The following is a 45668-nucleotide window of genomic DNA, read 5'->3' as shown; positions in this document are numbered from 1 at the left end:
AAGTTGATGTAGGCGTCGGCGATAATTGGGATGAAGCCCACTAATTTGCGATTTTTCTATAAAAAAAGTGACAATTTGTCACTTTTTTTATTACTAAAGTAATAATCGAATAACGATATAAATTAATTTTCTAATCATTGAGAATGAATTAATGATAACTTTTGATGATGCGATAAAAAAAGCGAACGAATATTTAAAGAATACAGATATTCCATTAGTCATCACGCAGTTGGGACGTTTTTCTGAAGGATGGTTTTTTTGTTTTCAGTCAAAGGAATATCTGGAAACAGGGGAGAACTCAGCTCAACTTGCTGGAAATGCGCCTTTTATCATAGATAAAGATACGGGGGAGCTACATGAGTTAGGAACAGAATTCTCTTTAGGTAAATATCTGCAAGATTATGAAGAACAAAAGATAGTACAAAATAAAATGTAGTTATTATCGTTATGACTATTTTGTAATTGACAAAGTGATATCTTGGATCAAGATCCTAGTATTCCTTCTTTAGGCGGTCGCACTCCTCCATTTTTATGCTTCCCTTCACACATCAAACCTAATGCGTAGCAGCTATCAACCGTCAATAAGAAAGTCGAGATAACACAAGCTGAATGTAATTTTGGTAAACAGAAAGCGCAGAAGAAGATTAAAAAAACATCACATTTAATACTTTTCAATTAACTCATAAAAGATGTGATGGCAGTCAGAAAATATCTATTTGCTCATCGTGGATCAGTGATTTCGCTCAAGCTTTTGAATAGTTGAGATGGAATACATTATGGAACCGGTTCCATAATGTATTCCAAGAAATAGAAAGGAATACATTATGACCAGAGAAATTATTGTCGTCACATCGGCTTATGGTAATGACACTGTTGCTCAATTAGGTGGGCAAAGCGCATTGTTAGAAATAATCAAAGCAAGTGGTGCTGATGGTGTTGAAATCCGCCAGGAGCTATTAACAAGCAATGATGAAATAGATGAAATAGCCTTGAAAATTAAGCAATTAGGGTTAATTTCCGCCTATTCGGTTCCACGTGCGCTTTTTGATGAATCTGGAAAGATTGCGTTAAAATTAGTGCAAAATAGCCTACAGGACGCAGCGCGTTTGGGAGCACGCTTTCTTAAACTGTCGTTGGGTGAGCTACCTTCTCAGTATGATCTGAATGAATTACATTCTGTACTCTCTCAGTCTTCCGTACTGCTGGTCATCGAAAATGATCAAACGCCTGAAGGTGGCCATATCGCTCCGCTTGTCACATTCTTTGATGAAGTTAAGGCGATAAACTTACCGATTAAAATGACGTTTGATATGGCAAATTGGCACTGGCATAACGAAGATGCATTCATCGCAGCACAAACCTTCGCACCTTTTGTTGCCTATATACATGTTAAAGAAAGCCAGAAAAAAGAGAATAAGCGAGTCGCAATTGCGCTGGATGATAGCGATGGTAACTGGAAAAAGGTGTTATCAATACTACCGAAAAATGTTCCATATGGTATCGAGTTCCCATTAGTCGCTCATGATTTAATTACGGTAACAAAGCATTATGTCAACCAGTTAAAGGATATTTAACACAATGAATATTCAAGATAAAAACAACATAGATGTCGTCACTCTCGGTGAAGCGATGATGATGTTTGTTGCTACTGAATCTGGCGAATTACATAACGTAGAGCATTTTATTCGTCGGGCAGCAGGCGCTGAATTGAATGTCGCTATTGGTCTTTCTCGTCTTGGTTTAAAAAGTGGTTGGGTTAGCCGTTTAGGTAATGATTCTTTTGGGCGCTTTATTCTGGCAACCCTTGATCAGGAAAATGTAAATCGTGAAGCTGTCGCCATTGATTCTAATCTACCAACAGGTTTTCAGCTTAAATCTAAAGCAGAAAATGGAACCGATCCCAAAGTGGAGTATTTCCGTAAAGGTTCTGCTGCCAGTCATTTATCAATAGCAGATTTTGATGAGAACTATTTTGGTCGAGCACGCCATTTGCATTTGAGTGGAGTCGCTGCCGCACTTTCTCCGACCTCTTATGAACTTTCAGCTCACGCAGCACATTGGATGCGTACTCAAGGTAAAACAATTTCCTTTGATCCTAATCTTCGTCCAACGTTATGGGATTCAGAGCAAACCATGGTCTCGCAATTGAACAAGCTAGCCTTTGCTGCCGATTGGGTATTACCGGGATTGAAAGAAGGATTGATTTTAACTGGCCATTCACAGCCGGAAGCGATTGCAGATTTTTATCTCAATGAAGGTGTAAAAGCCGTCATTATCAAAACGGGTGAGCATGGTGCGTACTATAAAACAGCATCGGATGAACAAGGTGTTGTTCCTGCTATCTATGTGAACAATGTTGTCGATACGGTTGGCGCGGGTGATGGATTTGCCGTCGGTGTGATTAGTGCATTATTAGAAGGTGAATCTTTTCATGACGCGGTATGTCGAGGCAATTTTATTGGTGCTCGTGCAATTCAAGTTATTGGAGATAGTGAAGGTTTGCCAACAAAACAAGCTTTACGTCATGAGATGGCACAAAGCCAGACTAAAACTACAACGCGTTTAGATTGAGGATTATCTATGAACACTAAAGTTGCCGCAGCCTCCCGTTGGTGGCGTATCATGCCGATTGTCTTCATCACCTATAGTCTGGCATATTTGGATCGTGCAAACTACAGTTTTGCCGCTGCTGCTGGTATTAACGAGGATCTCGGTATTACCAAAGGCATGTCATCACTTTTAGGATCGCTATTCTTCCTAGGGTATTTTTTCTTTCAAATTCCCGGTGCCATATATGCCGAAAAACGCAGTGTTCGTAAGCTTATTTTCTGGTGCATTTTACTGTGGGGTGGATTAGCGACCTTGACCGGTATGGTCAGTAATATTCCTATGTTGGTGATTATTCGCTTTAGCTTAGGGGTTGCTGAAGCGGCTGTAATGCCTGCGATGCTTATCTATATTAGTAATTGGTTTACACAATCCGAACGGTCACGAGCAAATACCTTTTTGATTTTAGGTAATCCAGTCACTGTGCTGTGGATGTCAGTACTCTCCGGTTATTTAATACAAGCATTCGGCTGGCGCCAAATGTTTATCATTGAAGGTTTACCCGCGGTTCTATGGGCGTTTTTCTGGTGGAAAACAGCGCGTGATAAACCAAGTCAGGTTAATTGGCTAAGTCAAAAAGAGAAAGATGACCTTACTAATATTTTGGCTGAAGAACAAAAAAATATTAAGCCGGTTCGTAATTATCGTGAGGCCTTTAAATCTAAAAATGTCATCCTGCTATGCGGACAATACTTTTGTTGGAGTATCGGTGTTTATGGTTTTGTACTTTGGTTACCATCAATTATTCGAGACGCATCAAATCTCGGAATGGTTGCAACAGGTTGGCTGACCGCCGCTCCTTATCTTGCTGCAACACTTGCAATGATATTAGTTTCTTGGTTATCAGACCGTATGAATAACCGCAAATTATTTGTATGGCCAATGCTCTTAATTGGTGCGATTTGTTTTCTCGGTTCTTATCTACTCGGTAGCTCTAACTTCTGGCTTTCATACAGTTTATTAGTGATAGCAGGCGCGGCAATGTACGCACCTTATGGTCCATTCTTTGCTATCATCCCTGAAATGCTACCTAAAAACGTTGCGGGTGGTGCAATGGCATTGATTAACAGCATGGGGGCATTAGGTTCATTCTTTGGTTCATGGTTTGTTGGCTATTTAAATGGGGCAACAGGCAGCCCAAGTGCATCGTATATGTTTATGGGCATCGCCTTATTTATTTCGGTGATCTTGACTATCGTGGTTAAACCAAATGCAGCTCAAAAGAGCCCAAATTCAACCGTGCAAAATGCATAACAGGAGATTGCAATGAAACCAAACGTGATCCTATATAAAGAAATTCCTGATGATCAGTTAGCACGTTTGCAAAGCCACTTTAATTTGACATATTTTGATGGAATAAATGACGCTAATCGACCTGATTTTATTCGTGCACTCAAAGAGGCGGACGGTATTATCGGGGCGAGTTATCCCATAACAACGGATTACTTAGATATCGCTCAAAAACTCAAAGCGGCTTCCACAATTTCAGTCGGTGTTGATCAATTTTCGATTTCAGAAATGACGGAACGCGGAATTTATTTAATGCATACACCCGGTGTGTTGACTGAAACAACGGCAGATACCATCTTTACGTTGATTTTAACCACCGCACGGCGTGCTGTTGAAATGGCTGAAATGGTCAAAGCGGGTCAGTGGACAAAAAGTATTGGTCCTGAATTTTACGGTTCTGATGTTCATGGAAAAACCATCGGTATTTTAGGGATGGGGCGAATCGGTTATGCCGTTGCAAAGCGTGCTGCGGCTGGATTTAACATGTCAGTACTTTATTACAATCATAGCGTTAACGAAAGGGCTGAACATGATCTCAATGCAAAGCGTTGTGAGTTAGACACACTTTTAACTGAATCTGATTTTGTCTGTGTTGTTTTACCATTATCACCTGAAACAGAAAAATTTATTGGTAAAGAACAGCTCGATAAAATGAAACATAGTGCATTTTTGATCAATGGCTCACGTGGCAAAATCATTGATGAGAAAGCTTTGATTGAGGCATTACAAGAAGGTGTGATCTGTGGTGCTGGTTTAGATGTGTTTGAGGAAGAACCTCTTTCTGTAAAATCACCATTATTATCATTACCTAATGTTGTCGCATTACCACATATTGGTTCGGCGACACATGAAACTCGCCACGCAATGGTGGTATGTGCTGTTGATAACTTGATCGCCGCATTGAACGGAGATACCAGTAAAAATTGTATTAACCCAACCGCAGGTTGCACGACTCGGTAATGATAAAGTAATAACATAAATGATTAGCTAGCAAATAGTCGGAACATTGTTCCGGCTATTTGAATTGACGATCAAAAGTAACAATCAAAGCGTTGTCGATTTTCGAATAATCAATTCACCATTAAATAAATGCTGTTCAGGTTTTTTATCAGGATTGGTTAATCGATCAAGAAGGAATTCAACAGCCTTTCGCCCCATTTCTGCTGTCGGCTGTGAAACAGAAGTAATCCCAGTACCTGCTAAAGCGGCCCATTCTAAATTATCAAAACTCAGAAAACCGATATCAGCTCCCCAACGCAACCCTAAATGGCTTAAAACATGGGCAATTTGTAACGTTAATACGCCATTTGCCGCGATAACAGCTTTGCGCATACCGCGATGGCGACCACAAAAATCAGTAATAATATTTTCTAATTCTTGTTCATTTGGTAATTTAATTTGATGGCTTTCTCCCCTGACTTGAGGGTTTTGAGAAAGAAAATGGTCGAATGTTGCCAAGCGTTCCTGACGAGCACTGACAAATGCAATTGGCTCAGTAATAAGACAGAGTGCCTCAAACCCTTGATCTAACAAATGATTAAATGCCATGTTTGCAGAATGTGGGTTATCCAAACCGATCATATCGCACGGAAAATCTTTAACTTTTCTATCCAATAATACAAATGGTAATGTGGTAGATTTTAAAGCATCTAAAAATTCCTCACTAATACCTGCGGAATTAATAATCAAACCATCAACTCGATACCCTTTCAGCAAATGGATAAATTCACACTCTAACTTGATACTATTATTAGCATTACACAGCACGGTCATAATACCGTGTTTCATGGTTTCTGCTTCAACGCCTTTTAGTACCTCAATCGAATAAGGATTACTAATATCTGCAATGATCAAACCAATCAATCCGGTTCGACCATGCTTTAAACTTCGTGCCATCTGATTGGGACGATAATTTAACTCACTGATCGCAATCTCAATTCGTTTACGCAAATCATCAGATAGCAGATGAAACTCACCATTCAAGTAGCGTGAAATACTGGTTTTACCAGCGCGAGCTTTTGCTGCAACATCACTTATGGTTGCAGAACGCGAAGTTTTGGAAACATGACTCACTCAATGCTCCAGGGAAGTATCATGTGTATTCATAGGGGCTATGTTACCTTAAAATATCCATATCACCGAATGGATTGCGTACCCGATAACAAATCAACCTAACCTGATATCTAAATGTGATAAATTCAATACATCCTCACCTTTTCTCTTTTCCTCCGCCCTCAGAACGATTGCGGTTCTCAATCGATTTATCTGAAGATACTGAATAGCTTCCTTGCTCCATTCGAACAGTCGATAGGTAGCCAGCAATTTAATTCTGAGGAAAAAATGATGATTAAAAATACCTTTTCTACAAGTGCGTTTGATGGGCAAGTTGTATTGTTGACAGGCGGTGCTCAAGGTATTGGTCTGGCGATTGTTGAAGCTTTTGCTCAATTAGGGGCGAAGGTGATTATTGCTGATTTACAGCTAAATAGAGCAATTGATGCAGCAAAGTTGCTAACAGAACAAAGTTTAAAGGTGCAAGCAAAGGCGTGCGATTGTGCCCAATTAGAGCAGATTAATTCATTAGTTACAGAGATAGAACATGAATATCAACGATTAGATATTGTGGTTCACTGACAAAATTTATGCAAATAGATGAAGCCTTATTACAAAAAAACGTGAATGTGAATCTAATGGCTCCTTTTTATTTGGCACAAGCTGCCCAGCCATTAATGAAGAAACAAGGAGGGGGCGCATTCTGATTACATCTTCAGTGACCGGGCCAAAAGTAGCTTATCCGGGATTGGCTCATTATGCGGCTTCTAAAGCCGGAGTGAATGGGTTTATCAAGGCTATGGTATTGGAACTCGCACCTTATGGAATTACGGTTAATAGTGTTGAACCAGGAATGATCCGTACGGCCACCATGGCAAACCTAGGGGATGAACAACTCAATCAAAATATTGCAAGAGCGACCCCGATGGGACGCTTAGGTGAGGGCGAAGATATCGCTTCAGCGATGATATTTCTTGCTTCAAAATCGGCAAGCTATATTTCAGGACAAACTATCGTGGTAGATGGTGGTGCAGTATTACTCGAAACAGTTTCATAACGATTTATCATTGATCAAAGCATTAAGCCCATAAGACAAAGTTTGTAGGGAAGCTATATTGCATTAGGTCATCCTTGCAATGAACTATAAATTTTACTTTATGCCTACAACTTGTTCTGGTGTATCAAAGATAACACGCAGTTCGCTTTATGAGCGATTTGTATGTTAGGCATTCATATTTCCCTTTTTTTCTTTCTTAATTTAAAAATTTACATTACATATTAATGCGACTTAGCTCTCATAAATATGTAATAAAAATACATTTTTTGGTGTTTTTAACGATGTTTTATTCGCTGAATCGTAGTAAGCAGTGAAAAAAAATTACACAAAAGCTTTTTTTTGCACAGAAAATCAAGTAAAGTATACGACGTAGGGTACAGAGGTAAGATGTTCTATCTTTCAGACCTTTTACTTCACGTAATCGGATTTAGCTGAATATTAGCTGCTCCAGTCAATATATTGATTGGAGCATTTTTTTATCTAAATTTTGGGAAATTAACAGAACATTATTATTGTGCGCCAGAATAGACGCACAAGGAAAGATTAGGATTCAACGGGTGTGCTATACCAGTTATCCAGTTTGATACGTAATTTATCAATACCGATTTTTTTCAGTGCAGAGAAATATTCTACTTCTACATCTCCACCAAGTTCTTCAAGCGTATGACGCACATCGAGCAGCTGTTTTTTTCTCGCACCAGAAGCTAATTTATCCGCTTTAGTGAGTAGCACTAAAACAGGCACTTCCATCGCAACAGACCATTCTATCATTTGCATATCAAGATCTTTTAGTGGATGACGAATATCCATCAACACCACTAACCCTTTAATACATTCTCTTTTTTGTAAATACTCACCCAGCGCTTTCTGCCATTTACGCTTCATCTCTTCTGGTACTTCAGCATAGCCATAACCAGGTAGATCGACGAGACGAATGCCATCTTCAACTTCAAATAAGTTGATTAATTGAGTTCGACCTGGTGTTTTACTGGTACGAGCCAAGCCTTTTTGCTGTGTTAGTGCATTTAAAGCACTGGATTTTCCCGCATTGGAGCGGCCTGCAAAGGCAACTTCTATACCTGTATCTTTAGGTAGATGACGGATATCGGGTGCACTGATGACAAATTTTGTCATGTGGTAGTTATGGTTTTTGATTGTCATTGGTCGTTCTCCCTGAGTTTGCCTTTTAAGGCTGTGCGATTATAGCGACTGACGGCGAACAAACAAAGTTATAATTATCCGTAGTAAATCTCTTATTATGATGATAATGCATTTAAGATGAATAAAGTAGGCATCAAAAAATTGAATTTAGCGAGTAAAATAAAAAATTCTCGCTAAATATTAATCAAATGAACTTAATGGTGGGATATACAATGATTTTAAAGGAATTAATCAAATAAATATTTTTATGTTGTATTAACGAGTCAACAAGATCATTTAATTATAACTGTTGTATTAAACTATAGAAGAAAGCCCTTGAATTTTTTTCCAAATGAAATTATCACCAACACGTTCTTTATATGATAATTGAATTGGTTTAAAAATAAGAGGAAGATCTCTAATCACTTTGTTACCTCCAACACCTGTATTTTGTTTTTGTATTTCAAAATTACCACTATGCATTAAGACTTCTTGGAGTAATTTTTTTTCATTATTGCTTAATTTATGTCCTGGTTTACTCAAACTATGACCTTGATGTACTTTTATTACTTCACGTTTTATTTCCGTATCTAGCATTCCTGTTCTATCTTTACCACTTTTACAGTTCCAACAGGGGACAACACCTATCTCATGAGATAGCATAGAGATGCGTTGTGCTATTTTATAGGGTTCATTACCATCTTTAAGGTGTGTTTTTTTTATTCCATATTGTTTTTACTTGCTCACTAAGAATTATTATTTTTTCTTTATTGGGTAGATCTGGGTTTTTAGATAAATAATCACCGACCCAACCATTTAGTTTTGAGCTATTTGAAAAGTCATCACCTAATAGTTTAGTGAGGCCTAATGAATTTAATTCCTGCATTTTTTTTTGTGATGATGGAAGTTTTAGAGCGATTTCATTAACCCCAAAGTTAAATATAGCAACATCTAATTTAACTTTAACTTCCTGTAACTGGCCATCTTCATTTCTGACATTAAGCTTAATAACATTATTTTCGCCCAAATCTTTCCAAGCAGAGACTTGATCTTTTATCATATTAGCCTCTTCCCAACGATTAGTTAGTAAAGAGGTTGAGGATAGCTTTAACTCAACAGTTTCATTATTTAATGCTTTTTTATATAGGTCCGGTTGAGAAAATAACGCTGCCATCACAACTTCTTTAGCTCGATTTTTAGCTCCTTCTTTACGCTCCTGACTTCCTTTTGCAAGTGCGAAAGGCGATAAAACACCATGACGAATGCCTGTAAATAATGAGTTTTTTTTATCATCTTGAATATCTGAGATCCATAAATTGACTGCATGAGTCACTTCATCACTAGATTTAGAACTGATACCTTTATTATTATAGCTTTGGCCATGAAAAATATCTTGTTCACAGCTATTGAATTTCATTTGCGAAGCTGGAATTAATGTGCATGGATATTTTGTGTTATTGTAATTAATTTTAGTATTAATTGTTTTCCATTCTTTATTATTCATAAAGGCTTTTAATTCATTATTAAAGGTTTCACTATTTTTTTTAAGTGATATATGGTTTTTCTGAACATTATTAGATTTAATTTCATGATAAGTTATTTTAATTAATCTATCTTTAAATGATTTTACAGCTGATAATTCATGTTTTTTTACGGATCTATCTTCAGCGGGAACAGAATCACTTAATTTTATTGAGATGTCATTTAAAATACCATCTGAATTTCCTGATTTTATTAAAACTACCTTTGCTACTTCAATTAGGTCCTTTTGATAATTAATAATACTATTTTGGCTTCTTATGATTTTTTCCGGATAGCTATATTTTGAACTAAAATCAATCGACTTCATTAAATTATGGATTAGTGAAAAATCTCTTGAGGAAGTAGTATTATTAGTTGATTTTATGTTTTTTAATAATGGCTGATTTTTAATTTTTATAGGTTGTGTATTAAATGGTAAACGTTGAGTATAAACGGCTGAAGTTATCGTATTGAAATTTTTACTGTTCATTATGCTTCCTAATAGAGAGTGGGCTTTATACTCGTTGTTTAAAATTTATTCTTTAAATTAATATAAGGCCGGGACATCAAAAAATTAATACCAATATAATTAATATTTAGATGAAAAGGTAAGAAAAGATATGAAATGATGTGATGTCACTCAAATCAATGAATTCATAACGTTAAAATATGAATTAACTAATAGCATTATACTTTTTTATTTTGAATTTAATTGTTCTTCTTCACAAAAGAGTCATGTTACCTCATTTCATTGTATGAAAAATAAACAGTGTTGTTTATGAACTAATTATGGATATTTTTACTTTACATCATTCTTGATGGAGAGCTAATCCTATATTTAGCTCGCTGAATTTGAATGTCATTACAGATTTTTAATTAAAAAACCTTATATTTCAAATCGATAGATTATTATTATCTTAATGTTTATCATATTGTTGTAGATTATATGAATTATGATTTAGCTAGTAGAACTAAAGGTTTTTTATGAAAAAAACATAAAGTTGTATAACCTTACACCGAACAGCTCAAAGTATATCTGATAAAGCAGTTATGAACAGTTATGGGTTAAAATACCTAAAATAGTGTAACTATATAAGTAAGATAAGTAAGATTTTAATTTCTACGCAATAAATTCAAGTTGTTGTACCGTAACATGACTTTCATGGAGCTGGTTTCGAGAACCATGTGCTTTTTCTAGTAGTATAAACGATATCTTGATATTTTTTGATTTTGGCGTAAATAAAGGTAAATCTTTAGTAATATCGTTAGCTTCGCTCTAGAATTGGTGGGTTAATAAGTTTGTTAGCTACAATGAAAGGGAACTTGAATGTTAAAACGAATTTTTGTGCCTTTATTGGCAGTCTGCGCAATTAGCGCTTCTTCTCTGGCATTTTCTGCTGGTGAAACCTATGTTAAATTAGTCACCTCTGCGGGTAATATCGAATTAGAACTTAATGATAAAAAAGCTCCGGTAACGACTGAAAACTTTCTACAGTATGTAAATGAAGGCTATTATAACGGAACAACATTTCACCGCGTTATCCCCGGTTTTATGATTCAGGGCGGTGGTTTTAACAAAGATCTTCAGCAAAAACAAACTCGCGCTCCAGTAAAAAATGAAGCTGATAACGGGTTACGTAATTTGCGTGGAACGATTTCTATGGCGCGTACTTCAAATAAAGACAGTGCGACGAGCCAATTTTTTATTAATATTGCTGATAACGCCTTCTTAGACCATGGTCAACGTGACTTTGGTTACGCGGTATTTGGTAAAGTCGTGAAAGGTATGGATGTGGTTGATAAGATTTCAAAGGTAAAAACAGAAAACGTAGGTCCTTACCAAAACGTTCCTGTTGAACCGATTTCAATTATTTCCGCCGAAGTGATCAAAAAACCTTAGTATTATTGAGTGGGTAGAGCATCTGTATTTACCCACTTCCCTTCTTTTATTCTCTTCTTTTATTCTCGTCTTTTTTATCTATTTCTCGTCTATTTTATGTTGTATTACAAGTCAGGTGTTTTTACTTAATTCTGTTTTTGTGATCTATATCACTGAGCGCTCTGAAAATATCTTTGTTTGTATTTTTTCTTAATGGTTTCGTTATTAATACACTCGGATATATGGACATCTGCATCGGGTGGGCATTCGTATCCAATAAGTAAGTTAATCAAATGAAAGGTGATGCTTTTGATTTGAATGGAAATGAAAGATTTTTGAGCTGATTTTGCTCTAAAAATGAACTTTAACAAAGATCACATTTTCAATTCGCACACTCTGTTGTAATGCAAATATGTTGTTAGCAGGTAAATTGCAATGACAAAATGATGTTTTAGGAGTGTGTGCAATGAGTACAGATACCGTAAAAAGGCGTGAAAGCATAATGGATATATTATGCCAAGAAGGCAGTGTTCGAGTTGATGCATTGAGCAAGCAATTTACAGTTTCTTGCGTCACGATCCGCAATGACTTACGTTATTTGGAAAAAAAAGGCTGTGCCTTGCGTTCTTATGGCGGCGCGATGGTTAACCATAAATTTGCCTTTGATCGGCCTTTACAAGTTAAAGGACGGATGGACAGAGAAATCAAAACCCGTATTGCTAAAAAAGCAGCGGAATTTGTGAATGATGGGGATTCTCTCATTATTGACTCAGGTTCAACAACGGCAGAAATTGTTCCCTTTTTGAAACATCACCGAGATTTGGTTGTGATGACCAATGCTCTCAATATCGCATACGAACTGGCCGGTTTCGACAGCGTAGATGTCATGGTTCTTGGCGGTCATGTCCGCAAAAACTCCTATTCCTTATATGGACCTGCTGCAGAGCAGCAATTATCCCAATACCGTTTTGACACACTGTTTCTCGGGGTTGATGGTTTTGATCTTGAAGCAGGTATTACCACACCAAATAGTGGTGAAGCTCATCTTAATCGGGTGATGTGTGATGTTGCACATCAAATTATTGCGGTAGCAGACGGGACAAAATTTGGACGTAAAAGTTTTTGTTTAATACGTGAAGCGAGACAGATCCATCGACTTATCACAGATAGCCGTATTCCACTGCATTATCGTCAGTCACTGACTGCATTTGGTGTAGATGTCATTGTTATCGATGAATAAGGCATATCTATTTTAATTCTTAATTAAAAACGCAACGTTTTTATACGCAAAATATTTCGAGTGGCACGTTAGATGGCAAGCCGAGGATATCCTATGGAGCATAGATAATTATGCGACATGGGTAGCTGAGTATAGCCAATAATCAGGAGCTTGAGATATAGCAGGTAGAATCGTATCGGTGTTATCAGGAGATATTATGCAGCCGCTATTACAGGTGATTCATCGCCATAAATCAGGTGAGAAAATTGGCGTTTATTCTGTGTGTTCTGCACATCCTTGGGTATTGGAAAGTGCGATTCGTTTTGCTAAAGAGCGCAATTCTTCAGTACTGATTGAGGCAACTTCAAATCAGGTGAATCAGTTCGGTGGATACACAGGGATGCTTCCTGCGGATTTTCGTGAAATGGTGTGGAAAATTGCCGATAAAATTGAATTTCCACGTGAAAAAGTGTGGCTAGGTGGTGATCACCTTGGGCCTAACGTATGGCAAAATCGCAATGCTGACGAAGCGATGCAACTTTCTGAAACCTTAATTTACGACTATGTTGCCGCTGGGTTCCGTAAAATTCATCTCGACTGCTCAATGTCATGTGCTGATGATCCGACTCCACTTAGCGATGAAGAGGTCGCTTCTCGTGCAGCAAGATTATGTCAAATCGCAGAGCGCAGTTGGCAAGAATATGGTGGTGAAGCGCCTGTTTATGTTATCGGAACGGAAGTTCCTGTGCCGGGTGGTGCAAAAGAATCGATGAAAGGAATGCAAGTAACGTCACCAGACGCCGCTAAAATAACCTTAGCTACCCACCAGAAAAAATGGCAACAGCTTGGTTTGACGGAGGTTTGGCCTCGTGTCATTGCGCTTGTAGTTCAACCCGGCGTTGAATTCGATCATCACAATGTCGAACATTATCTTCCTGTTAAAGCAAAAGCATTAAGTCAGTTTATCGAAACAGTTCCCTACCTAGTTTATGAAGCTCACTCCACAGATTATCAAGCACTAGACGCTTATCGTCAGTTGGTTCATGACCATTTCGCAATCTTAAAAGTAGGTCCAGCGTTGACCTTTGCCTTACGCGAAGGGTTATTTGCACTCGATAAACTGGATCGAGAATGGAATGGTGAGCGTAATGCCGCGCACTTACATGAAACGCTAGAGCAAGTGATGCATGAACAACCTGAACGTTGGAGTCCTTACTACAAAGGAAGTGCTCACCAGCAATACATTGATAGGCAGTACAGCTTAAGTGATCGAATTCGTTATTACTGGGCAGAGCCTGAGGTTGAAAAAGCGGTAAGTAAATTACTCGAAAATTTACGCCAAAACCCAATTCCACTTTCTATGTTAAGCCAGTACTTACCTGAGCAAGCTGAAGCCATAAAAGTAGGGGACTTAGCTAATGATCCAAAAGCTTGGGTAATGGATAAAGTCCGAACGGTATTACTGCAATATGCATTAGCGTGTGAGCAACAACCAGAAGGAGCTGTATCATGAAGGAAATATTGTCGTATTCGCCGTCATGGTTGGAACAAAAGGGTGCTCTGTTTACTGCACAAGAAATCACTCATCAACCTCGTTTATGGCGTGAGCTTTATCAGGAGTTGGCAACCAAATCAGCCATTTGGCAACCATTTTTAACGGCGTTATTGGCAAAGCCTGACTTACAGATTGTATTGTGTGGGGCAGGTTCTTCAGCCTTTGCCGGTAAAGCCATCGCACCTTGGTTACGTGAACATTGCGGATTGGATGTCCACGCTTATGCCTCTACTGATATCGTGCCAACACCGTGGCAATATCTCAATCCACACAAGCCTACTTTATTGGTTTCTTATGCGCGTTCAGGTAATAGCCCTGAAAGTATTGGCGCGATAGCGCTCGCTGATGAGTTACTCGATGACGTTTATCATTTGATGCTGACGTGCAACCCAGAAGGTGAGCTCGCTCGTTACTCTGAGGGCAGAAGTAATGTTTGTTCATTGATTATGCCTGAAGGTTCTCATGACCGCAGTTTTGCCATGACCTCCAGCTTTAGCTGTATGACGCTTGCAACGCTATTGCTATTTGGCCAACCAAACTTCGTCCAAGCAGCTAAGCAGGTTGAAGAGATTGCAACGCTAGTCGAAAAAAACATTCCACAATGGTTACCTTTAATCCAAACGACAGCCCAAGTTGGTTTTAAACGAATGGTCGTTTTAGGTTCAAGCTGCTTTACCGGTATTGCAGAAGAAGGCGCGTTGAAGATGTTGGAGCTAACGGCTGGAAAAGTAGCAACCCGTTTCGATTCAACATTAGGTGTTCGGCATGGCCCTAAGTTTATGATTGATAAAGATACATTGGTGATTGTGATGCTATCGGCCCAAGAATATTGCCGTCGTTACGATATCGATTTACTGAACGAGCTAAAGCAGGATGAATTGGCAAAACAGATTGTGGCATTGAGTAGTCTGCCATTGGAACGGGCGATTAAGTTAGATAGTCAACTTAGCGATATATGGCTTATGTTTCCTTATCTTATCTTTTTACAGCTCTTAGCATTTGAAACCTCCCTGACTTATGGCTTATCGCCGGATAACCCCTGCCCAACGGGTGAAGTTAACCGAGTTGTACAAGGTGTGCAGCTGTACTCTTACCAATCGACAAAATAAGAATAGGAGTGAGTATGTCTATCCCAAATATATTAATGACTCGGATCGATAATCGTTTAATTCATGGCCAAGTTGGCGTGACATGGACTAATTCGCTAGGGGCAAATTTAGTTGTTGTCGCAAATGATGAAGCTGCGGTTGATCCTGTCGCACAATCGTTAATGGATATGGTGGTCTCTGAAGGCGTACAAACACGTTATTTTACCCTGCAAAAAACCATTGATGTGATCCACAAAGCCGCAGATCGACAGAAGATTTTCATCGTCTGCAAAACGCCTCAAGATGTACTCACTTTAGTTCAGGGTGGGGTTCCTATCAAATTTGTCAATGTTGGCAATATGCATTTCGTTGACGGAAAAAAACAAATTCATAAAACGGTCTCCGTGGATGATGGCGATGTTAATGCGTTCCGCGAATTAGAAAATTTAGGGATCACTTGTGAAATTCGTCGTGTACCGGATGAGGCAGGTGAATCTGTCTCTAAGCTAATTAGCTAAGGAGGTCAGCATGCTGACTGACGCACTACTAATCGCTTTACTTGCGGGGATCGCGGGGGTCGATTTATTTAACGGCCTCACACATATCCATAGACCCATCGTTATTGGCCCAATCGTCGGATTAATTTTAGGAGATGTAAAAACGGGTTTGCTAGTTGGAGGAACCTTAGAGTTGGTTTGGATGGGAATGGTACCACTGGCAGGCGCTCAGCCACCTAATGTCGTCATTGGTAGTATTATTGGAACCACGTTCGCCATCATGACGCATGCTGATCCGAAAGTCGCCATTGGTATAGCGGTTCCCTTCTCTATCGCAGTACAAGGTTGTATCACGCTGCTGTTTACACTCTATTCACCCATGATGCATAAGTGCGACGAGATGGTGAAAAACCTCAATTGGCGTGGTATTGAACGGGTGAACTATTTTGGCATTTTAATCTTGTTTTTATTCTACTTTATTGTTGCATTCTTACCGATTTACTTCGGTGCTGAGGCGGCAAGTGCCATGGTACAGAAAGCACCACAATGGCTGTTAGATGGCCTAGCGGTGGCGGGTGGAATGATGCCTGCAATCGGCTTCTCATTACTGATGAAAATTATGATGAAAAAAACCTATGTCGCCTACTTTATCCTTGGTTTTATTTCTGTGACTTTCCTGCATATGCCGATTATTGCTGTCGCACTCGGCGCATTTGCAATTGCATTGATTGACTTCTTCAACCGGACTCGTAACGACAATAATGATAACGGTGGCTCACCGAAAGCTGCGCAGGAGATGAATGATGGGATTTAATGATAATGATGAAACGCTGGCCGCAAAAGCAGAGCAACATATGGCTCAAGCATTGGCCACCAGCCAAGTTGACAGAGATGACTATCTTGATAATGAACCTGCCGCCGACCTGACTAACCGTGATATTAATGTCATGGCGTTGCGTTCCTTATTACTTCAAGCCTCTTTTAACTATGAACGTATGCAGGCAGGAGGTTGGCTTTATACCCTAATCCCGGCACTGCGTAAGATCCACAAAAAGCCAGAAGACTTATCTAACTCGATGAAAATGCATATGGAGTTCATCAATGTGCATCCATTTGATGTGACGTTCCTATCTGGATTAGTGCTAGCAATGGAACGTAGCAAAGAGAACGTTTCGACGATTCGTGCAGTCAAAATTGCCTTGATGGGGCCTTTAGGAGGGATCGGTGATGCGCTGTTTTGGCTAACGCTACTACCGATTTGTGCTGGGATCGGCGCTTCATTGGCTTTGCAAGGTAGCTTATTTGGGCCAATTATCTTCTTACTAATGTTTAACGCTGTGCATTTTGCTGTACGTTTCGGGCTTGCTCATTATGGTTATCGAGCCGGAACCAAAGCGATCGCTATGCTCAAAACACACACCAAAAATATCTCTCATGCCGCCTCTATTGTCGGTATGACGGTGATTGGCGCATTGGTGGCTTCGTATGTGCATTTATCCACACCATTAATCATGACCGCTGGTGAGGCTAAGGTGGCATTACAAACGGATGTTTTGGATAAGCTGATGCCAAACCTACTGCCATTAGGATTTACGCTATTGGTGTATTGGTTGATGAAAAAAGGGTTTTCACCCGTGAAATTGATTGGTGTGACGGTCGTGTTTGGTGTGTTGGGTAAGTTGATCGGGTTCTTATAAGGAGTTAGTCAATGTTAGGTGTCGTGATAACAGGGCACGGAGGCTTTGCCAGCGGCTTATTGCAAGCAGTCGAGCAAGTCATTGGGCCGCAGGATCAGTGCATTGCCATCGATTTTCCAGAAGGCATGTGTACTGACACACTCAATCAAGCGTTGAAAGTCGCCTGTCAACGGTGCGATCAGGGGGAAGGTATTGTTTTTTTAACAGATTTACTCGGTGGTTCACCGTTTCGACAGGCTTCATTGATAGTGCTAGAACATCTAAACTATCAAGTGGTTACCGGTACCAATATGCAAATGGCAGCAGAAATGATGTTAGAGCGTGATGGAATGTCAGCGGTTGAGTTTCGAGATATGGCTTTGGAATGTGGTCATCGCGGTTTAACCAGCTTATGGCATGAACAGCAGCGTGAAAAGCAGACAATTATTAATGATGATGGAATTTGAGGAGGCACCATGTATTTAATTTCGAATCGTGAAATGCTGAAAAAAGCGCAACGAGGTGGATATGCGGTGCCTGCCTTCAATGTCCATAATCTTGAAACGGTACAAGTTGTCGTTGAAACGGCAGCAGCAATGGCATCCCCCGTTATTTTGGCGGGGACACCGAGCACCTTCACCTATGCGGGGCTCGAATATCTTGTCTCGATCTGCCATCAAGCGGCGCGGGTTAACCATTTACCTATCGCCCTGCATCTAGATCATCATGAAGAGTATGATGACATTTGTCATAAAGTCCGTTCAGGTATCCGTTCGGTTATGATTGATGGGTCTCATTTTGCATTTGAACAAAATATTGAAGCAGTCAGACGCGTAGTTAAATATTGCCAAAACTATGATGTTAGTGTCGAAGCTGAGTTGGGCCGATTAGGTGGGCAAGAAGATGATTTAGTCGTTGATGGTCAAGATAGCTTCTATACTGATCCTATGGCGGCAAAAGAATACATTACACGTACAGGTATTGATTCGTTAGCGGTTGCAATTGGTTCTGCACATGGCTTGTATCATGGGGAGCCACATCTCGACTTTGAACGTTTAGCGGCGATTAAGCAGCAGGTGGATATTCCGCTCGTGTTACATGGGGCGTCAGGTATTCCGGAAAAAATGGTTAAGCGTGCAATTGCTCTTGGCGTGTGTAAGGTGAATGTCGCGACTGATTTAAAAATTGCGTTTGCAGACGCGGTTAAAGCCCATTTTGCCGAACATCCAGATGCTAATGATCCTCGTAAATATATTACACCGGGCAAAGACGCGATGCGTAAAGTCGTCGAGGATAAAATTAAGATATGTGGTAGTGCAGCTATGCTGTAAGTACCATCAGTTTATCTCCCTTATATGCGATTAGCGGTATAAAGGGCTTTTTATAGGAACGCTATATGGCTGGTTCATGTGAACAGATTTATGTGCAGAAAGCATTATTGCCTGCTGGTTGGGCTGATAACGTCTTAGTGACATTCGATGATGACGGCAGTATTAAAACAGTCAAAGCTCATGCTGTATCCACCGAAAAATTACGTCCATTAACATTATTACCTGCACTGATTGATACTCATATTCATGGAAGCGCTGGGGCGGATGTGATGGACGCAACTCATGAATCCCTGAATACGATTTCCAGCTTTTTAGCTACGAAAGGGGTGGGTGCTTTTTTAGCAACGACAGTGACAGCACAACATAAAGATATTGAGCGAGCACTTATTCAAGTTCGTGATAGTCAACGTCAAGGTGTCGAAGGGGCTGAAATTCTAGGGACATATCTTGAAGGTCCCTTTTTTACCTCGCGGCATAAAGGCGCTCATCCTGAAAATTTACTCCATCAACCGGAAAAATCCCTGTTAGAACAGTGGATACAGTTAGCCGATGGAAGTTTAAGGTGTGTTGCATTAGCACCTGAATATCCTACCTCACTTGAATTAATTCCTTGGTTAAAATCACAAGGCATTCGCGTCATGATAGGTCATTCAAGTGCCGATTATGAATTAGCACAAGAAGCGTTAAACCAAGGCGCTGATGGTGTAGTACATTGCTATAATGGTATGAATGGTTTGTATCACCGTGAGCCGGGCATGGTTGGCGCAGCATTAACCCATGATCAGTGTCAGGTAGAATTGATTTGTGATGGTCACCATGTACATCCCGCGGCGATTAAAGTGGTTCACCATTGTTGCGGTGAACGATTATTATTGATTACGGATGCAATGCGTGCAGCAGGTATGCCAGATGGCGAATATTTACTTGGTGAAATGAACGTAAAAATGAAAGAAGGTGTGGTTCGTACAGCGAGTGGAAGTCTTGCGGGGAGTACCTTGACTCTTGATTTGGGCGTTAAAAAGTTCCAGCAATTTTGTGATATTTCATTTGCTCAAGCGTGGTTACATGGCAGCTTATATCCTGCTAAAGCACTAGGTATAGCAGATCGCTTAGGTTCTATCGCGCCAGGTAAGCAGGCTAATTTAACGTTATGTGATGATTTAAGGGAAATACAGGCCACTTTCGTGAAAGGTAAACAGGTTTTTGGTGAGCTATTTACTAAGTAGCCCAGTCTAAGCTGAATATTCTAAATGCAGAAATGTAATAATAATAATTGAAAGGATGTTTATTTATTTAAAACGTGACGATACTAATTTTTTGTTTCATTTCAGCATAAAAAATAATTTATCGTTATATTGTTGATTTTTTCTATTGAGCTATTTTTTTGTGCTAACTAAATTAGCCCTATTTGTTATAAGTATGTAAATATAATCCCATGATTTTTATATGGAAACTTGCTTAGTTTAATTGGGTAACTTGATTTAAATAGGCTATTTTCCTGCTTTGGCTGTGCTATGATAGCCGCCCCCTGCAACTGTTTACTATTTATGTGCGTGAGTTTTAATTGCTAATAATTATAAACTGCGGATGGGGATATAATTTATAATGATAAAAATCAGTCGGATAGGCTACTATGCTTTTACTTATTGATAATTACGATTCATTTACTTATAACCTATACCAATACTTTTGTGAATTAGGTGCAGAAGTACTGGTTAAACGTAATGATGAAATTTCTATCGAAGAGATAGAATTACTTGCACCTACACACCTCGTTATTTCTCCAGGGCCTTGCACGCCAGATGAAGCTGGGATTTCACTTGAAGCCATCAAATATTTTGCTGGTAAGATCCCTATCTTAGGCATTTGTCTAGGTCATCAAGCTATTGGGCAAGCATTTGGTGCGACGGTTGTGAAGGCTCGAGAAGTGATGCATGGCAAAACTTCAGCTATTCATCATAATCACCAAGGGGTTTTTAAAGGTCTCAATAGGCCGCTCACTGTTACTCGCTATCATTCCCTCGTCATTGCTGCAGAAACGTTACCCGTCTCTTTCGATGTATCCGCATGGTCATTGAATAATGGCGATGTTGATGAAATTATGGGAATACGCCATAAAACCTTGGCTATTGAAGGTGTTCAATTTCATCCAGAAAGCATTCTGAGTGAGCAAGGTCATGAATTATTGAATAATTTTCTAAAGTACTAAAGGTTACTGATCTCAACAACAAAATATAATTAACCCCTACACTCGCTTTTTTATTGCTCTTTTGTGATTTTTTATTCATATTTAGTGATTATATTTTCACGCGGTATCGGATAAAAAGTAGGTGAGGGGCATGAAAGAACAACAAGCAGTGAATCGGCAAACCTATGATCAGGTTATGTTACCTATTTATTCTCCAGCTGAGTTTATTCCTGTTCGTGGGGAAGGTAGTCGGGTGTGGGATCAGCAAGGTAAAGAGTACATTGATTTTGCTGGTGGGATCGCGGTATTAGCGTTAGGTCATTGCCATCCTGCTTTAGTCACGGCTGTTCGTGAGCAAAGTGAAAAGCTGTGGCATCTTAGTAATATTTTCACTAACGAGCCAGCCTTAACGCTAGCGCAAAAATTAATTGAAGCGACATTTGCTGAGCGAGTGTTCTTCGCTAATTCAGGTGCAGAAGCGAACGAAGCGGCTTTCAAGCTTGCGCGCCATTACGCTATTACTAAGCACAGCCCGTACAAAACAAAAATCATCGCATTTAAACAAGCTTTCCACGGACGCACTTTCTTTACGGTATCAGTCGGAGGGCAAGCCAAATATGCTGATGGCTTCGGACCTAAGCCTGCGGATATTATTCATGTACCATTCAATGACCTCGAAGCGGTCAAAGCGGTTATTGATGAAGAGACTTGTGCTGTCGTATTAGAGCCAGTTCAAGGTGAAGGTGGTGTAACAGCGGCAACACAAGAGTTTATGGAAGGTGTTCGTAAACTGTGTGATGACAATAAAGCATTACTTGTCTTTGATGAAGTGCAAAGTGGAATGGGTCGTACAGGCCAATTATTCTCTTACATGCACTATGGTGTGACTCCCGATATTCTCACGACAGCCAAAGCACTCGGTGGTGGTTTTCCAATTAGCGCAATGCTGACGACTACTGAAATTGCTCAAGCCATGGGACCGGGGGCGCATGGCACAACGTATGGGGGAAATCCGTTAGCTTGCGCTGTGGGTAATGCCGCCTTCGATATTATCAATACCAAAGAAGTTCTTGATGGTGTGGCTAAACGTCGTGAATGCTTTGTTGCTCACCTCAATAAGCTCAATGACAAGTATGGTATTTTCTCTGAAATCAGAGGAATGGGGCTGTTAATTGGTGCGGAACTCGATGGTAAACTGCAAGGCCGTTCAAAAGATATTTTACAGGCTTGTGCAACTGAAGGGTTAATGATGTTAAGTGCTGGGCCAAATGTCTTACGCTTTACACCATCATTAATTATTTCTGAAGCAGAAATAAATAGTGGAATGGCGAAATTAGAACAAGCTATTAGTCGCTTATTCTCTTAATTTTGCTATTGAGTCTAAAATAATTTATATAGCTCGTTCAGTTATGTATAAAAATATTTCGAATCACATACAAGAGTATGTGATTCGGGTATTTGTAATGGTATTTAAATTCATTATTTTTATTAGGTTATGATTATAACTTTATAATTTATCGATAAATAAATAACTGATTTTTTGGTAGTGATTAAGTGAGTCGCGTTGTGTTTTTTTATTTTTCTATATTACCGTAATTAAATTTTACTCTATCTTGTTATTTATCTTCGTCAATTTTTTAAGTTGATTATTTATCGTATTCACTCATCGACTATCTCCGTATCGCGTCTATATACAATTCGAGTTATGTATAAATATAAAAAAGCCACTTCATATCAATGATATAGAGTGGCTTTTAAACAAGGCCCAGCAATGAGTGAGCTAGGCTGATATGTTAGTTAGCGGGTACCATAAACTACAATGGTTTTACCATGTGCAGAGATAAGGTTTTGGTCTTCCAGCATCTTTAAGATACGACCAACGGTTTCACGCGAGCAACCGACGATTTGGCCGATTTCTTGGCGTGTAATTTTAATTTGCATACCATCAGGATGCGTCATTGCATCGGGTTGTTTAGCTAAATTGAGAAGCGTTTGAGCAATACGACCAGTTACATCTAAGAAGGCAAGGTTACCAACTTTTTCTGACGTGGTTTGGAGGCGGCTTGCCATTTGCGCAGAGAGGCGCATAAGAATATCAGGATTAACCTGAATAAGCTGACGGAATTTTTTGTAAGAAATTTCAGCGACTTCGCAGGCACTTTTTGCTCTGACCCAAGCTGAACGTTCTTGCCCTTCTTCAAATAACCCTAGTTCACCAATGAAATCCCCCTGATTTAAATAGGAGAGAATCATTTCTTTGCCTTCTTCATCTTTGATTAAAACAGCAACTGAGCCTTTAACAATATAGTAAAGGGTTTCTGCTTTCTCACCCTGATGAATCAGAGTGCTCTTGGATGGATACTTATGAATATGGCAGTGTGACAAAAACCATTCAAGAGTAGGGTCTGTTTGTGGCTTGCCGAGAACCATTAGCGTTATCCTCTGTATGTTAATACAGCCATCCGGTCAACGATAACCAGAAAAGCTGGTTTTAAAGTCGCTAGCTTAGCATATTAATTTGCATTATAGGGCAAGTTAATATCAAGGCTATAATATAATTAATTGAAACCTTGAGTTTTGATCTTATCGGTATTAATTAGAACTTTGTTTGTAACATATTCAATTCGGAAAGTCTTGGCTTTATCGATTCAGCGCAATAAAGCAGCTCTATGAATTAATGTGTTTGTGTGAGAATGTCATACTTTAGATAAATATTTTTCGAAGGGGAATAGAATATGGAAGCAAGAGTTAAATGGGTAGAAGGCCTCTCTTTTTTAGGTGAATCTGCATCAGGTCATCAAGTTATGATGGATGGTAATGCAGGGGATAAAGCGCCTAGTCCAATGGAAATGGTACTGATGGCTGCGGGTGGTTGTAGTGCAGTTGATGTGGTGTCTATTCTCAAAAAAGGGCGTAATGACGTTAGCGGTTGCGAAGTTAAATTAACTTCACAGCGTAGAGAAGAAGCACCGCGTTATTTTACTCATATCAACTTACATTTTATTGTGACGGGTAGTGATCTAACAGAAAAAATTGTCGAGCGTGCAGTTCAGCTTTCTGCTGAAAAATATTGTTCTGTATCTTTAATGTTAGAAAAAGCAGTGAAAGTAACCCACAGTTTTGAAATAAAAATTCAATAATAATTTCATTATATATATAATTTTTTTAATTTATGATGCTTATTTTTAAATAATGATAAGCATCATAAATTTTTTAATCGTGTTTTCGTTGGATTAACTTTTCAACTAATGGCGTCATAATGAGTTCCATAGCGAGGCCTAATTTTCCACCGGGAACAACAATAGTATCTATTGCTGATATAAATGAACCACTTAACATTGACAGTAAATAAGGGAAATCAATGTGCTCCAATCCTCTAAAACGGATCACAATAAAACTTTCATCTTGTGAAGGGATTACTTTAGCTGAAAAAGGGTTTGATGTATCAACTGTGGGGACGCGTTGGAAGTTAATATGAGTGCGTGAAAACTGGGGGGTAATATAGCTAATATAGTCGCCCATTGAACGAACAACAGAATCCATTACAGCTTCTCTAGAATGTCCTCGTTCTGTTGTATCGCGGATGAGCTTTTGAATCCATTCTAAGTTAACGATTGGAACTACACCTACTAATAAATCGACATGTTGCGCCACATTATTTTCAGGTGTAACGACTCCACCATGCAATCCTTCATAGAATAAAACATCGCTATTTGATGGAAGGGATTCCCATGGTGTAAAGGTGCCTGGCTGTAAACCGTATGGAACTGCTTCGTCATAGGTGTGAAGGTATTTACGTGATTGGCCATTGCCATGTTGGCTATAATCTAACAAAGTTTGTTCTAACAGTGAAAAATCATTCGCTTCAGGGCCGAAATAACTGATATGTCGACCTTGCTCTCTTGCTTTACGGATAGCCATATCCATTTCAGGCCGAGTATAACGGTGAAAACTATCGCCTTCTAAGGTAGCAGCTTGAATATTTAATTGATGGAATATTTTGCGAAATGCCTGACTTGTGGAGGTGGTTCCAGCACCACTAGAACCGGTTACTGCAATTATTGGGTGCTTTTTGGACATCGTGAACTCCCTGTGCTGCGTTTGCATTCAGGCTTATTTAAAGCTATTAGCAAAACGAATTTACGGGCGAAATTGATTGTTAGGCATGAAATTAACAGATTCATGCAGTTCTGACCAGACTAGCACAACCTCACCAGAAACTAATTGCCGTTTCACATCCTCGACCTTTTGTTGTAACGTTTTTTCATGTACACCATAATCAGTTCCTTCGCGTAGAACATAGGTTTCGATTAGGTTTTCCAATGTTTCAGGATCTAAATCTTTCCAAGGAATAATCATGATTTTTGTCTATCTAAATAAGTCGTTAGCCATTGTGGAATGCGTTTTTCTAACCACATTTCTGGTTTTCTAAATGTGCCACTGACAAAGCCAACATGTCCACCATGTTCAGTCATTTGATATTCAATATTGGCGGGTAAATGCGCTAAGTCAGGTACGACTTCAGGAGCCATAAATGGATCATCTTTAGCGTGAATAATCAGTGTTGGTTTAGTGATTTTAGGTAATTTTGGTAACGCACTACACTTTTGATAATAGTCTGTCGCGTCATCAAAGCCATGAATTCTTGCCGTGATCACATCATCAAATTCACGAATACGCTTTAATTGCTTTAATTGTAATAAATTGAGCGGTAATGAGCCTGGATAGCGTACGAGTTTGCGTGTGGCATTACGCTTTAAGCCATTGAGTAAGTAGCGTTGATAGAATTGGGAAAGGCCTTTTTCCATTCGTAGTGAACAAGGTTCTAACATTAAAGGTGCAGAAACAATCACTCCGGCATCAATATCCGCATTCTCACCACTTTCAGCCAAATAGCAAGCAAGCATATTTCCACCGAGGGAATAACCGACAGCGGCTGTAGGAACATCCCCCCAAGTCTGTTTTAGCCAGCGCAAAAAGTAGCTAGCATCACTGGTTTCACCTGAATGATAAATACGCTTTTGGCGATTAGGTTCACCAGTACAGCCCCTAAAGTGCATAATAACACCAAGCCAGCCTTGCTTTTGGGCGCTTTCAAGCATGCCATGGGCATATGGACTTTTAAAGTTACCTTCTAAACCGTGAAAAATGACTAAGCGTGGCTTATCACTTGCCAGCTCAGGAGGTTCACTCCAAGCGAGATCAATAAAGTCACCGTCTGGTAACTCTAGTCGCTGCCAAATCGGCTTAATTTTCGGTTTACGCCGAAAGATCCTTGGCAGCAATGTTTGAAGATGTGGATTTTTGGCCCAGTTTATTGGGCGAAAGTTTTCTGACATAGCCTTATTTAATTTAGTGATGCCCTTGTGGGGCACATAACATACTGTTATTTTTTTGTGATGCAAGTGCGCTTTAATTTTGGAGTACGATTATAAATGAGTCTTGGGCTAATTTTTTCTCTTTTTACGTTTTTATTCATTGCTGCGGTGACGCCCGGACCGAATAATATGTTATTAACGTCAGGTACTGCAAATTATGGTTTTCGTCGTAGTGTTCCCTTGTTATTAGGGATAATGCTTGGAATGCAATCCATACTGTACTTCTCTGCGTTTGGTGTTGCTGCGCTTTTATTGCTTTATCCTGCGTTACATACTGTAATGAAAGTTGCAGGAAGCCTTTATCTATTGTGGCTGGCATGGAAAACAGCGACGGCAAGTTACTCGCCATTAAAAACAGATAGCACCGCATCTAGAAATGTAAAATGGTATCAAGGTGGTTTATTACAATTTTTAAATCCAAAGGCATGGATGATGGGGTTAGGTGCTGTTGGGAGTTATAGCTTGCCCGGTGAACTTTTTATTCAATCGATTATTGTCATGAGCATTACGGTATTTACTGTCAACTTAATCGCTGGATTGATTTGGATGGCGGGAGGATCATTAATCGGTTATTTTCTACGAAGTCGTCGTGCTTGGTTTATTTTTAACTTGGTGATGGGGCTATTAACTGCCGCTTGCGTTCCACTAATTTGGCTAGAATAATATTATCATCATGATGGGGGGAAGCTTAGCTCCCCCCTTATTTATTTAATCCAAATCGACATCTTTTGTGCCGAAGAAATAAGTAAAGATAAAGCCACACACATAAGCAACAGCAATGCCACCAACATAGACTGACATACCAGCAAATACACCTTGTGCTGATGTCATCAGGGGGATAGCCACTAACCCTGATGGACCAAATACAGTGTTAAGTCCGATAGGTAATCCCATCCATGCAACTAAACCGAGAAAGAATCCGCCCGCAGCTCCACCTAAACATGCAGTGACGAAAGGTTTTACTCGCGGTAATGTGACACCGTAAATCAGTGGTTCACCAATACCGAGAAAACCTGGAATAATCGCGCCACGAATTTGATTGCGTAAAATAGAGTCTTTTTTCGCTTTAGCATACAGAGCAAGTGCGGCACCGACTTGACCAGCCCCAGCCATCGCTAAAATTGGGAATAGTGAGTTAAAGCCTTGAGCATCGACCAGTGCAAAATAGACGGGAACAAAGCCTTGGTGTACACCAAACATTACTGCTATCAAGAACAAGCCTGCTAATATTGCTGTACCGAATGGGTTGCCATTTAAATGCATAAATAACCACGACATACCACTAAATAGCCAGCTTCCTAATGGCATGATGACAACATAGGCTGCTGCACCAACAATCAGTAATGTAATGGTTGAGGTTAAAATCATGTCGAGGTTTGCAGGGATAATCTTACGGACTTGTTTTTCAACCCATGCACCAAAGATACAGGCGATAAGAACACCAATGATACTGCCTCGTGGATCGATTTCCCAACCGAAAAAGTTGGTCATCCCAGAGAATACACCCGTGGTTGCGCTTGGGTCATAACCAAGTATGAATAAGGCTGCGATGATAGCGCCATTGACGCCACTTCCTCCAAACGCTTTTTGCGCATTATAACCAATTAAAATACTTAAGAAGCTAAACAAACCTTTACTGAAGACGGACATATACAGGATCATGTGAACGCCGAATGTCTGTTGTTCAGGTGCTTTAGGTAAACCGCCAGGAAAAAAGGTTTGAGTCGCTAATGTGGCAAATCCAAGTAGTAAACCTGCCGCAATAAAGCCTGGAATTAATGGAGTAAATATGGTGGCAAACTTGGATAAAAAACGATGAACTGCACTGGTTTGTTTTTGCTTCATCTGTTGTTTATTGGAAGAAGCTAATGTATTCAGATTGGTTTCTAATGAGTCATCTGATTTAGCAGACTCCACAGTTTCACCACTTTCCAAAATCTGGTTCATTAAATCAGATGCTGTCTGTGCTTTACCCGGCCCGAGTACAATTTGTAGCTGTTCATCACTTTCAATTACCCCAAGCACTCCGGGGATTTGTTTGATTGCTGCTTTATCGACAAGTTGGTCATTATTCAGAGTCAAGCGTAAGCGGGTCATACAGTTACCGCAGTTCCTGATATTTGTGCTTCCACCGACCTTTTGCAGAATTTCCTGCATCATTTCTTTTGTTATTTTAGCCATGTCATTTACCCTACCAGTTCCCGCGAGTTAAACGGATTTAGCGACATTGAGAGCTATGCGAATAAACCCATTGTTGTCTGCTAGCAATTGACGCGCCTCTTGTGCATTGAGCCCAGATAGGATCATCAGAATTGCAGTTTTACAGTTCCGTTGACATTGTTGTAATGCGTTATCCGCTGTTTGCCTGTCACATTCAGTGGCTTCCATTACGATTTTGACTTGTCTTTCAACTAATTTTGCATTAGTTGCTTCTACATCAACCATTAAATTGCCGAAAACTTTACCAATACGGATCATTGAACCAGTCGTAATCATGTTGAGTACTAGTTTTTGTGCGGTACCTGCTTTCATACGGGATGAACCTGTAACCACTTCTGCACCAACAATAGGTGTTATAGCAATATCTGCGGCACTGGCAACAGGGCTATTTGGATTACAGCTAATTGATGCAGTTACTGCACCAATCTTGCGCGCATAAGCTAGCGCACCTAATACATAAGGTGTGCGACCACTCGCGGCGATACCAACTAACACATCGTTATTACAGAAGTTAATATCGATAAGGTCTTGCTCACCTAATTCTGGTTTATCTTCTGCGTTTTCTACTGCGCGGAAAATGGCTTGATGACCACCAGCGATTAAACCAATCACTTGCTCATGAGGAGTTCCATAAGTAGGGGGGCACTCACTCGCATCTAAGATACCTAAACGACCAGATGTACCAGCACCTGAGTAAATTAATCTGCCACCTTTTAGAAAAGCTTCCGCGACTTTATCGACGAGCTGTGCGATTTGCGGTAGCGTTTTTTCGACCGCTAATGGCACTTGCTTATCTTCATTATTGATGACCTGCAACATATCGAAAGTTGATAATTGATCGATATTGGTACTCGCAGTATTACGGCTTTCGGTTACCATTTTGCTTAAATCAATGGTCATAACAAATTACTCCTACTTAAGTTAATGAACGAATATTAAGGAATTATTTATTCCAGTGATGTGATAATGATCACGGCGTTATCTATTCTAAATGGCCAATATGAAAGAATACTTTGTGATGAATTAGATTAATAGACTAAATAACCATTTGAATATAAATGATTAAATTATAGTAATGAGGTTATTTACTGAGGAATAATTTATTTTTTATCTTCAAAATATAAGGATTTTGGATGACTTTACTGGATACGATTACGTGCTTATTACCAAGGCTTGCAGAAAACCAACGCAAAATAGCGCAGTTTATTCTCGAAAAACCAGAGCGAGTATTGAATTTATCATCACAGCAATTGGCCGAAACGTTGAATGTTAGCCAATCTGCAATTGTTAAATTTAGTCAAAAAATCGGTGTGAAGGGATATCCAGCGTTGAAATTAGCGCTCAGTGAGATAATCGGTCGTCAGCATCTAGAAGATGTTAATCCTCATGTGAACCTACATAACCGTATCACTCAGAGTGATAATCTAATGGTAGTGGCACAAAAATTAGCATTAGAGAAAAATTATTCTATTACCGAAACGACGCGTCATATTGACTTCAAGTTATTTGAAAAAATTGTTGAAAGTATTGATAAATCACAGCGAGTACAAATCGTTGGGATCGGTGGTTCGGGGTTAACGGCGAAAGATTTAAGTTATAAATTACAAAAAATTGGAATTACCACACTCGTTGAGTCAGATCATCACGTACAAATTGCAGCAGCGCTGACACTGACGCCTAATGATACTCAAATAGTAATTTCTTTTTCGGGTAAGCGTAAAGATATGCTGACCGCAGCAGGCATTGCTCGCAAGCAAGGAGCTAATGTTATTGCTATCACACGTAGTCGGCTCTCACCATTAGCGCAATTATCCACTCATGTGCTCGAAAGCATTGCCGAGGAAAATGAGTGGCGCAGTTCATCTATCTCATCTAGAACGGCACAAAATACTCTGACTGACTTGTTATTTATGGCATTGCTTCAAAAACGTGAAGCTCATGCGAAAATGTTAGTGATGAATGCAAGAGTCATGATTAACAAATTAGATGAGTGATGGATTAAAAAATACAAATTCATTTTAACCACGAGTCAGCGCTCTATTTTGCTTAATAGGCAGATTTGCGCTAAGACTAGAGTAACGTATTTAACTCATAAAGGAAGGTTAATGAGAGCACTCATTGTTTATACAGAACTTACAGATGAAGACTCAGTCATCAGCCATGCAGTGGCACGTCTTGCCAGTGAGCTGAATGAAGAACATGTTGAAACGGTGATTATTCGCGACTTTGAAGATGGTTTAGCATATATTCGCTCGAATACTAGTATCGATTGTTTGTTATATGGGCGAGATATGAGTGACCGTGGCGAGCAAGACCAAGCGCATCGCCTCATTACACAATTACACCGCAGGCAAGAAGATGTTCCTGTCTTTCTACTCAGCGATCGTGAAGAAGCATTGATTGCTTTTGACCGTAAAATGATGGAGCAGGTTGATGAGTTTGCTTGGATCCTTGAAGATTCAGCTGATTTTATTGCGGGTAGAGTCCTTGCTGCTATTCAACGTTATCGTTCTCAGCTTCTTCCCCCGTTAATGAAAAGTTTAATTAAATACAGTGACGTGCATGAGTATTCATGGGCAGCTCCTGGCCATCAAGGTGGCGTGGGCTTCACTAAAACCCCTGCGGGGCGAATTTATCATGACTTTTTCGGTGAAAATTTATTTCGTACTGATATTGGTATTGAGCGTGTCGCGGTAGGTTCGTTGCTCGATCATACGGGAGCATTTGGTGAGTGCGAGAAGAATGCTGCACGTATTTTTGGTGCTGATCAATCCTACTCAGTGGTCGTAGGAACATCAGGTTCGAATAGAACCATTATGCAGGCGTGCATGACAGATGATGATGTCGTTGTGATTGATCGTAACTGCCATAAATCTATCGAGCAGGGGCTGATCTTAACTGGAGCGAAGCCAATTTATTTGATCCCAAGTCGCAACCGATACGGAATTATAGGCCCTATTTATCCTCAAGAAATGTCATCTGAAGCTATCAAGTCTAAAATTGCTAGCAATCCACTGACCGTTGATAAAATAGGTCAAAAACCTGCTTATAGTGTTGTTACCAACTGCACTTATGATGGTGTTTGTTACAATGCACGCAAAGTGCAAGATTTACTGGATAGTTCTTTAGATCGCATTCATTTCGATGAAGCTTGGTATGGTTACGCGCGTTTTAACCCGCTTTATCGTGACCATTTTGCCATGCGAGATGAAGAACGTGACGAAAATCAGCCAACAATATTTGCCACACACTCCACGCACAAATTACTCAATGCACTGTCGCAAGCTTCATTTATTCATGTACGTAATGGGCGTAATTCAATTGATTTTAATCGTTTTAATCAAGCTTATTTAATGCATTCAACCACATCACCGTTATATGCCATCTGTGCTTCAAATGATATTGCCGCAGACATGATGGATGGCAATAGTGGGCGCTCATTAACGGATGAAGTGATCCGCGAATCGATCGACTTTCGTCAATCATTGGCCTTTTTGTATAAAGAATTTATTAATGATGAAGAGTGGTTTTTCAAACCATGGAATCAGGAAATGGTCAGAGATCCTGCGACTGGGCAGCGTTATGCATTTGAAGACGCACCTGTTGATCTATTGATGAAAGAGCAAAGTTGTTGGGTGATGCATCCTGAAGATAAATGGCATGGTTTCCATGATATTCCCGATAATTGGGCAATGCTTGATCCGATAAAGGTCAGTATATTGGCACCGGGGATGGGAGATGATGGGCAATTACTTGATACTGGGGTTCCGGCAGCGTTGGTCACAGCATGGTTGACTCATTATGGTATTGTGCCGACAAGAACCACTGATTTTCAAATCATGTTTTTGTTTTCTATGGGAATTACCAAGGGTAAATGGGGAACATTAGTGAATACGTTACTGTCTTTTAAGCGTCATTACGACAGTAATACGGCATTGAAAAAAGTGCTTCCTGAAGTTGTCGAATCTGCACCTGATATTTATGGTGAAATGGGCATACGTGATCTCGGTGACAAAATGTTTGCTTATTTACAAAAAAACAATCCCGGTTCGTTATTGAATCAGGCTTATTCTCAGCTTCCTGAAGTGATGATGAGTCCGCGAGATGCTTACCAAGAAATAGTCGCGAATCGTGTTGAAGCAGTTCCTGTTAATAAATTAGCGGGTCGAGTAGCTGCTAACTCGATAATTCCTTATCCTCCGGGTATTCCAATGCTGTTATCTGGTGAAAACTTTGGTGAGGAAAATAGCCCACACATTCACTATTTACGTAGCTTACAATCATGGGATAGTGAGTTTCCGGGCTTTGAACATGAAACAGAAGGTACTGAGATTATTGATGGTTGTTATCATGTAATGTGTGTTAAATAACGCAAGGCTATAAGGTAGTAAAGAGAGAAGGGGGTCAATTAATTGACTCCCTATTAATTAAGCGGCTAAGCGTTAGATTCAAGCTCAGTTGTCATGGCTTCTAGCTGCTCTTGCAGCTCCATCCACTCCATTTCAACTTCTTCTAATGCTGATTTTTGCTCAGTTTGCTTCTTCAAACACTCTGATAATTGTGTTTTGCGTTCTTGCTCATAGACAGCAGGATCTGAAAGCATTGTCTCCAATTCAGCTAGTGCCGCAGAATGTTTTTCCATTTTCTTTTCTAGCTCAGTCAACTTCTTACGGATAGGTAGAGTTTGCTGACGAAATTCCGCTTCACGGCGCTTCTGGTCTTTTCTATCTTGGGCAGTCACTGTCGCAACGCTAGCAGGACGCTCTTTCTCTTGCTGGTCGCGGACTTGTTGCTGATCTATTTTATTTTGCTCAGCTAGCCACTGTTGGTAATCTTCTAGGTCGCCATCAAATTGCTCGACTAAACCATCATGGACTAAATACAAGTCATCAGTTGTTGAACGTAATAAATGCCTATCATGCGATACCACCACTAATGCACCTTCAAAATCCATCAAGGCTTCGGTCAAGGCTTGGCGCATGTCTAAGTCAAGATGGTTAGTTGGTTCATCCAGCAGCAATAGGTTAGGTCTTTGCCAAACAACCAATGCGAGCACTAGACGGGCTTTTTCTCCACCAGAGAAACGGCCGCTTGGATCAGTTACTTGGTCGCCTTGGAAGCCAAAACCCCCTAAATAATCACGTAATTTCTGCTCAGTTTCTTGCGGTGCAAGCCTTGCAAGGTGCTGTAAAGGCGATTCATCAGCATGTAAATATTCAAGCTGATGCTGGGCAAAATAGCCTAATTTTATGCCTTTAGACAGAGATATAGTGCCCTGTAATGGTTCTAAGTCACCCGCGAGCATTTTAATTAATGTCGATTTACCCGCGCCATTACGGCCTAATAGACCAATACGTGAACCCGGTACTAAATTCAATTTAATTGATTTTAAGATAATTGTATCGGCGTAACCGGCACTGACTTTCTCCATTTTCAGTAATGGATTGGGCAAGTTTTCTGGTTTGCGAAATGAAAAATGGAATGGGTTATCGACGAGAGCGGGTGCAACCATCTCCATTCTTTCGAGCATTTTTATACGGCTTTGTGCTTGTTTAGCTTTTGTGGCTTGTGCTCTGAAGCGATCGACGTAGCGTTGTAAATGTGCCGCTCGAAGCTGTTGGCTTTCATACAATGATTGTTGCTGAGCCAGTTTAGTTGCTCTTTGACGTTCAAATGACGAGTAGTTACCCGTATATTCAAACATGCTCTCTTGTTCAATATGCAGAACTTTGTCAATAATCGGGTCAAGGAAATCGCGGTCATGCGAGATTAATATTAATGTGCCAGAATAGCTTTTTAACCATTTCTCTAACCAAATCACCGCATCTAAATCAAGGTGGTTGGTCGGTTCATCGAGGAGCAATAAATCTGAGCGACAAAGCAGCGCCTGCGCAAGGTTGAGACGCATTCGCCATCCACCAGAGAAGGATTTCACCGGTTCTTGTAATTGATTTTGGCTAAAACCAAGGCCATGCAACAGACTAGATGCGCGTGAACTGATAGTCCATGCATTGATGGCATCGAGCTGGCCGTGTAGAACTGCAATCGCGTGGCCATCATTTTTCTCATTAGCCAATTGCAATTGCTGTTCAAGAGCACGAAATTCACGGTCGCCATCGATGACATACTCAAGGGCGGGGATATCAAGTGCAGGAGTTTCCTGATTGACCCAAGCTAAAGCCCATGTGCTTGGATATGTGGCGGAGCCAGCTTCAGCTTGTAGCTCACCTTTAAGTAAGGCGAGCAGTGTCGACTTTCCACAGCCGTTTTTACCTACCAACCCGACTTTTTGACCGGGATTAATAGTAGCAGTGGCATTGTCGAGTAAAACACGTACGCCACGGCGAATTTGTAATGAAGAGAAAACAATCATAGCTGCCGTCAATTGAAAATATGTTAAATTAAAATATACCCTCAGTTTTTTAACGGGCATGCAGTGATTGCTGCCATACAAAATACTGGGCGTAAAAAATGATATTTGTTAGGGGCTGTTGATCTTTGAGAGCCAATTTTTAATTGAACCCAAAGAGCACTTTTATTTGCTGTTTGGTTTTGTATTGATGTTTTTTTAATCACATCAATAGATGGCATAATGGCATTGCTGTTATGTCAATCAATTAGTGTAGTAAAAATACGCAGCAAAGATCAATAGCTCCTGCGAGCATGGTAACGGAAAATTATCCGTCTGACACGCCTTTGAGGGGGGAAGATGTCAAATAAGCCGAAAGTATTAGTGCTCTACGCACATCCAGACTCTGAGGAGTCTGTCGCAAACAAAGCCTTGTTAGAGGCAATAGAGGATTTGGAGCATGTCACGGTGCATGATTTGTATGCGATTTATCCTGATTATTTTATCGATGTGACAGCTGAGCAGAAACTGTTGTGCCAATATGACGTCATTGTCTTTCAGCACCCGCTTTATACCTACAGTTGCCCAGCCTTATTAAAAGAGTGGTTTGACCGTGTTTTAACTCGCCGTTTTGCGACAGATGTCGGTTATCAAAAATTAAAAGGGAAATATTGGCGATCAATCATTACGACTGGTGAGCCACAAGAAGCTTATCAACACGGAGGATACAACCGTTATCCACTCAATGAGATTCTACGCCCCTTTGAACTGACAGCGGCGATGTGTGATATGCAATGGTTGGAGCCGAGTGTGATTTATGCGGCGCGAAGGCAGAATAAAGATCAATTACAACAAATTATTGCAGGATACCGTGAGTGGTTGCAGCAGCCACTGCAAACAGGAGGCTTATCCTAATGGAACAACTCAACCTGTTTGAGTCGGTGATTATTTTTCTCTGTGCTGGTGTGGTGATGGTGCCTATAGCGCAGAAAATTCGTTTGGGTGCAGTGCTCGGTTATCTTCTTGCGGGGATTGTTATCGGGCCTTTTGTCTTTGGTTTTATTCGTAACGTTGATGACATTCTCCATTTTTCTGAAATGGGGGTGGTATTCCTGATGTTCTTGATAGGGCTGGAACTTAAGCCTTCAAAGCTTTGGGAATTACGTCGTTCTATTTTTGGTGTGGGTGCGGCTCAAGTACTTGTGACTGCCGCCATCATGGGTGGGCTACTCTTTTTAGCTAAATTTTCTTGGCAGGCCGCAGTAGTAGGTGGGCTCGGAATGGCCATGTCATCAACAGCGATGGCATTACAGCTGATGAATGAAAAGGGCATGTCTAACAAAGAGAGTGGGCAACTTGGCTTTTCCGTGCTGCTATTCCAAGATATGGCCGTGATCCCGATTATGGCATTAATTCCTCTTTTGGCTGGCGATACTGCAAGTAATGATTGGTATCGTATTGGCTTAAAAGTTATCGCCTTTGCTGGGCTATGGGTTGTAGGTCGTTACTTATTGCGTCCACTGTTTCGCCTCGCCGCTAAATCAGGCGTTCATGAAATTTTTACGGCAGCAGCACTGCTTGTCGTTCTGGGTTCAGCGTTAATAATGGAAAGCCTTGGATTTTCGATGGCGCTTGGAACTTTCATGGCGGGTGTCATGTTGGCAGAGACTGAATTCCGTCACGAGTTAGAAATTAATATTGAACCGTTTAAAGGCTTACTGCTGGGATTGTTTTTTATCTCCGTAGGTATGTCGCTAAATCTGCAAATTCTCTGGTCGTATCTACCTCAAGTATTGCTTGGTGTGGTGATTTTGGTCGCAGTCAAAGCGCTGGTACTTTATACCCTCAGTTGGGTAGCTAAATTACGCAATGGCGCACGAGCACAGTTTTCTGGTGTACTAAGCCAAGGCGGTGAGTTTGCTTTTGTTATTTTTGCGACAGCTTCCGGGGCTAGCGTGATTGATGAAATGCAAATGGATCTTTTGCTAGTAGTGGTCACTCTTTCTATGATGACAACGCCTCTTGTGATGCAGCTGATAGATGCCTATCTTAACTATCGTTATAATCGCCAACCCGCCTCAACTGAAAAGCCATTTGTCGAAGATAATGACCCACATGTTATTTTGGTCGGTTTTGGGCGTATGGGGCAAGTGGTCGGGCGCTTATTGATGGCGAATAAAGTCAAAATAACGGTACTTGAACAGGATGTCACGGCAATTAGCACTATGCGTCGTTATGGTTATACGGTCTATTACGGTGATGCACGGGAATTACAGCTTCTGCGATCTGCTGGCGCTGAAAAAGCAAAAGCGATTGTGATCACCAGCGATGTACCTGAAGAAGTGATGGAAATTGTGCGCTTATGCCAAGATAATTTCCCTAATTTGCATATTATTGCAAGAGCTAAAGGTCGTGTAGAAGCTCATGAGCTTCTACAAAGTGGTGTACAAGATTTTAGCCGCGAGACGTTTTCTAGTGCATTGGAACTCGGCAGTAAGGCATTGATCAGCACAGGTATGCATCCTCATAAAGCTTATCGTGCTAAACAGCATTTTCGTCGACTAGATATGCGAGTGCTAAGAGAAATCATTCCTGAAAATGAAGGGGATAGCGGCCAAATTTCCCGTGTAAAAGAGGCTCGGCGTGAATTAAATGAGCTGTTTGAAAAAGAGATGCTAAGAGAGCATAGGCAGCCGCACAGTTGGAACCGTGATGAATAAAGGATAGTCAAATGTCGTCAACACGTAAGCGATTTATTGCAGGTGCAACCTGTCCTAAATGCCAATCACAAGACACTTTGATGATGTGGCGGGAAGATAAGATTGATATTGTTGAATGTGTAAAATGTGGGGAGCAACAGCGTCAAGTTAACGATGATGCAACGCCTCATGTGAGAAAACAGGAAAAAGTAATCGGAATTTTCACTCCGGAATGAGAGAATTTTGTCAATTCTCAATACAGCTGTCTTGTTTTCCGGTACAATTATCAAAATTTTTTTGCCTGATGGTTAGTAGGAGATGTCATGAAAGTAGCAAACGATTTGGTAGTCAGCTTGGCTTATCAAGTAAGAACAGAAGATGGTGTTTTAGTTGATGAGTCCCCGGCAAATGCGCCACTCGACTATCTACATGGCCGCGGTTCTTTAATTTCTGGCCTAGAAAAAGCATTAGAAGGTCGTGCTGTTGGTGATCACTTTGATGTTGAAGTTGAATCAGATGACGCTTATGGTCAATATGATGAAAATTTAGTTCAGCGCGTACCAAAAGATGTATTTATGGGTGTTGAAGAGCTGGAAGTTGGCATGCGCTTCTTGGCTGATACTGATATGGGTCCAGTACCTGTCGAAATAACTGGTATTGAAGGCGATGAAGTTATCGTTGATGGTAACCATATGCTGGCAGGCCAAAACCTGAAATTCAATGTTGAAGTCATGGGTATCCGTGAAGCAACTGAAGAAGAATTAGCACATGGTCACGTTCATGGTGCTGACGGCCATGATCATGATCACGAAGGTGGTTGCTGTGGTGGTGGTCATAGCCATGGTGAAGAAAGCGGCTGTTGTGGTGGTGGCAAAAGTGAAGATCACGGCCATAAACACGGTGGTTGTGGTTGCCACTAAGCAACAATATATTAAAAAAAGGAAAGCCTAGGCTTTCCTTTTTTGTATTTGCTACCGGTCCACATTAGTAATGTGGTGGAGGTGTCTCTTCATCTGGCCTGGCAAGGTGAGATGACTGAGAGGATTTAATTCTTTCGGCCACAAAACGTATATGCTCTTGCATTTTAGATAGCTGCATTTGCTGATCCGTAATGATTTGGTTGAGCTGTTCGATGGTAATTTCTTGAAAAGCAATTTTGCTTTCTAAAAGTTCAAGACGTTGCTCAAAAGTGTCAGATGAATCCATTTTAGGTTCTCCTTATGGCTTCTCATCATAAAAAAATCATCATAATAACCGAACATTACAAATCAATAGATAAGTTTTAGTTAAAGAGATAGGCGTTGAAACCTCTTTTTGTTAATGTTGTCTAAGTAGTCATTCTGTTACTTATGATTCTATGCTTGAAATAATTCGAGTTGCATGTTGACGATAAACGAAGCTTGTTCGCGAATATCAATGATAATGTGAATCGAATTGTTGAGTACAGTTAACGACGATGCAATTTGAAGTCTAGCGAGTATATACTGAAAAAGGTTTACTCATAATAAAGAATTAGGTAACAACTTATAATAATAGAAATCGGAGATTAGGATGAAATCACTGTTTAAGGCAAGTCTTCTGGCAACAACATTAGCATTAGCTTTTGCTGCTCCCCAAGTGATCGCGGCTGAAACAACCGCAAAAGCGCCAACAAGTAGCGCATTTAAATCAACTGAAGAACGTAATGCTTATGCATTAGGTGCATCTTTAGGTCGTTATATGCAAAACTCATTGGATGAGCAAAAAACGATTGGCATCAATTTAGATAAAACACAGCTACTGGCTGGTGTTCAAGATGCATTTAACAATAAAAGCAAAATGACAGATGCAGAAGTTGAAGAAACACTGCGTCAGTTCGAAGGCCAAGTCAAAGAAGCTGCTGAGAAAAAAATGAAAGATCAATCAGCTGCTAATGAAAAAATTGGTGCTGAATATCGTGAAAAATATGCTAAAGAAAAAGGCGTAGTTAAAACTAAATCAGGCCTGTTGTACAAAATTGAAAAAGAAGGAACGGGTGCTAAGCCTAAAGCTGACGATACTGTTGTTGTTCACTACAAAGGTATGCTGACTGACGGAACTGAGTTTGATAGTTCATATGGACGCAATGAGCCTCTGACTATTCCATTAAACTCAGTGATTAAAGGTTGGACTGAAGGCTTAGTCAATGTCAAAAAAGGTGGTAAAATCCAGTTAGTTATCCCTGCTGACCTTGCTTATGGCGAAAACGGTGTACCTGGTATCCCTGCAAATTCAACACTGGTATTTGATGTTGAATTGTTAGATATCAAACCAGCTGCAAAATAATTTTGTGTCGCAGTCTAAAAAACCCAGCTTGTCTGGGTTTTTTGCGTTAAGGCACTATTAATTTTTTTTGTTTAATTTAATAAATAAAACAAAAAACTTGAGTAGCATATTGATTACTTGCATGTAATTGTAAAATATACCATCCAAATTGATTTTGAATAAGCTTATTGTTTATTTGCTAGAAATAATGGTTTTTATGTTTAAAACTTGTGATAAAACAAACTGTCTTGTACTCAACTGCTTGACGGCGGCTTCCCGTAGTTTTAACTTCACTATATTCAGCTTTTCTATTTCTCACTGTATTTGCTGACGACAAACAATAAAATGAAGGTAAAAGCATCGAACAATTAACGCCTCATTAGTCAGCGCGGTGAATTTTCGTACATTCGAAGGATGGTGTTTAAAAATGTCTAACTCAGTACTTTCAAACGATCACAATGATATCAATTTATTGGATAACGAGCCTTTTACACAGACTGATCATGAAATTCTAAAATCCTATGAAGCTGCTGTTGATGGTTTAGCTATGTTGATCGGTGGACACTGTGAAATAGTCCTTCACTCTTTGGAAGATTTAAAAAGTTCAGCTGTTAGAATAGCGAATGGACAACATACAGGACGTAAAATTGGCTCCCCAATTACAGATCTTGCGTTGCGAATGCTGCATGAAATGGCAGATGAAAAATCAAATGTATCAAAAGCGTATTTTACAAAAGCAAAAAGTGGCGATTTAATGAAATCAGTCACGATTGCTATCCGTAATCGTAACCAACGTGTTATTGGCCTTTTATGTATTAACATGAATCTTGATGTGCCTTTTTCTGAAATTATTAAAAGTTTCGTTCCTGAAGAAAAACAAGAAATTACTTCAGACGTCAACTTTGCATCTTCAGTCGATGACCTTGTTGCTCAAACATTAGAGTTCACCATTGAGGAAGTCGGTGCAGACCGTAATGTCTCTAACAATGCAAAAAACAAACAAGTGGTGCTCAATCTGTATGAGAAAGGTATTTTTGATATTAAAGATGCGATCAACCAAGTCGCAGATCGTCTAAACATCTCTAAACATACGGTTTATCTCTATATTCGTCAGTTCAAGAGTGAGGAATGAGTACACAAAATCTAACTTACTGCCTGCTAGTGACGGGGCCTGCTTATGGTACTCAACAAGCATCGAGTGCTTACCAGTTTGCGAATGCATTGCTCGAAGAAGGGCATAGCTTAAAAACACTTTTTTTTTATAGTGAAGGGGTTTCTAATGCTAATGCATTTACATCACCAGCAAATGATGAGTTCAATTTAATCAAAGCATGGCAGCAACTTGCGAAAAAATCAGGTTGTGAAATGCATATTTGTGTTTCCGCGGCATTGCGTCGTGGAGTTACAGACAAAGAACAGGCTGACATATTATCACTTATTGCCAGTAACATAGGTGATGGTTTTATCATGAGTGGATTAGGCAGTCTTGCTGAAGCCATGATAACCACAGATAGAACGATTCGCTTTTGAGGTTATGAATGAAAAAATTTGCTTTTGTTTTTACATCAATGCCTCATGGAAATGCCAGTGGTCGAGAGGGGTTAGATGCGCTACTTGCTACCTCGGCGCTGACTGAAGATATTAGTATTTTTTTCCTATCAGATGGTGTCTGCCAGTTACTTGCTAATCAAAAACCAAATGAAATTCTAGCGAGAGACTATATTTCTACATTCAAAATATTGCCTCTTTACGATATCGATAATATTTATCTTTGTGCTGATTCTCTAAAAGATAGAGGGATTTGTGAGCATAGCGAGTGGGTTGTTGATGCCAGTGTCATCAGTGCGAAACAAATAAGAGATAAACTATTTGATTGTGATGTTGTGCTTAAATTTTGATCTGTTGTAGGATCTTCTCTATGCTTTATACTATAGCGACTTCACCTTTTCATTGTGACTTTACGGCAATCTTACGGCTTATAATGCCTGATAGTGCAGTTTTACTGATTCAAGATGGTGTCATTGCAGCGGTTCATCAGTCAACGCATCTTAGTCAACTCCAGCAAGTAGGCGCACAAGTTTATGCATTAGAGGCTGATGTTAATGCCCGTGGGTTGCAGAATATGATTTCAAAAGATGTGATTTTGGCCTCATATCAGGATTTTGTTCAGCTAACTGTTGTCCATAAACAGCATTTTGCCCTATAAAGACGTTAAAAGTTGTATATTTCTTGACACCTGAGCCAGTCGGCAATAAAATTTCGCGTCCTCGTGTATTGTCATACTGGCGAACGAGGTTGAAATCCGTGTTTACGAAGCAAAAAACCAGGAGCTTTTTTAATAATGGCAACTATTAATCAGCTGGTACGCAAATCTCGTAGCTCGAAAGTTGTTAAAAGCAACGTTCCAGCACTGGAAGCATGCCCGCAAAAACGTGGCGTATGTACTCGTGTATATACTACCACTCCTAAGAAACCAAACTCAGCACTACGTAAAGTGTGCCGTGTTCGTTTAACTAACGGTTATGAAGTTTCTTCCTACATTGGTGGTGAAGGCCACAACTTGCAGGAACACTCCGTAATCCTGATCCGTGGCGGTCGTGTTAAAGACTTGCCAGGTGTGCGTTATCACACCGTTCGCGGCGCGCTGGACTGTTCTGGTGTTAAAGACCGCAAACAAGCCCGCTCTAAATACGGTGCTAAAAAGCCTAAGGCTTAATGGATTCCGTTAAGTAAGGCCAAACATTTTAATCTTAATGTCAAAATACTCTTGTAGAGTTTTGGACAAACCTGAATTAACAACGGAGTAATATCCATGCCACGTCGTCGCGTAATTGGTCAACGTAAAATTCTTCCAGATCCTAAGTTCGGATCAGAATTACTGGCCAAGTTTGTGAATATCCTGATGGTAGACGGGAAAAAATCTACTGCTGAAGCAATCGTATATAACGCGCTTGAGACCCTGGCTCAGCGTTCTGGTAAGACTGAACTTGATGCATTCGAATTAGCACTGGATAACGTGCGTCCGACTGTTGAAGTTAAATCCCGCCGTGTTGGTGGTTCAACTTACCAAGTTCCTGTAGAAGTTCGTCCGGTTCGTCGTAATGCTCTGGCAATGCGTTGGATCGTTGATGCTGCTCGTAAACGCGGTGATAAGTCAATGGCTCTGCGCCTGGCAAACGAATTATCGGATGCAGCAGAGAACAAAGGTTCCTCTGTTAAGAAACGTGAAGACGTTCACCGTATGGCAGAAGCTAACAAGGCGTTCGCTCACTACCGTTGGTAATTGCACCAAGTTAGTGATGTTTCTTAGGGTAGCCTTTCGCTACCCTTTATATGATGAATTGAACGCCCACGAGAGAGGAAAACATGGCCCGTCAAACGCCCATATCGCGCTATCGTAACATCGGTATCAGTGCACACATCGACGCCGGTAAAACAACAACGACTGAACGTATTCTGTTTTATACAGGCGTAAACCACAAAATTGGTGAGACGCACGAAGGTTCTGCAACTATGGACTGGATGGAGCAGGAGCAAGAGCGTGGTATTACTATCACGTCTGCAGCAACTACTGCTTTCTGGTCTGGTATGGCAAAACAGTTCCAGCCACACCGTGTTAACATCATCGACACCCCAGGACACGTTGACTTCACAATCGAAGTAGAACGTTCAATGCGTGTTCTTGATGGCGCAGTAATGGTTTATTGTGCAGTTGGTGGTGTTCAGCCACAGTCTGAAACTGTATGGCGTCAGGCTAACAAATATAAAGTTCCACGTATTGCGTTCGTTAACAAAATGGACCGTATGGGGGCTAACTACCTGCGTGTTGTTGAGCAATTGAAAACACGTTTGGCAGCAACTGCAGTTCCACTGCAATTACCAGTTGGTGCTGAAGAAGCATTCACTGGTGTTGTTGACTTGGTCAAAATGAAAGCGATCAAGTGGAGCGATGAAGATCAGGGTGTTACCTTCGAATACGAAGAAATTCCTGAAAACATGCAAGAACTCGCTGAAGAGTGGCATAACTTCTTAGTTGAATCCGCAGCAGAAGCATCAGAAGAACTGATGGAAAAATATCTGGGCGGTGAAGACCTGACAGAAGAAGAGATCAAAGCAGCTCTTCGTCAACGCGTTCTTGCAAGCGAAATTATTCTGGTTACCTGTGGTTCTGCATTTAAGAACAAAGGTGTTCAGGCGATGCTAGATGCTGTTATCGAATACTTACCAGCTCCAACTGATGTTGCGGCAATTAATGGTATTCTGGATGATGGTAAAGATACTCCGGCTGAACGTCATGCAAGTGATGATGAGCCGTTCTCTGCACTAGCATTTAAAATTGCAACTGACCCGTTCGTTGGTAACTTAACGTTCTTCCGTGTCTACTCTGGTTTAGTAAACTCAGGTGACACTGTATTGAACCCAGTTAAGTCTAAAAAAGAACGTTTTGGTCGTATCGTTCAGATGCACGCAAACAAGCGTGAAGAGATTAAAGAAGTTCGCGCTGGTGACATCGCGGCAGCTATCGGTCTGAAAGATGTTACTACTGGTGATACTTTGTGTGCTATTGATGCACCAATCATCTTAGAGCGTATGGAATTCCCAGAGCCAGTAATCTCTGTTGCAATTGAACCAAAAACTAAAGTTGACCAAGAAAAAATGGGTATCGCATTGGGTCGTTTGGCTCAAGAAGATCCATCATTCCGCGTATCAAGTGATGAAGAAACGGGTCAAACCATCATCGCTGGTATGGGTGAATTACACTTGGACGTTCTGGTTGACCGCATGCGTCGCGAATTCAAAGTTGAAGCGAACGTTGGTAAACCTCAAGTTGCTTACCGTGAAACTATCCAGATTCCAGTTCAGGATATTGAAGGTAAACACGCTAAACAGTCTGGTGGTCGTGGTCAGTATGGTCATGTCATTATCGATATGTACCCACTTGACAAGAAAGACAAAGACGGCGAAGCGATGAACTATGAGTTCGTCAACGAAATCAAAGGTGGTGTAATCCCTGGTGAATACATCCCTGCCGTTGATAAAGGTATCCAAGAGCAGCTGAAATCAGGCCCATTAGCTGGCTACCCTGTAGTTAAATTGGGTGTTCGTCTGCATTTCGGTTCATACCATGATGTTGACTCATCTGAACTGGCGTTTAAACTTGCTGCATCACTGGCATTTAAAGACGGCTTCAAAAAAGCGAAACCTGTTCTACTTGAGCCAATCATGAAAGTTGAGGTGGAAACACCTGAAGACTACATGGGTGACGTAATTGGTGACCTGAACCGTCGTCGTGGTATAATTGAAGGTATGGATGATATGGCTACTGGCAAAATCGTTCGTGCACAAGTACCATTGTCAGAAATGTTCGGTTACGCTACTGACCTGCGTTCACAGACTCAAGGTCGTGCTTCATACTCAATGGAGTTCTTGAAGTACAATGAAGCGCCAAACAACGTTGCACAAGCTGTTATCGAAGCTCGTAACGCAAAATAATCGGTTTTAATCGATTTAACTACTTTAATTAAGTTCTCTCTTCAGAGTGAAGAGGGAACTCCATAAGGAATAGAGTCGTGTCTAAAGAAAAATTTGAACGTTCAAAACCGCACGTTAACGTTGGTACAATCGGCCACGTTGACCAT

At 40.4% G+C, this 45668-nt stretch carries 47 protein-coding genes and 2 pseudogenes; 36 read left to right on the top strand and 13 right to left on the bottom strand.

Translation table 11 applies throughout. The annotated features are described in order from the left end of the window. Positions 1-151 precede the first annotated feature (151 nt). The 5 genes from OOA_RS14430 to OOA_RS14410 all read left to right on the top strand — a co-directional run bounded on the left by OOA_RS14430 (position 152) and on the right by OOA_RS14410 (position 4857). On the top strand, positions 152-436 hold the full coding sequence (locus OOA_RS14430; protein ID WP_008912895.1) for a YrhB domain-containing protein: 285 nt from the start codon (positions 152-154) through the stop codon (positions 434-436). Between the two features lie 388 nt (positions 437-824). Further along, positions 825-1574, top strand: a complete 750-nt coding sequence (locus OOA_RS14425) for a sugar phosphate isomerase/epimerase family protein (protein ID WP_008912894.1) — start codon at positions 825-827, stop codon at positions 1572-1574. 4 nt (positions 1575-1578) lie between these two features. Beyond that, a complete protein-coding gene (locus OOA_RS14420; protein ID WP_008912893.1) occupies positions 1579-2571 on the top strand; it encodes a sugar kinase in 993 nt (330 codons plus the stop codon). Positions 2572-2580: 9 nt separating this feature from the next. Beyond that, positions 2581-3861, top strand: a complete 1281-nt coding sequence (locus OOA_RS14415) for an MFS transporter (RefSeq protein ID WP_008912892.1) — start codon at positions 2581-2583, stop codon at positions 3859-3861. Between the two features lie 12 nt (positions 3862-3873). Beyond that, positions 3874-4857 (top strand): bifunctional glyoxylate/hydroxypyruvate reductase B, encoded by a 984-nt coding sequence (locus OOA_RS14410; RefSeq protein ID WP_008912891.1) that lies wholly within the window; start codon positions 3874-3876, stop codon positions 4855-4857. Positions 4858-4941: 84 nt separating this feature from the next. Here the strand turns inward: OOA_RS14410 and OOA_RS14405 are convergent, their stop codons facing one another. After that, positions 4942-5970: a LacI family DNA-binding transcriptional regulator gene (locus tag OOA_RS14405; protein WP_008912890.1), complete on the bottom strand. Its 1029-nt coding sequence runs from the start codon at positions 5968-5970 to the stop codon at positions 4942-4944. A gap of 273 nt (positions 5971-6243) precedes the next feature. On the opposite strand from OOA_RS14405, the pseudogene OOA_RS14400 reads away from it, so the two are divergent. Together OOA_RS14400 and spfP are read left to right on the top strand one after the other, a co-directional pair. Next, positions 6244-7006, top strand: a pseudogene (locus tag OOA_RS14400) (SDR family oxidoreductase). A gap of 387 nt (positions 7007-7393) precedes the next feature. After that, positions 7394-7441 carry a small protein SpfP gene (gene spfP / locus OOA_RS21430; protein WP_438361642.1) on the top strand — a complete coding sequence of 16 codons (48 nt, stop codon included), beginning with the start codon at positions 7394-7396 and terminating at the stop codon, positions 7439-7441. A 108-nt stretch (positions 7442-7549) separates the two neighbouring features. Here spfP and yihA read toward each other — a convergent pair whose 3' ends face one another. The 3 genes from yihA to OOA_RS14390 all read right to left on the bottom strand — a co-directional run bounded on the left by yihA (position 7550) and on the right by OOA_RS14390 (position 10157). Further along, entirely contained in the window at positions 7550-8167 is a 618-nt protein-coding gene (gene yihA / locus OOA_RS14395; RefSeq protein WP_008912886.1) for a ribosome biogenesis GTP-binding protein YihA/YsxC, read from the bottom strand. A 294-nt stretch (positions 8168-8461) separates the two neighbouring features. Continuing rightward, positions 8462-8809: an inositol phosphate phosphatase SopB gene (locus OOA_RS21025; protein ID WP_051040860.1), complete on the bottom strand. Its 348-nt coding sequence runs from the start codon at positions 8807-8809 to the stop codon at positions 8462-8464. 40 nt (positions 8810-8849) lie between these two features. Beyond that, complete coding sequence (locus tag OOA_RS14390; protein ID WP_008912884.1) at positions 8850-10157, bottom strand: inositol phosphate phosphatase SopB; 1308 nt, start codon at positions 10155-10157, stop codon at positions 8850-8852. A gap of 837 nt (positions 10158-10994) precedes the next feature. On the opposite strand from OOA_RS14390, the gene ppiA reads away from it, so the two are divergent. From ppiA to argD, 12 genes are all read left to right on the top strand, one after another. Beyond that, positions 10995-11567, top strand: coding sequence for a peptidylprolyl isomerase A (gene ppiA, locus OOA_RS14385; protein WP_008912883.1), 573 nt, complete (start codon positions 10995-10997; stop codon positions 11565-11567). Positions 11568-12012: 445 nt separating this feature from the next. Then, the gene (agaR, locus tag OOA_RS14380) at positions 12013-12786 is read left to right on the top strand and encodes a transcriptional repressor AgaR (RefSeq protein ID WP_008912882.1); all 774 of its coding nucleotides are present in this window, start codon (positions 12013-12015) and stop codon (positions 12784-12786) included. A gap of 196 nt (positions 12787-12982) precedes the next feature. Next, positions 12983-14278: a D-tagatose-bisphosphate aldolase, class II, non-catalytic subunit gene (locus OOA_RS14375; RefSeq protein ID WP_008912881.1), complete on the top strand. Its 1296-nt coding sequence runs from the start codon at positions 12983-12985 to the stop codon at positions 14276-14278. Next, positions 14275-15429, top strand: a complete 1155-nt coding sequence (locus OOA_RS14370) for an SIS domain-containing protein (protein ID WP_008912880.1) — start codon at positions 14275-14277, stop codon at positions 15427-15429. Before OOA_RS14375 ends, OOA_RS14370 begins: the two co-directional genes overlap by 4 nt. 14 nt (positions 15430-15443) lie before the next feature. Then, a complete protein-coding gene (agaV, locus tag OOA_RS14365; RefSeq protein WP_008912879.1) occupies positions 15444-15926 on the top strand; it encodes a PTS N-acetylgalactosamine transporter subunit IIB in 483 nt (160 codons plus the stop codon). A gap of 10 nt (positions 15927-15936) precedes the next feature. Then, positions 15937-16719 (top strand): PTS N-acetylgalactosamine transporter subunit IIC, encoded by a 783-nt coding sequence (gene agaW / locus OOA_RS14360; protein WP_008912878.1) that lies wholly within the window; start codon positions 15937-15939, stop codon positions 16717-16719. After that, positions 16709-17602, top strand: a complete 894-nt coding sequence (locus OOA_RS14355; RefSeq protein WP_008912877.1) for a PTS system mannose/fructose/sorbose family transporter subunit IID — start codon at positions 16709-16711, stop codon at positions 17600-17602. The genes agaW and OOA_RS14355 overlap by 11 nt, the downstream gene beginning before the upstream one ends. Positions 17603-17613: 11 nt before the next feature. Continuing rightward, positions 17614-18048 (top strand): PTS galactosamine/N-acetylgalactosamine transporter subunit IIA, encoded by a 435-nt coding sequence (gene agaF / locus OOA_RS14350; protein WP_008912876.1) that lies wholly within the window; start codon positions 17614-17616, stop codon positions 18046-18048. Positions 18049-18057: 9 nt separating this feature from the next. Beyond that, positions 18058-18912: a tagatose bisphosphate family class II aldolase gene (locus tag OOA_RS14345; RefSeq protein ID WP_008912875.1), complete on the top strand. Its 855-nt coding sequence runs from the start codon at positions 18058-18060 to the stop codon at positions 18910-18912. A 65-nt stretch (positions 18913-18977) separates the two neighbouring features. Next, positions 18978-20138: an N-acetylglucosamine-6-phosphate deacetylase gene (gene nagA / locus OOA_RS14340; protein ID WP_008912874.1), complete on the top strand. Its 1161-nt coding sequence runs from the start codon at positions 18978-18980 to the stop codon at positions 20136-20138. A gap of 407 nt (positions 20139-20545) precedes the next feature. Beyond that, on the top strand, positions 20546-21121 hold the full coding sequence (locus OOA_RS14335) for an aminodeoxychorismate synthase component II (protein WP_008912873.1): 576 nt from the start codon (positions 20546-20548) through the stop codon (positions 21119-21121). A 130-nt stretch (positions 21122-21251) separates the two neighbouring features. Next, positions 21252-22466 carry a bifunctional acetylornithine/succinyldiaminopimelate transaminase gene (argD, locus tag OOA_RS14330; protein ID WP_008912872.1) on the top strand — a complete coding sequence of 405 codons (1215 nt, stop codon included), beginning with the start codon at positions 21252-21254 and terminating at the stop codon, positions 22464-22466. 431 nt (positions 22467-22897) lie between these two features. Here the strand turns inward: argD and crp are convergent, their stop codons facing one another. Continuing rightward, the gene (crp, locus tag OOA_RS14325; RefSeq protein WP_004923862.1) at positions 22898-23530 is read right to left on the bottom strand and encodes a cAMP-activated global transcriptional regulator CRP; all 633 of its coding nucleotides are present in this window, start codon (positions 23528-23530) and stop codon (positions 22898-22900) included. Positions 23531-23835: 305 nt separating this feature from the next. On the opposite strand from crp, the gene OOA_RS14320 reads away from it, so the two are divergent. Continuing rightward, positions 23836-24240, top strand: coding sequence for an OsmC family protein (locus OOA_RS14320; protein WP_008912871.1), 405 nt, complete (start codon positions 23836-23838; stop codon positions 24238-24240). A 73-nt stretch (positions 24241-24313) separates the two neighbouring features. Here OOA_RS14320 and OOA_RS14315 read toward each other — a convergent pair whose 3' ends face one another. From OOA_RS14315 to OOA_RS14305, 3 genes are read right to left on the bottom strand one after another with little or no spacing between them, the layout of a single operon-like run. Continuing rightward, positions 24314-25180 (bottom strand): phosphoribulokinase, encoded by an 867-nt coding sequence (locus OOA_RS14315; protein ID WP_008912870.1) that lies wholly within the window; start codon positions 25178-25180, stop codon positions 24314-24316. A gap of 60 nt (positions 25181-25240) precedes the next feature. Further along, a complete protein-coding gene (locus OOA_RS14310) occupies positions 25241-25459 on the bottom strand; it encodes a YheU family protein (protein WP_008912869.1) in 219 nt (72 codons plus the stop codon). After that, the gene (locus tag OOA_RS14305) at positions 25456-26439 is read right to left on the bottom strand and encodes a hydrolase (RefSeq protein WP_008912868.1); all 984 of its coding nucleotides are present in this window, start codon (positions 26437-26439) and stop codon (positions 25456-25458) included. Before OOA_RS14305 ends, OOA_RS14310 begins: the two co-directional genes overlap by 4 nt. A 96-nt stretch (positions 26440-26535) precedes the next feature. On the opposite strand from OOA_RS14305, the gene OOA_RS14300 reads away from it, so the two are divergent. Then, positions 26536-27141 (top strand): LysE family translocator, encoded by a 606-nt coding sequence (locus OOA_RS14300; protein WP_008912867.1) that lies wholly within the window; start codon positions 26536-26538, stop codon positions 27139-27141. A gap of 45 nt (positions 27142-27186) precedes the next feature. Here OOA_RS14300 and murP read toward each other — a convergent pair whose 3' ends face one another. Beyond that, positions 27187-28659 (bottom strand): PTS N-acetylmuramic acid transporter subunit IIBC, encoded by a 1473-nt coding sequence (gene murP, locus OOA_RS14295; protein WP_008912866.1) that lies wholly within the window; start codon positions 28657-28659, stop codon positions 27187-27189. Between the two features lie 27 nt (positions 28660-28686). Next, positions 28687-29598 carry an N-acetylmuramic acid 6-phosphate etherase gene (gene murQ, locus OOA_RS14290; RefSeq protein ID WP_008912865.1) on the bottom strand — a complete coding sequence of 304 codons (912 nt, stop codon included), beginning with the start codon at positions 29596-29598 and terminating at the stop codon, positions 28687-28689. 233 nt (positions 29599-29831) lie between these two features. Here murQ and OOA_RS14285 point away from each other — a divergent pair, with 233 nt between their 5' ends. Further along, a complete protein-coding gene (locus OOA_RS14285) occupies positions 29832-30692 on the top strand; it encodes a MurR/RpiR family transcriptional regulator (protein WP_008912864.1) in 861 nt (286 codons plus the stop codon). Between the two features lie 111 nt (positions 30693-30803). Beyond that, the gene (gene adiA / locus OOA_RS14280) at positions 30804-33068 is read left to right on the top strand and encodes an arginine decarboxylase (protein ID WP_008912863.1); all 2265 of its coding nucleotides are present in this window, start codon (positions 30804-30806) and stop codon (positions 33066-33068) included. Positions 33069-33133: 65 nt separating this feature from the next. On the opposite strand, the gene OOA_RS14275 is transcribed toward adiA, so the two are convergent. Both OOA_RS14275 and OOA_RS20645 read right to left on the bottom strand, forming a co-directional pair. Next, positions 33134-35071: an ABC transporter ATP-binding protein gene (locus OOA_RS14275; protein ID WP_008912862.1), complete on the bottom strand. Its 1938-nt coding sequence runs from the start codon at positions 35069-35071 to the stop codon at positions 33134-33136. Positions 35072-35112: 41 nt separating this feature from the next. Continuing rightward, positions 35113-35289 (bottom strand): hypothetical protein, encoded by a 177-nt coding sequence (locus OOA_RS20645; protein WP_158467577.1) that lies wholly within the window; start codon positions 35287-35289, stop codon positions 35113-35115. Positions 35290-35407: 118 nt separating this feature from the next. On the opposite strand from OOA_RS20645, the gene kefG reads away from it, so the two are divergent. The 4 genes from kefG to slyD all read left to right on the top strand — a co-directional run bounded on the left by kefG (position 35408) and on the right by slyD (position 38666). Further along, positions 35408-35962 (top strand): glutathione-regulated potassium-efflux system ancillary protein KefG, encoded by a 555-nt coding sequence (kefG, locus tag OOA_RS14270; protein ID WP_008912861.1) that lies wholly within the window; start codon positions 35408-35410, stop codon positions 35960-35962. Then, positions 35962-37767 carry a glutathione-regulated potassium-efflux system protein KefB gene (gene kefB, locus OOA_RS14265; RefSeq protein WP_008912860.1) on the top strand — a complete coding sequence of 602 codons (1806 nt, stop codon included), beginning with the start codon at positions 35962-35964 and terminating at the stop codon, positions 37765-37767. Before kefG ends, kefB begins: the two co-directional genes overlap by 1 nt. Positions 37768-37778: 11 nt before the next feature. After that, a complete protein-coding gene (locus OOA_RS14260) occupies positions 37779-37982 on the top strand; it encodes a YheV family putative zinc ribbon protein (protein WP_008912859.1) in 204 nt (67 codons plus the stop codon). A gap of 87 nt (positions 37983-38069) precedes the next feature. Continuing rightward, the gene (gene slyD, locus OOA_RS14255; protein ID WP_008912858.1) at positions 38070-38666 is read left to right on the top strand and encodes a peptidylprolyl isomerase; all 597 of its coding nucleotides are present in this window, start codon (positions 38070-38072) and stop codon (positions 38664-38666) included. 64 nt (positions 38667-38730) lie between these two features. Here slyD and OOA_RS14250 read toward each other — a convergent pair whose 3' ends face one another. Continuing rightward, complete coding sequence (locus OOA_RS14250; RefSeq protein WP_008912857.1) at positions 38731-38952, bottom strand: SlyX family protein; 222 nt, start codon at positions 38950-38952, stop codon at positions 38731-38733. A 345-nt stretch (positions 38953-39297) separates the two neighbouring features. On the opposite strand from OOA_RS14250, the gene fkpA reads away from it, so the two are divergent. The 9 genes and pseudogenes from fkpA to OOA_RS20345 all read left to right on the top strand — a co-directional run. Beyond that, positions 39298-40050, top strand: a complete 753-nt coding sequence (gene fkpA / locus OOA_RS14245) for an FKBP-type peptidyl-prolyl cis-trans isomerase (RefSeq protein WP_008912856.1) — start codon at positions 39298-39300, stop codon at positions 40048-40050. A gap of 406 nt (positions 40051-40456) precedes the next feature. Then, positions 40457-41161, top strand: coding sequence for a helix-turn-helix transcriptional regulator (locus OOA_RS14240; protein WP_008912855.1), 705 nt, complete (start codon positions 40457-40459; stop codon positions 41159-41161). After that, the gene (tusD, locus tag OOA_RS14235; protein WP_008912854.1) at positions 41158-41559 is read left to right on the top strand and encodes a sulfurtransferase complex subunit TusD; all 402 of its coding nucleotides are present in this window, start codon (positions 41158-41160) and stop codon (positions 41557-41559) included. Before OOA_RS14240 ends, tusD begins: the two co-directional genes overlap by 4 nt. An 8-nt stretch (positions 41560-41567) precedes the next feature. Further along, positions 41568-41927 (top strand): sulfurtransferase complex subunit TusC, encoded by a 360-nt coding sequence (tusC, locus tag OOA_RS14230; protein ID WP_008912853.1) that lies wholly within the window; start codon positions 41568-41570, stop codon positions 41925-41927. A 20-nt stretch (positions 41928-41947) separates the two neighbouring features. Further along, entirely contained in the window at positions 41948-42235 is a 288-nt protein-coding gene (gene tusB, locus OOA_RS14225; RefSeq protein WP_008912852.1) for a sulfurtransferase complex subunit TusB, read from the top strand. 135 nt (positions 42236-42370) lie between these two features. Next, positions 42371-42745, top strand: coding sequence for a 30S ribosomal protein S12 (gene rpsL, locus OOA_RS14220; protein ID WP_004923923.1), 375 nt, complete (start codon positions 42371-42373; stop codon positions 42743-42745). 96 nt (positions 42746-42841) lie between these two features. Next, complete coding sequence (gene rpsG, locus OOA_RS14215) at positions 42842-43312, top strand: 30S ribosomal protein S7 (RefSeq protein WP_008912851.1); 471 nt, start codon at positions 42842-42844, stop codon at positions 43310-43312. An 83-nt stretch (positions 43313-43395) separates the two neighbouring features. Next, positions 43396-45522, top strand: coding sequence for an elongation factor G (gene fusA / locus OOA_RS14210; RefSeq protein WP_008912850.1), 2127 nt, complete (start codon positions 43396-43398; stop codon positions 45520-45522). A 77-nt stretch (positions 45523-45599) separates the two neighbouring features. Beyond that, a pseudogene (locus tag OOA_RS20345) lies at positions 45600-45668 on the top strand (GTP-binding protein); the annotation flags it as partial.

The sequence above is a fragment of the Providencia burhodogranariea DSM 19968 genome, assembly GCF_000314855.2.
GTDB classification, from domain to species: Bacteria; Pseudomonadota; Gammaproteobacteria; order Enterobacterales; family Enterobacteriaceae; genus Providencia; species Providencia burhodogranariea.
Note: the sequence above shows the minus strand (reverse complement) of the source record. Positions and strands in the feature narration are given on the sequence as shown.

Bases quoted from the DNA above. Each gene is read 5' to 3' on its own strand.
- OOA_RS21025 (WP_051040860.1), bottom strand. From the start codon at position 8,809: ATGCTATCTCATGAGATAGGTGTTGTCCCCTGTTGGAACTGTAAAAGT.
- yihA (WP_008912886.1), bottom strand. From the start codon at position 8,167: ATGACAATCAAAAACCATAACTACCACATGACAAAATTTGTCATCAGT.
- ppiA (WP_008912883.1), top strand. From the start codon at position 10,995: ATGTTAAAACGAATTTTTGTGCCTTTATTGGCAGTCTGCGCAATTAGC.
- fusA (WP_008912850.1), top strand. From the start codon at position 43,396: ATGGCCCGTCAAACGCCCATATCGCGCTATCGTAACATCGGTATCAGT.
- murQ (WP_008912865.1), bottom strand. From the start codon at position 29,598: ATGACCATTGATTTAAGCAAAATGGTAACCGAAAGCCGTAATACTGCG.
- crp (WP_004923862.1), bottom strand. From the start codon at position 23,530: ATGGTTCTCGGCAAGCCACAAACAGACCCTACTCTTGAATGGTTTTTG.
- OOA_RS14250 (WP_008912857.1), bottom strand. From the start codon at position 38,952: ATGGATTCATCTGACACTTTTGAGCAACGTCTTGAACTTTTAGAAAGC.
- OOA_RS14355 (WP_008912877.1), top strand. From the start codon at position 16,709: ATGGGATTTAATGATAATGATGAAACGCTGGCCGCAAAAGCAGAGCAA.
- nagA (WP_008912874.1), top strand. From the start codon at position 18,978: ATGGCTGGTTCATGTGAACAGATTTATGTGCAGAAAGCATTATTGCCT.
- fkpA (WP_008912856.1), top strand. From the start codon at position 39,298: ATGAAATCACTGTTTAAGGCAAGTCTTCTGGCAACAACATTAGCATTA.
- tusD (WP_008912854.1), top strand. From the start codon at position 41,158: ATGAGTACACAAAATCTAACTTACTGCCTGCTAGTGACGGGGCCTGCT.
- rpsG (WP_008912851.1), top strand. From the start codon at position 42,842: ATGCCACGTCGTCGCGTAATTGGTCAACGTAAAATTCTTCCAGATCCT.
- rpsL (WP_004923923.1), top strand. From the start codon at position 42,371: ATGGCAACTATTAATCAGCTGGTACGCAAATCTCGTAGCTCGAAAGTT.
- OOA_RS14415 (WP_008912892.1), top strand. From the start codon at position 2,581: ATGAACACTAAAGTTGCCGCAGCCTCCCGTTGGTGGCGTATCATGCCG.
- agaW (WP_008912878.1), top strand. From the start codon at position 15,937: ATGCTGACTGACGCACTACTAATCGCTTTACTTGCGGGGATCGCGGGG.
- OOA_RS14310 (WP_008912869.1), bottom strand. From the start codon at position 25,459: ATGATTATTCCTTGGAAAGATTTAGATCCTGAAACATTGGAAAACCTA.
- OOA_RS14305 (WP_008912868.1), bottom strand. From the start codon at position 26,439: ATGTCAGAAAACTTTCGCCCAATAAACTGGGCCAAAAATCCACATCTT.
- OOA_RS14320 (WP_008912871.1), top strand. From the start codon at position 23,836: ATGGAAGCAAGAGTTAAATGGGTAGAAGGCCTCTCTTTTTTAGGTGAA.
- OOA_RS14370 (WP_008912880.1), top strand. From the start codon at position 14,275: ATGAAGGAAATATTGTCGTATTCGCCGTCATGGTTGGAACAAAAGGGT.
- OOA_RS14285 (WP_008912864.1), top strand. From the start codon at position 29,832: ATGACTTTACTGGATACGATTACGTGCTTATTACCAAGGCTTGCAGAA.
- tusB (WP_008912852.1), top strand. From the start codon at position 41,948: ATGCTTTATACTATAGCGACTTCACCTTTTCATTGTGACTTTACGGCA.
- agaF (WP_008912876.1), top strand. From the start codon at position 17,614: ATGTTAGGTGTCGTGATAACAGGGCACGGAGGCTTTGCCAGCGGCTTA.
- OOA_RS14300 (WP_008912867.1), top strand. From the start codon at position 26,536: ATGAGTCTTGGGCTAATTTTTTCTCTTTTTACGTTTTTATTCATTGCT.
- kefG (WP_008912861.1), top strand. From the start codon at position 35,408: ATGTCAAATAAGCCGAAAGTATTAGTGCTCTACGCACATCCAGACTCT.
- OOA_RS14345 (WP_008912875.1), top strand. From the start codon at position 18,058: ATGTATTTAATTTCGAATCGTGAAATGCTGAAAAAAGCGCAACGAGGT.
- tusC (WP_008912853.1), top strand. From the start codon at position 41,568: ATGAAAAAATTTGCTTTTGTTTTTACATCAATGCCTCATGGAAATGCC.
- OOA_RS14260 (WP_008912859.1), top strand. From the start codon at position 37,779: ATGTCGTCAACACGTAAGCGATTTATTGCAGGTGCAACCTGTCCTAAA.
- OOA_RS14240 (WP_008912855.1), top strand. From the start codon at position 40,457: ATGTCTAACTCAGTACTTTCAAACGATCACAATGATATCAATTTATTG.
- OOA_RS14335 (WP_008912873.1), top strand. From the start codon at position 20,546: ATGCTTTTACTTATTGATAATTACGATTCATTTACTTATAACCTATAC.
- OOA_RS14430 (WP_008912895.1), top strand. From the start codon at position 152: ATGATAACTTTTGATGATGCGATAAAAAAAGCGAACGAATATTTAAAG.
- agaV (WP_008912879.1), top strand. From the start codon at position 15,444: ATGTCTATCCCAAATATATTAATGACTCGGATCGATAATCGTTTAATT.
- OOA_RS14425 (WP_008912894.1), top strand. From the start codon at position 825: ATGACCAGAGAAATTATTGTCGTCACATCGGCTTATGGTAATGACACT.
- argD (WP_008912872.1), top strand. From the start codon at position 21,252: ATGAAAGAACAACAAGCAGTGAATCGGCAAACCTATGATCAGGTTATG.
- OOA_RS14390 (WP_008912884.1), bottom strand. From the start codon at position 10,157: ATGAACAGTAAAAATTTCAATACGATAACTTCAGCCGTTTATACTCAA.
- kefB (WP_008912860.1), top strand. From the start codon at position 35,962: ATGGAACAACTCAACCTGTTTGAGTCGGTGATTATTTTTCTCTGTGCT.
- OOA_RS14375 (WP_008912881.1), top strand. From the start codon at position 12,983: ATGCAGCCGCTATTACAGGTGATTCATCGCCATAAATCAGGTGAGAAA.
- OOA_RS14420 (WP_008912893.1), top strand. From the start codon at position 1,579: ATGAATATTCAAGATAAAAACAACATAGATGTCGTCACTCTCGGTGAA.
- agaR (WP_008912882.1), top strand. From the start codon at position 12,013: ATGAGTACAGATACCGTAAAAAGGCGTGAAAGCATAATGGATATATTA.
- murP (WP_008912866.1), bottom strand. From the start codon at position 28,659: ATGGCTAAAATAACAAAAGAAATGATGCAGGAAATTCTGCAAAAGGTC.
- slyD (WP_008912858.1), top strand. From the start codon at position 38,070: ATGAAAGTAGCAAACGATTTGGTAGTCAGCTTGGCTTATCAAGTAAGA.
- OOA_RS14275 (WP_008912862.1), bottom strand. From the start codon at position 35,071: ATGATTGTTTTCTCTTCATTACAAATTCGCCGTGGCGTACGTGTTTTA.
- OOA_RS14410 (WP_008912891.1), top strand. From the start codon at position 3,874: ATGAAACCAAACGTGATCCTATATAAAGAAATTCCTGATGATCAGTTA.
- OOA_RS20645 (WP_158467577.1), bottom strand. From the start codon at position 35,289: ATGCCATCTATTGATGTGATTAAAAAAACATCAATACAAAACCAAACA.
- OOA_RS14315 (WP_008912870.1), bottom strand. From the start codon at position 25,180: ATGTCCAAAAAGCACCCAATAATTGCAGTAACCGGTTCTAGTGGTGCT.
- adiA (WP_008912863.1), top strand. From the start codon at position 30,804: ATGAGAGCACTCATTGTTTATACAGAACTTACAGATGAAGACTCAGTC.